The sequence below is a fragment of the Rhizobium sophoriradicis genome (assembly GCF_003939025.1).
In the GTDB taxonomy this organism is placed as follows: Bacteria; Pseudomonadota; Alphaproteobacteria; order Rhizobiales; family Rhizobiaceae; genus Rhizobium; species Rhizobium sophoriradicis.
On the sequence record NZ_RQIH01000015.1, the window covers coordinates 111,600 to 164,128 of the forward strand.

Sequence of the window (52,529 nt, forward strand, 5' to 3'; positions counted from 1 at the left end):
ATTTCAATGCAGAACGGCATTCGCCTTGCCAGGCGAATTGAAAAGTATGTGCCGGCCTGGCTCGAGGATGTGATCCCATGGCAGTATACCGAGCAGTACCGACAACTACAGGACTCCACCACGGTGCCGATCTGCACCGGCGAGGACATATACCTCAAGGAGGGCTTCGAGCCTCTGCTCAAGAGCGGCGGCGTCTCGGTTATCCATCCGGACCTCCTTACCAGTGGCGGCATCCTCGAGACCAAGAAGATCGGCGATATGGCACAGGACCATGGTGTCGCCATGGCCATACACATGGCGGAAACTCCGATCGCCGCAATGGCCGCCGCACACGTCGCGACGGCGACCGAGAACTTCATGGCGCTCGAATACCACTCTGCCGATATCGACTGGTGGGACGATATCGTCACCGGCCTTCCCAAGCCGCTGGCGCAGGACGGCTTCATCACTGTTTCGGACAAGCCGGGGTTGGGGATTGACGATGTCGATGACGAGGTGATCTCGCAGCATCTGCAGCCGGGTGTCACCGGCATTTGGCAGCCTACGGATCACTGGGACGATGAATATTCCTGGGATCGCACCTGGAGCTGAGGCGAAATGGGCCGAAGATGAAGATCACTGATCTGCGCTGTGCCGTCATCGGCAAACACCCGATCGTCCGCATCGTCACAGACGAGGGCCTCTATGGCTTGGGTGAAGTCGAATTCACCAAGGTCTATCTCAAGCCCTGGGTGCTGCATTTCCGCGAGGCGCTGATCGGCGAGGACCCGACCGACGTCGAGAGAGTCATGCTGAAAATCCGCCAGCGAGGCTCCTTCAAGCCGTATGGCGCGGCAGTGAGCGCGATCGAGCATGCGCTGTGGGATATTGCCGGCAAGGCCGCGGGCGTGCCGGCATATAAACTGCTCGGCGGCAAGGTGCGGGACAAGGTGCTCGTCTACAATGGCTCGGTCCGCCAGAAGCGAACCGGAGACCGGCCGGAGGATTACGCCGCTGACGTTAAATGGATGATGGAGCAGCCGCAGAACTTCTTCATGATCAAGCAAGGAATCTCGTTCCACTCCAACATGAAGGACACCATCGAGGGTTTTCACTACGGGGTGACGCAGAAGAAGGCCGGCTATCACGGTGCCATGGATCAGGGCGTGATCAGCGAGCGCGGTTTCAGTCACATGCTCGACTGCGTGGCCGCGATGAAGGAAGTGCTGGGCGACAAGGTCAGCCTGGCGCTCGACTGCGGCCCGGGCTGGATGTTGCCCGATGCGATCAAGTTCGCTCGTGCGGTCGAAAAGTACAATCTGATGTGGCTCGAGGACATGCTGACTGGCGACTACGTGCCGTGGGTCAATCCGCAGGCCTACCGGGAACTGACAACCTCCACCTCGACGCCAATCCACACTGGTGAGCAGATCTACCTGCGGCACAATTTCAAGGAACTGATCGAGACGCAGGCGGTCCGCGTCATCGGGCCCGATCCAGCCGATGTTGGCGGCATAGCAGAGCTCAAATGGATCGCCGAGCACGCCTACATGCATTCGATCCTGATGGCACCGCACGGCACCGCTAACGGCCTGCTGGGCCTCGGTGCGTTGATCAATGTCTGCGCCACATTGCCGGCAAATTACATCGCCTTCGAATACCCGACGGCCTCCGATCCCTGGTGGGAGGACCTGATAATCGGATTGCCGCCGCAGATCGTGAAAGACAGCATGGTGGACCTACTGGAAGCGCCGGGGCTGGGCCTCGACATCGACGCTGAAGGGGCAATGAAGTATCTCAGGGAAGAGGATGCGGGCTTTTTCGACTGAGCCTGCCTCCACATGCCGTAGTGGCGGCCGGAGCACGGCATGAGTTCTTCGAAGAACGACTCATCCTCCGCCATCGCCGGGTCCTTCAGGGCGAGAGATTGTTCCGGACATTCTCATGTGCTCCACATCGCCTGAGACGGCGATGGGACGGAGGTTCTCGCCAGCTTGCGCACCAAAGACTAACCCGCCAGGACGTACGTAGGTAAGCGCTGTCTCGCTCCCACCTTGAAGCTTTCGCCGTTTCGAAGACTGCCGTCGTGAAGGTGCGACGGCGCTTCGCCGCAACATAGGGCGTTCCGACAAGGTCGATCAGCGCTATTTTCGGGGCCGCATTGATGCCCACCACTTGTTCGAGATGCCGTTCAGATGATCACGAAGCCTGTCTTCGACATGCTCAGGGCTCCAAACAGCAGCGCATTCTAGGCGGTCCGCCTCTTCAAAGCTGAGCGGAGACTCGGCATTCTCGATGGCATCATACGCTGAAATTCTGCCCGAAATTCGGTCCTGCTTGAAAAACACCGCGCCGTCCAACGCGGACACCGTGGGTGGATCAACCTTTCCAACGATGGGCCATCGCCCGGACTTCGCAGCGCTGTCCATCACCCATAGCTTGAAGAGAACCGCTCGATCTCGCACGTCTTGAACCGGTTCTTCACTTTCGAAAACACCGTCGAGAAAAGCGAACAGCGGATGTGTTAGGGCAACGGCGTGAAATCGCTTTCCGTTTCCAATGTCGATCCTAACGATATCGCCTCGTTTCTGCTTTCTGCCTCTGACCATCGCGCCCTCGCTGTTCTAGCGGCACGTTTAGCGGGTCCCGAGAAGTCCGCAAAGGGCGATGGAAGCCTTTGGCACATATTACCCAGCCGGATGATTCCACGGTAGGATACTCTCGATCTGACGCTGCTTATGGCCGTTGACAATGGCGGTGAGCGTGTTGGTCAAATATGCAAACGGATCAACGGCGTTGAGCTTGCACGTCTCGATGAGTGAGGCGATGGTTGCCCAGTTCTCCGCTCCGGCATCATGCCCGGCAAAAAGCGCGTTCTTGCGGTTAAGGGCAATCGGCCGAATTGTTCTCTCGACGCTGTTGTTGTCGATCTCGATGCGGCCATCGGCCAGGAAGCGGCAAAGGCCATCCCAGTATTTTGCGATGTAGGCAAGCGCTTCGCCAAGCGGCGACTTACCAGCGACACGATGCTGAGTGAGCCAGGACCGCATGTCGGCTATCAAAGGCGCGGATCGCTCCTGCCTTCCTGCAAGCCGAGCTTCGGCGGGAAGGCCGCGCAGCTCCGCCTCGATCCGATAGAGTTCGCCGATCCGCCTCACGCCTTCCTCGGCAATTGGCGCTGACCCGGTGCGCGTGATCTCGACCAGCTTGCGACGGGCATGGGCCCAACAATAGGCAAGCCGGATGTCCGGGCCGACGCGATCCGGGGCAATCAGCCGGTTATATCCAGCGTAGCCATCCACCTGAAGGATGCCAGTGAACCCTTGCAATATTCGTTCGGCATGTAGCCCGCCGCGACTGGGTGCATAGGTGAAGGCGACACCTGGCGGCGCACCTCCGCCCCAAGGTCGGTCATCGCGGGCCAACGCCCAGAAGTATCCGGTTTTGGTTTTGCGGGAGCCGGGATCGAGAACCGGTGCTCGGGTCTCGTCCATGAACAGCTTCGTCGACCGCTTCAGGTCTGCGATCAGAGCGTCGAAGACCGGACGCAGTTCGAACGCTGCCCGGCCGACCCAATCGGCGAGCGTGGAGCGGTCGAGATCGATGCCCTGTCGGCTCATAATCTGGGCCTGGCGGTAGAGCGGCAGATGATCGGCGTACTTCGACACCAGGACATGCGCGATAGTCGCCTCAGTCGGCAATCCGGCGTGGATCAGTCGAGCAGGTGCCGGAACCTGGGAGACGCCGTCGGAGCAGGAACGGCAGGCATATTTGGGACGGCGGGTGACGATGACATGGTACTGCGCCGGAACGACATCCAGCCGCTCGGACACGTCCTCGCCGATGCAATGCAGGCCGCCGCCACAGGGGCAGATCAGGCTTTCCGGCTCGATAATCTCCTCGACACGAGGAAGGTGGGCGGGAAGAGAGCCGCGATTGGCAGCGCGTGGTTTGGGGTGCGGATTACCCGAAGGGCTATCGGCCTCGTCTTCGGCATGGACGGCCGCAATGGCCGTTTCCAAGTCCTCCAGTGCGAGATCGAACTGCTCGGGATCGGCCTTCTCGGATTTGCGGCCAAAGGCTACCTGCTTGAAAGCGGCGACCAACTTCTCCAGCCGTTCGATCCGATCATCCTTGCGGACTTCACGCGCTTGCGCCGCGATCAGCATCGCCTTCAGGGCAGCAATATCGTCCGGCAAATCGGCGGCGTCCAACATGGTGGAAGGCTATCAAATTGCGGCTCCGCTCTCCGTCAAAATTTGCCGCCCGAGTCATCGTGACGCACCTATTCGATGGCGTTAGGCGCTCTCGCCTCAATGGAACGGACCCGACGCCAGTCGAGCCCCGCAAACAACGCTTCGAACTGGGCAGGTCCCAGGGTCATCAAGCCGTCCCGGATATCTGGCCAAGTGAACGTGTGCTCCTCCAGCCGCTTGTAAGCCATCACCAGACCGCTGCCATCCCAGTAGATTAGCTTCAACCGGTCCACCTTGCGTGACCGAAATACGAAGACGGTCCCCGTAAATGGGTCCTTGTGCAGCTCGTTTTTGACAAGCGCCGCCAATCCGTCATGCCCCTTGCGGAAGTCGACCGGCTTGGTCGCCACCATGATCCGGACGCGGTTCGATGGAAAGATCATGCCGGAACCGCAAGGGCACGTGCGACAGCGGCGATCCGGGTGGCGGACGCGCCTTCTTCCAAACGTATCGTGACAGCACCGACGATGATCTCGGGACGGCTGGCTTTCTTGATCGGCGGCTCCGAAACGGGTGGATCAACGATCACCGCAGCGAACTCCACCGCATCCTCGGGTGCAGGCAGAACCAGCTTGCCCTGCCGTGCCATCGTTCTCCATGTGGACAGGTGGTTCGGCTTCAAGCCGTGGCGCTCTGCGACCTCATTGACCATCGCGCCTGGCCGAAGACTTTCCGAAACGATCTGCGCCTTGACTTCGTCCGGCCAATGCCGATGCATATCACGTCCAGACTTCTTGGTCGTGAGAAACTCAATTGTAGTCTCCATGGAGAAACTCCTGTTGCTCGTCCATGGATAGGCGATCACAGATCAGGGCTGCCAGAGCAACGTGGGAGCAGAACATCGGTTACGTACGTAGCCAACTGCGCTGATCAGAAAGTCTCCCTTGCTTCCAGCTGGAAATATTGCCCAGGAGAGACACCGAAGGCTGACCTGAACACCGCAATGAAGGCGCTGGGACCTGAGTAGCCGAGCGAGAAGGCGATATCGCCGACGCTTCGGCCGGCCGCGAGCCACTCCACCGCTTTGAGGAGTTTCGCCTGCTGACGCCAGGCGCGGAAGCTCATGCCTGTCTCGGATTGGAAATGGCGTTGGAAGCTGCGCGGGGACATGGCCGCACGTGACGCAAGTCCATCGAGTGGCCAATCGGCACCCGGTTCGTTCCGGATGTCTGAAGCGATGCTCCGGAGGCGTTCGGATGCCGGCGAGGGAAGGGACAGCGGCGCGAGTGGACTCGTCTCAAGCTGGTCGAGAATGACGGCGACAAGCCGTTCGGCACGGGCACTGCCGGCGTCCGCACGAGGTATCTCCAGGAACGCCAGGATAAGTTCCCGCAGGAGCGGTGTCGTACCAATGACGGAGACCTGGGAGGGCAGGTTCACGACCGCGTCGGGGCGAAAGAAGAGGTAGCTGCGCTCCGTCTCCTGCAGGTATGTCACTTCGTGGAGGACGGCGGACGGCACGAATACGGCACGTTCAGGCGGAACGATGAAGTAGCCACGCTCGGTCTCCAGCCTAAGCGAACCACGCACGATCTGGAAAAGCTGCGCGCGGTAGTGCGCGTGGAAAGAGTAGGTTCGTCCGGCAGGCTCTGCGCCACCCTGAGCCACAGCTGTGTGGGGATAATCTCCAAACCCGTCTTCCGGCAGATGAACGTTGGTCAGGTTGTCGCGGGCAATCATGGCGTCTCACAGACATAAATTGACAGACTGCCGATAACACGTCGGATGGCATTTCACTAGATTGATATCACCGCTGAACAACTTGGACGTAAGTTATGACATTCGAACTCCGACAAGCTGAAATTTCCGATCGCTTTGCTCCAAGCTTTCTGACGAAGCTGGCAGCTTTGCGGTTTGGAGCGCCCATCATCCTTGGCTGGTGGCAACGGCGCGAAACAGAAGAGGCACTACAGTGGCTATCGGACCGTGATCTGGCGGACATAGGCGTCGCGCGCCATGAGATCCGCGCGGTGGCGCGATTGCAAGCGCAAGTGGATGCGATGTCCGCGAAGCGGCGGGCAAGGTGATGGCACTACCGGTCTTCAAGCGAGAGGTAAGCAAGATGCAAGACGACGGGCTTTTTGACGAAGAGGTTGCAGCAACCTACGATGACGATGGTGGCATCTCGGCCCCGGAGCTAGTTGATCCGGCCGTCAATCTCCTGGCCGAGTTTGCAGGAGGCGGGCGCGTCCTGGAGTTCGCGATCGGCACCGGCCGCCTGGCGCTGCCTCTCGCGCGGAAAGGGGTACAGGTGGAAGGCATCGAGCTTTCGAGAGCGATGGTGTCTCGCCTTCGCGCCAAAGAGGGCGGCGCGGAAATTCCGGTAGTGATCGGCGACATGGCCACCACTCGTGTCGAGCGGCGCTTTTCCCTTGTTTATCTGGCCTTCAACACGATCAATAACCTGACGTCGCAGGAAGCTCAGGTCGCTTGCTTTTTAAACGCGGCCGCGCATCTGGAAACTGGTGGACACTTCCTGATCGAGGTTGGCGTCCCGCCGCTTCAGCGGCTTCCGCTCGGCGAGACGATCCTGGCATTCGACCGCTCCGAATCGCATTGGGGCGTCGACGAGTACGATGTGGTAAACCAGAACTTCTCATCTCACCACATCTGGTTCCGGGACGGAAGCTATAGGCACTTCTCGGTCCCGTTTCGTTATGCTTGGCCAGCGGAATTCGATCTTATGGCGCGGCTGGCCGGCTTGAAACTCAAAGACCGATGGGGCGGATGGAAAAAGGAGCCATTCACAAAGGTCAGCGATCGACATGTCTCCGTTTGGCAGAAGATCGCAGATTAGCGCAGGGAGATGATGCGCGGCACTATTGCCGATTTCTGGGCCGGAAGAGGTGTTGGCATTGATACGTGCACCCTGCGTCATAACCCAGCCGGCGGCGCGATCGTCATACGGAATCTTAGTTCCATAAACTGCATTACGCCAGATTCACCTTGTAGCCGCAAAGTTAGAATGTCCTATTGCGGCGTTGAGAGTCCCACGGATTGATGAGTGCAATTCCCATGCCGTCGAAATCCTTGATATTGCGCGTGACCAGCGTCATGCGACGGGTGAAGGCTGTCGCTGCAATATAGGCGTCATTGATCGGTTTGGGATTGGGCACATGCCATCGGGCCGCCTGAACCGCCGCCGCCTCGTCCAGAGGCAGGATACGGCCGGAAAACACAGCGAGAACGCTATTTTCCAGCCAGTTGCGCAGTACCGTCCCGGAGGCGGCATCATTATGCTCCACCAGCCGAACGCCAATCTCCAGTTCGTGCAGGACGACGGAGGAAATGAAGGTCTCGGCCGGATCGACGGTTTCGTTCCAGACCACGACATTGGGATCAGCCTTGCCGCTCGCGACCTTGCGTAGTTCGGAGACGACATTGGTATCGAGCAGCAGCATCAGGACAGATCGACCCGTTGGGCGTGTTCTGTGCGTTTCGGGAGCGGCAAGTCGATATCTTCCGCACCCGGCGCCGCCAGCATGTCACCAAGCGTTCGCACCTTACCTGTGAGGCGCTTGTACTCGTCGAACGACAGGAGAACATGCGCAGGCCTTCCCCGATCGGTGATGATCACGGGCCCGTCCTTGGTGGCGCGCTTTGCGCGGCCAAGATCCTGATTGAGCTCTCGTCCTGAAAGCGTGGTGACGGTCATGATGAGCCTCAATGTGGTTACGTAACCACATTTAATCCGCATGGACCGGGATTGCAAGGTGCAGCCCCCTCTAAGCCGCTAACGCCGCAAGATGTCCTGCGGCGTTAACACCCGTTCTCCGGACGCTTGATGTCGGCATCTCTGCGCCAGGCGCGGGCATTGTGGCTGCCGCCCCTATTCTGTGACATGGCAGAAGTTGAGAAAACAAGTGTCGCTTTAATCGGGATTTTTGCGGCAAGGCTTATAGGCTGCTCGTGTCTTCCCGAACCTTCAGAATGCGGTCGATAAGACCCCATTCAAGCGCTTCCTCCGCCGTCATGAAGCGGTCGCGATCCATCCCGCGCTCAAAGTCTTCGTAGGAACGTCCGCAATGCTCCGCGTAGAGCCGCGTCATGCGTTGCTTGGTCTTTAAAATTTCCTCGGCATGAATCAGCATGTCGGAAGCCTGCCCTTGAAAGCCGCCGGAGGGCTGGTGAATGAGGATACTGGCATTGGGCAATGCTGCTCTTCCGCCGGGCTCGCCTGCCATCAGCAGGAACGATCCCATTGAACGAGCCGTCCCCATGCAAAGAGTATGAACCGGCGCACGGATGAAGCGCATGGTGTCGTACATGGCCAGGCCGCTGGTCACGACGCCGCCCGGCGAATTGATATAGAGGTTGATGGGCTTATGGGGGTTTTCCGCTTCCAGAAACAGAAGTTGCGCGCAGACGAGCGCCGAGACGGTATCGTTCACCTCGCCATTAAGGAAGATAATCCGCTCGCGCAGAAGCCGGGAATAAATATCAAAGGATCGCTCCCCCCGGCTGGACTGTTCTATAACCATAGGGACGAGTTGCATCGCTTCGCGCATCGGCGACCTCCAGGCTTCAGAATTTTGAGGGGAGGCTCGCCGTGTCAGGCGGCGAGCATAAGGGGCGGGCTGTTGCTGTTTGCCGGCGCTCTTGCCATTCCATCGAATCTAGCGTCCGTCAGTTCGTGGACGATCCGAAGGCAAGTGCCACCAGTGGCATTCGGGGTGATCGTGAACGTCACGGTGCTTTCAAGGAAAGGCGGGTTATCGTCACGCAGCTTGTAGCGAACTTCCTGGCCGGGGATGACGGCCATCGCATCGGAATCAGCCAATGCCTCCTTCGGCAACCACCTTTCCCGAAGTTCGGGAATGGTGACGGCACGCCAGACCTTTTGCGGCGGATCGCCCAAGTCAAACTCCAACTCGACGCCGCTATCCTGCTCCTTGGTCTTCCCTTCGTTCATTGATCCATGTCCTTCAGCAAGACTTTGAGTGCTGCGATACGCTCCGGCCAATAGGCGCGGTATTTTGCGAGCCACTGGGCGATGAGAGCCAATCCATCGGGATCGACTTCGTAATTTACGAAACGCCCCTGTCGTTCTTCCCTCACCAGCTTTGCACTGCGCAGCACTGCGAGGTGTTGCGACATCGCCGGCTGGCTGATGTCCATGCCGTCGCGCAAGGCGCTGGCGTTCATGCTTCCTGCCGCCAGCTTCTCGAAGATCGCGCGGCGGGTCGGGTCTGCCAAAGCTCGGAAGAAGTCATTCTCCACCATGCGGACACATAAGCACGGACTTATGCGATTTGCAAGCTATTTCGAGGCAGCTTTCTGTTGCCGCGGAAATCCTAAGTTCAACGACTGACTATCAGCATCAATAAAGAATACGAAAACAGTTATCGTCAGGTGAGCTCCAGGGGCACGGAAACGCCGCGCCGCACGGCCTCTTCAGCGAGTCGCCTGGCGGTGCCGGCGGCAATCGGAATACCGTTGGACATACGTTGTACCGCCAGTTCGAAGCCGCGCTCGCCAGGAAGCCGCACAGCGTCCACGCCCTCAGCGGGGGGAAGGTCCTTGATAGCCGCCGCAAGCCGGCCCACCTCCGCGCCGACACCGTGTTCGAAACCGAACGCTTCGGGATGCAGCGCAACGGCCAGACCATTGAATCCTGCATCACGCTTCTCCGTCAGCGCGACCGAGATCAGTGGATTGCCGCCAAGCACGCTGACGAGAACCTCGATCATCAGCGAAAGTCCCGACCCCTTCGGACCCGCCATCGGCAGAACCGCCTTGACCTGCGAGGGATCGGTCGTCGGAACGCCGTTGACATCGACACCCCAGTCGGGCGGGATCGGCTGGCCCGCATCCTTGGCAGCCATCACTTTGCCCAAGGCAACGGCAGCGGTTGACATGTCGAGGACAATCGGCCGCTCCGGATCATTGCCCGGAGCTCCGATCGCGAGGGGATTGGTGGAGACCCCCTCACCTCGTGCGCCATGATAGACCATCAGCGGCTTGGAGGCCGACATGACAATACCGACCAAACCGGCTCGGGCGATGCGTTCGGCGAAATAACCGACCGCGCCCGCATGACTGGTGCGCATAACCGAACAAAGACCGATTCCGAATTTGCCGGCAAGCTCGACGGCCTTGTCCGTCGCCATCGCCATACCCGATGCGCCCGGCACGAGATCGCCATCCAGAACCGCAACGGCGGCAAATTCACGTGAAAGCGTCGGCTGGGCATCGCCCTTCACGATACCCAGTTCGACCATCTCAATATAGCGAGGGATTCGCAGGACCCCATGCGAATCCGCTCCGCGCAGGTTGGCCCAAACCAAGTGCTCGGCGGACTGTCGGGCGTAATCGGCCCTGAAGCCACCCGCCTGGAGGAGTGCAGCAGCAAACGCCTCCAGCGCTTCCCGAAGGATCAGCTTCTTTGCAGGCGCAACCGTCATGACGCGCCACCGAGTGGGGACGGGAAGAACTTGTCGAGCCAGCCCTTGATCATCATCTTCGTACGTGGCGCATCGTTGGGCGCGAGCGGGAAATGCGCGGTCGTGTCGACCAGCATGAGTTCGGTCGGCTGTCCGGCCCTTTCGAACATGCGGATGGATTCGACGGTCGGCGTAATGATATCGTTCGCGGTATGGAAGAGAAGCAGCGGCCGCGGCGCGATGTTGGCAATCACGTCGTCGGCGCGGAAATTGTACATCGACCATGCCGTTTCGACGGGGATTTCCATGATCGCCTTGGGCGAGAGATTCTTGCGCAGCGGCTTCGGTATCGGAACGGCGTCGAAGCGGGACATCCAGAGGCTCTCGCCCGTTTCCTGCTTATGCTTGCGACCTTTCTCGAGAATGCCGATGAACTTGTTCCAGGAGTCCGGTGTCGGATGCTGGCCGCGAAACTTGCGCTCGCCATTGCCCCAGCCGCAGGATGAAAGGCAGCAGGCGAAGCGGTCGTCGACACCGGCAGTGTAGACAGAGACTGCCGCGCCGAAACTGTGGCCGGTAATGCCGATCCTTTTCGGATCGACTTCCTCGCGGCCGGCAAGGAAAGTGAGCGCGTTCTTGGCGTCAGCCACCTGATCGAAGCAACGGACCTGGGCACGTTCGCCCTCACTCTCGCCGCACGACCGGAAGTCAAACCGCAATGCGACATAGCCGAAGGCTTCCAGCATCTCCGCCTGGATCTGCGCGTGGCTCTCATCCTTGGAGCCGACGAAGCCGTGGCAAACGATGAAGGCGGGGAGTTTTCGGCCGGGCTGCCGCTTGTCCGGAATATGCAGGACTGCGGCCAGCTTAAGTCCGTCCGACGTGAAAGTCAGTTTTTCTTGCATGGTCTCTTACCTCGCATTCGGTCAGGCGATCTTGGTGAAGGGATGGAAATATTCGCGCCATTCAACCGGCGCCGGCGTGCCCCACACATTCATGTCGCGAACATTGCCGGGGCGATCGAGATTGGTGATGACGTTCGGCTCGAAATGTTCGTCGTCGGCGATGTGCGACATCGGGCCCGAGCATTCGATCATCATGCCGCTGGCATCCGTATAATAGGCATAGGTGTTATCGCCTGGACGATGACGACCCGGGCCCCACATGATCTGTCTGTCAAACCGGTCGAGAATGTCGCCAAGGCGGCAATACATGTTGAATTCGGTAAATTCGAAAGAGACGTGATGTAGTCCAGCGGCCGTCCCCTTGACCACACCAAGGATATGATGCTGTCGATTGCCGGCATACATCCAGCTCAGCGCATCGTTAACCATGCGTTCGGACAACTGCATTCCGGCAATCGCGGTCAATTGCGCGCGAGTCTTGGCCGGGTCCGGCGAGATCAGGTTGATGTGGTCGATGCGTCGCGGCATGATGCCGTTCGTGGGAAAGCGTTGACCTTTGATGTCGTTCCGGATCGGCGTGTGGATCTCGAATCGCAGCCCCTCCGGAGTAACGAAAGTGACGCCCCTATCGACGCAGGAAAGGGTCGGATCGCGCGAAACAATTCGGCACCCCGCACCTTCTATCCGCGAGGCCGCTTCTTCCACGTCGGCGGCGGTAAGAGCCTCCAGACCGATCGTATGCGCCGAGTTTTCGTCGCCGTGGACCAACACCAATTCGGCCATGCGTCCATTGGAGCTGAGCCAGGTTTGCACAGCATCGCGATAGGTCACCCTTAATCCGAGAATTTCGGTGGAATCGCGGATGACGGCGTCCGGGTTCGCGACGTTGACCTTCATGTGCCCGACGGCGTGCACGATGTGCATGATCTGCTCCTCCCTTGGATTTCAATGCAAAGCTATGTCGATTGCCGTTTTGATACGTCAATTATCCGATTTCTGCAAGATATTTCGAAAACTTCCAAAATATCGAAATTATTTAGACGGTACCGGAATCGCTGATGACGGAGTTGCGCAATGTGCCAATGCCGCCGATCTCGACCTCCACCGTATCGCCTTCTGCAAGGAAGACCGGCGGGCTGCGAGTCGAGCCGAAGCCACTGGGCGTGCCCGTAACGATCACGTCGCCAGGCTCCAGCAGTGTGAATTGGCTGAAATAGGAAATCAGCCAAGAGATGGAAAAGATCAGCCTGCTGGTATCATTGCTCTGACGCAACTCGCCGTTCACCCGTGTGCTGAGCGAAAGCCCCGTCGGATCCGGTATTTCATCCGCTGACACCATCCACGGCCCGAAGCCTGCAGTGCGGAAGAAGTTCTTACCCGGCGTGAATTGCGTTGAATGTTTTTGCCAGTCGCGCACGCTGCCATCGTTAAAGCAGCTATAGCCCGCCACATACGAAAGGGCGTCGGCCTCACTAACTCGACGGCCGGCCTTGCCGATGATAACGGCGAGCTCACCTTCATAGTCGAACTTTTCCGACAGGTCCGGCTTCAGCAAGGCTTCGCCATGGCCTGTTTGCGAAGCGGCAAAACGCGAGAAGGTCAGCGGATAGTCTGGTCTCTCCCCACCTTCGCCTCCGGATTCCCAATAGTTGGTCGCTACGCATAGGACCTTGGAGGGATTGGGAATGACCGGGAGGTAGCGGATGTCGGCGACCGGATAGTCCGGGGTGAGGCCCGACTCCTTACCGAGACTTGCGGCATTGGCTGCAAGGTAGCTGGCAAGATCCGATAGTCCGCTGCGTTTTTTTAGATCGGTCACAGCGTCTCCAGTGACGCAACCGAAGCTGGCCTCCCCTCCATGCAAAAAGCTCAAATAACGCAACGGAATCTCCTATATTTTCGAAAATTTGCTGATTATCGTAAACATGAGCGGTGTTGGTCTGACAAGCTTCAGGCAGACAAAAATATCAGCGATATTGATTTTTTTCGAAATTTTTCATATCTGAGGGACATGCATATGTGCATGCGGGACGGTTGAGCGGGAGCACGTTTTGGAAGATCGAAAAGCAGGTAGCGAGACGCGGGCCGGCGACGTGCTGCAGCGCATGCGCCTGGACATCATCAACTGCGCATTAAAACCAGGGGAGAAACTTCGGTTCGAAGCCCTGCGCACCAGGTACGCAGTCAGTTTTTCGACGTTGCGCGAGGCTCTTTCGCGCCTTGCTGCGGAAAATCTCGTTATTGCCGAAGGGCAGCGCGGCTTTGTAGTCGCGCCGGTTTCCATTGCCGATCTAAATGATCTGACAAACGTCCGCATTTTGATTGAGCGCGAATCGCTTTCAAAATCGATCCGGGGCGGCGATGACCGCTGGGAAGCCAATATTCTCGCCACGTATCATCGCATGGACAAGTTGCAGCAGCGGTTGGGGCCCGAATACTACCTGTCCGAGGAATGGAGCGCCGTGCATGGCGAATTTCATTATTCGCTGGTTTCGGCCTGTGGATCGCCTGTACTCCTGGAGATAAGAAGCAAGCTTTTCGAACGGGCGCATCGCTATCGGCGGATGTCCTCGCAGTTCCGACCGTACTGGCGAGAGAAAGCGGCCGAGCACAAGATGATCGTCGACGCGACACTTGATCGCAACGAGGAAAAGGCGCTCGCGCTGATAGACCAGCATATCCGCGAAACAAGCGAAAACGTCATAGAACATGCCGGGCACCTGTTCCCCGACCTGAAGACCGTTCCGCCCAAAAAGCGAAAGTCGCTTACTGCTGCCGAATGAGGCGATTGTCAGCTCGAGCACCTTGCGCGTAGCGTTGAACCGCTTATTCAACACGACGCCGCTCCGCTCGTAACATCCTGTATTAACACCACAATGAGGCCGATCAGACGGCTCCAGGACTTGGAGATTAACGTCTGACGTGCTCATATTATTACGAAAACAGTTGAAATTTCGAAATTTTACGATTACGACTTTGATCGGGATGGAGGAACACCCGGACTGCCGGGTCATCGAGATTTGAAGTTGAGGAGGAAACCCATGACCATTGCTCAAACCATGACCGCCGCTCGCATGCACACCGTTGGCGGTGAAATGAAAATCGAGACACTGCCGATGCCGACGCCGGGCGACATGGATGTCCTCGTGCGGGTGAAAGCCTGCGGCATCGTCCCGAACCTGCATAACATTCTTGCCAATTGGCCGACCTGGTTCCCCCACATGCCGCAACCCCCGCTACCGGCCGTCTTTGGCCTGGATCCCGCGGGCGAAATTGCCGGCCTTGGCAAGCAGGTTCACGGACTTAAGGTCGGAGACCGTGTCTACGTCAATCCGGGCCGCAGTTGCGGTTCGTGTCGCCATTGCCGTCGCGGCGACTCGATTTCTTGCAAACACTACGCTTTCCAGGGCTATTTCGGCTTCTCCGAACACGCCATGCAGACCTTTGCGGACTATCCGATCGGCGGCCTCAGCGAATTCATGGTTGCCCCGGCCTCCGCGATCGTGAAGATCCCGGATAATATGGATTACGGTCAGGCTGCACGGCTCGGCTATCTCGGCACGGCCTATTCTGCATTGAAGAAGGTGAATGCGGGCCCAGGTGATACCATTCTGGTCAATGGCGGCACCGGCACACTCGGCATCGGTGCGATCATTTTCGGCCTTGCCATGAATGTGAATAAGCTTCTCATTACCGCCCGCAACAGGAAACTGCTTGAAGAAATCAAGGCCTTGGGTTCGAACCGCATCGAAATCTTCTCGATTGAGGACGGCAGCGTCGCTGACTGGGTGATGGCGCAGACCGATGGGGAAGGTGTCGACGCGTTCCTCGATTGCAATGGTCCGGGTGCTGGGCATGACACTTTCCGCCAGGGCTTGCTGAGTATGCGCCGCGGCGGCATTGCCGTCGACATTGGCGCGATCGCAGGTCCGGTCGAAATCGACGTCCACCGCCTGATGGATCGCAACCAGCGCCTTTACGGCTCCGCCTGGCTGACCACGGCGGAAGGCCAGGAGATGGCGGATATGGTGGAAGCCGGCACTGTCGACCTCTCGATCTTCGAAACGAAAAGCTTCCCGCTAGCCGACGTCAACGGTGCAATCTCGGGGATCGAGCAGCGCCACGGCGGCTTTTCGAACTATGTCATCTGCCCCTGATGCTTTACGGGCTGCTCGCATTGCGAGGCGGGCCGCCCACCTTTTGTCAGGCTCGTCGATCGGGAGGAAAACATGACGTTCAGACGTGTCGTCACCGCTAAAAACACATCCGGAAAATCCGTCGTTGTCAGCGACGGCGCATCGCCGCGCGAAATGGCACTGAAGCATACGCCCGGCTTCATTTCGGCCCCCATGTGGACGGTCGCCACGCCCCCTTCCCTGCCCTTCGACGGCAAGGATCCGATGGCCGGTGATGGGACGCTTCTCCATCCGGCCGCCGGCTCCTCGACGTTCATCATTATCACCTTCCCGCCGGATTCGGTAATGATGTCGCCGAACTTCCGGCCGGAGCTTGCCGGGCCGGAACATGCCGTCGCGGCGCCCGGGATCGTCGAGCATTTCGAGATGGACAATCCCGGCATGCACACCACGCCGACACTCGACTATGGCGTTGTTATCAGCGGCACGATCACCCTCGAGCTGGACGACGGTGTCGCGGTCGAGCTGAAGTCGGGTGATAGCTTCGTGCAGCACGGCGCTCGCCATGCCTGGCGCAATCCGACCAGTCAGCCGGCAACGATTGCCGTCGTACTTGTCGGCGCCAAGTAGGATCAGGATTTCTTCCCAAGACTGCGGAAGGCGCCGGTAATCCTCGGCGCCCTTTCGTTTTCAGGGACGCGCCGTCTTCTCGGGCACCTGCGACCTCGCTACGTCGGCGAGAAGCTGGCGCGCCCAACGATGCAGGCCCGATCGATGCGTCCGCTCCGTCCAGTACATATCGATCTCGATCGGAATTTGGATTGGGAAGCGGAGCACCGTGAGCCTCCCGGCATAGGCGGTCGCCAGTCGGTTCGGAATGGTTGCGACGAGATCGGTCCCGGTTATCATCAGTTCCAAGCTGTCATGGCTCGGAAGCGTGAGTTGCGGTTTCAGCAGGATGTCGCGTTCGCGCAGGGCGCTGAAGTAGAGCGCCTGCCATTGGCCGTTGTGAGTGACCGCCACATGCGTAGCCTCCTGAAAGCGCTCCAGCGTTATCTCTCCCTTGGCGAGGGCGTTGCCCGGATCCATGACGCAGGAATAGTGATCCGAAAAGATATGCCGGCGGAAATAGCCCTCCCCCAGGATGCGGACCGGGCCGAGCACAATATCCGCAATGTTCTCCTTCAGCTGCTGCTTGCCGTTCACCGCCGACTCCAGGATATTGATGACGACGTTCGGCGCCAACCGGCGCATCGCTGCGATGAAACTCGGCATCAGCAGGAAACGCTCATGATGGTTGCACGAAAGGGTCACCCCGCCCTGGGCGGTCGTCGGGTCAAACTCGACCGGCACTGCGATCGCCAGCATGCGGTTGACAACCTCGCGTGCATGGCTGACGAGGTCGCGGCACTTGTCCGTCTCCGCGATGCTGTTGCCTTGGCGGACGAACAGCGGGTCGCCGAAAGCGCGCCTCAACCGCTCGATCGTATAGCTCACCGTTGACTGGCTGACGTCCATCTGCGCGGCTGCGGCCGAGAATGAGCCGGTATCGTGAACTGTCACCAGTAATTGCATCGACCTGAGGTCGATTTGCGCCAGATCCTCCGGAATCATGACTCCCCCGTTATCGAATTTTTCGATGACCTTTATCGTATCCATCCAATTGGCAGAATGGAAGCCGCCGCCTAACCTTGCTCGACATCAAAATTGCTTGGGAGGGCAAGATGGGAGGAGAAGCAATGCTTACCGAAGAGACAGCCGCGACCCCGCCGGTCATTTCCGACGTCACCTTCGCTGAACTTCTGGCCGATCCCTACCCCACATTCAAACGCGCCCGCGATATGGCTGCCGTGGTCCGTATCGAGGCGGCGAACATGCTCGTTGCCACCCGCTATGAGGACATCATGGCGATGGAGCGCGATCCGGAGCTTTTCTCTTCCGAAAATCCGCAGTCGCTGGTCAACAAGGTCATGGGCCACACCATGATGCGCAAGGACGGCGAGGCCCACGCCCGCGAGCGCAAGGCGGTGGAGCCGGCACTGCGCCCCGGCGCGATGAAATCCTGCTGGGGTCCGAGGTTTGAAACCATCTTCGACGAGATCGTGTCCAGTTTTGAAAAACACGGCGAGGCAGATCTTTTCGATGCGCTGGCCGCGCCGATGGCCGGGCGTGCACTCGCCGAGGTGCTGGGCTTTCTCGACGTTGACTGGCAGACAATGGCGTTCTGGTCGCAGTCGCTGATCGACGGCGCAGGCAACTACTCCGGCGATCCGGAGATCAGTCACAAGGCTGTAGAAGCAGCAAAAGGTGTCGAGGAGGCCATCAACCGCGCCCTGCCGTATCACCGTCAAAATCCGAACACATCGGTACTCTCTTCGATGATCCACGCGGAAGATCCGCATACGATCGAGCAGATCTATGCCAATATCAAGGTGGCAGTCGGCGGCGGGCTAAATGAGCCGCGCGACTCCATCCTCACCATGGTGCTTGGCCTGCTCGAAAACCCCGAGCAGTTGGCAAGGGTCAAGGCCGACCCGAACCTTTGGCCGACGGCCTTCGAGGAGTCCGTCCGCTGGATTTCGCCGATCGGCATGTATCCTCGACGGGTTACGCGGGATGTCGTTGTCTCGGGTGTCAGATTGCGCGAGGGCGATCAGGTGGGACTATGCGTCAGCGCTGCCAATCGCGACGACAGTCGCTTTGTTGATCCAGATCGTTTCGACGTCTTTCGCGAGAAGAAGTCCCACCTCGCCTTTGGAGCGGGGGCGCATTTCTGCGCCGGCACTTGGGTCGCCCGCCATATGGTCGGTCGCCTCGTCGTGCCGCGTCTTTTTGAGCGATTGCAGAATTTGCGCCTTGAGAACACCGCGGCAGCTCGAATTCACGGTTGGGTCTTTCGCGGCCCGCTTAGCTTGCCGGTGGTCTGGGACGCGTAAAACCGAAAACATCGGAGGAGAAAAAATGGCGGAGATCACGTTCATACTTCCTGACGGAGGGCACAAAGCCTGCCCAGCCAGCGAGGGCCTCAGTCTCATGGAACTAGCTCTGCAGAACTCGGTGCCGGGCATCGTTGCAGAATGCAATGGCGCGGCCGCTTGCGGCACGTGCCACGTGATCATGGATGATGCCCTGATCGATGTCCTCGATCCAATCAGCGATCATGAGAACGACATGCTTGACTTCACCAATGCGCCGCGGGAGCCGGGCAGCCGGCTGAGTTGCCAGATCCGCGTTGACGGGCGCCTGAATGGCGCGGTCGTCCGTGTCGCATCGGAGATGTAAACCATGGCGGAGCAGGTAGTGATTGTCGGTGCTGGGCAAGCGGGTTTCGCCGCCGCCGCGAAGCTGCGTCAGCTTGGGTTCAACGGTTCGATCACGATGTTCGGCAACGAGGGTGTCATGCCCTATCAGCGGCCACCGCTCAGCAAGGCCTATCTGCTTGGAAAGCTCGAAGCGGACCGACTGTCGTTTCGCAATGCCGGCTTCTTCACGGACCAGAACATCAAGATCCTCAACAACGAACCGGTTGTCAAAATCGATCGCGGCAACCGCCAGGCCGTCACCGCCAACGACCGCTTCCCCTATGACAAGCTCATTCTGGCGACCGGCGCCGATCCGATCCGGCTGCCGGCCCCAATGTGCGCGGCCGTCACCAACATCTTCTATTTGCGCAACAAGGCGGATGCCGATCGGCTTGGCGCGATCATGAAGCCGGACGCCCGGCTGCTGGTGGTCGGCGGCGGTTATATCGGCCTTGAAGTGGCTGCTGCCGCGCGACAGGTCGGAACCGAGGTCATGCTGGTGGAAATGTCCCCTCGCATCCTGAACCGGGTCGCCGCCGAACCCACGGCGGATTATTTCAGAACGCTTCACATCTCGAAGGGCGTCGATATTCGCGAGGGCGTCGGCCTTCGTGACTTGAAGCCGGAAGGCGCAGCGATCAAAGCTGTTCTTGACGACGGATCCTCAGTCATAGTTGACGCGGTTGTCGCCGGTATCGGCGTGCGTCCGAACACGGAACTTGCCGAAGCAGCAGGCCTAACGACTGACGACGGCATCGTCGTCGACAAATTCGGCTGTACAACCGATCCAAACATTTGGGCTGCCGGAGACTGCGCCTCGTTTATTCACAACGGCGAAATGATCCGTCTCGAATCCGTGCCGCACGCAATCGATCAGGCAGAGCACGTCGCACGCAACATTCTCGGTGAAGCAACGCCCTATTGCCCGCGCCCCTGGTTCTGGTCGGATCAATACCAGACGAAACTGCAGATCGCGGGTTTTAACCGCGGTTATGAGCGCGCGGAAACCCTGGCGAGTGCCAACGAATGCGGCCTTAAGGTTTCCTACTTCAAGGAAAATCTGCTGATTGCTGTTGACTGCATCAACGATGCGCGCGGCTTCATGATGGCAAAGCGTGAACTTGGTCTTTGATACAATCCAAACAGCGGTGCTCCAACCCCTTTTCAGGCGCGGCGTCAAAGAAGAGTCCATCAAGCGGAACGACGTTGACGGCGTGTAGATGTGCCGTTAACTCTACCATCCATGGAAACGATGACGATTGTCGTAGCGGTGATATCGCGCATGGGCAGGAGGGAATAGCCCTCCGGAAACCGCCGCCCATGCGCCGAAACAGGTCCCTGACGGGGCCTTTTTTTATGCCCCGTCGCACCTATCATCTTCAACACGGCGGAACCGAACATGACCGGCGGAATCGACTCAAGTAAGCAGCCAAAACTTGCCGTTTTGATTTTCCTGGCAGCCTTGTCGGTGCTTCCGTTGAATATGTTCATACCGTCACTTCCACACATCGCCGATGCTTTGAATTCCAATTATGCCGTGGTGAATTTGGCGATTGCCGGCTATGCGCTGATGAGCGGGCTGACACACGTCGTTGCCGGTGTGCTATCTGACAGATTTGGCCGTAAGCCAGTGGCACTGGTGGCGCTCTGCGTCTCTTGCGGCGCTTCGCTGATCTGCAGTTTTGCGCCGAATGTTGGGATATTTCTTGTGTTCCGCACCCTGCAGGGGGTGGTGATCGCGTGTTATGCGGTTTCGATGGCCTCAATACGCGACACCTCAGATGAGCGGGAAGCGACGAGCAGAATCGCCTTCGTCTCATCCGCTTGGGCTCTCGCACCGATGCTCGGACCAGCTATCGGAGGTACGCTGGACACTTTGCTCGGGTGGAGAGCGAATTTCACAGCTTTTGCTATTCTCGGCTTGAGCGGCGTCGTCCTTGTGCTGCGCGGTTTTAAGGAGACGAAAGCCTCGGACCTCGCCGCCACCTTTCGGCTGAGCACTTATCTGGCGCCGATGGGTTCGCGCATTTTCTGGAGTTACGCAATCTGCATGGTGTTCTCCATGAGTACCCTCTACATCTTTCTGAGCGGCGCACCCCTGGCCGCAAAGAGCTTCGGTGTGGGATCTTCGATCGCGGTCGGAGCCTTGATGGGACTTGTCCCAGCGGCGTTCATACTCGGAAGCATGTTTGCGGGTCGATTCGGAAAGAAGTACGCGCCACCAGTACTGATGGCCGTCGGCCGCCTCCTGACCTTATTCGGTCTTTCCGCCGGCATCCTACTCTTCTTTTTTGACGTTCATCATGTCGCCGCGTTCTTCTTGCCCTGTGCATTCGTTGGGCTGGGGAATGGTATTACAATGCCCGCTGCCAATGCAGGCGTCCTATCGTTGCGTTCGGAACTGTCGGCGACAGCCCTGGGGCTCGCCAACGCGACGACCGTTGCAGGCGGCGCGGCGATTGTTTCGATCTCAGGCATGTTCATAACTGCCGCGGACGCTCAATGGACCACCATTGCTTTGATGATTGCGACAACCTTCATATCGCTTGTGGCGGCACTGATCGTCCGCTCCCAGGCGGCGGCGAAGGTGGCCTATTAGCTGTGTCGATGAAGCAAGAAAAGCGCCAAGCCATCAGATCAACGAGCCGTAGCTCACGGCGATGTTCGAGACAGAGCTAAGGGGCGCTGAACCAGCGCCCCCAGCTATTGTCGAGAAGGCGGCTATCCGACAAGCGCGTTGTCGGCACGCTTGATCGCTAGGATGGTCGAGCGTGGCAATTTGCCTTCGCCATCCGGGAAGGGCGCGTCGGGGTGCTGAATGCCGACGAACATCGTCCGCTTGTCCGCAGACCAGGTCATGCCGGTGACTTCGGACCCCTTCGGGCCTGTGAGGAAACGTTCGATGCGGCCGGTTGCCGGGTCACCGGCGAGCATCTGGTTGTTACCCTGGCCGAGGAAGTCGCCTTCGTTGGTGTCTTCGCCGTCCGTCTGGATCCACAAGAGACCGGTCGAGTCGAACATCATGCCATCAGGCGAGTTGAACATGTTGCCGGAATTGATGTTGGACGAGCCGGCATAGGCATCCTTGTGAACGTCGGGATTGCCGGCCATGACGAACAGGTCCCATTTGAACTTGCCGCCGGCATGGTCCTCACTTTCCGGATACCAGCGCACAATCTGGCCGTAGGCGTTTTTCTCGCGCGGGTTGGCGCCGCCGACCGGCATTTCGTCGCCGCCGGCATTCTTCTTCACGCCACGATTGGTGTTGTTGGTGAGCGCACAATAGGCCTCGATGGCGACCGGGTTGACGGCGACCCACTCCGGGCGGTCCATGGTCGTGGCTCCGACCTTGGAGGCGGCCTGCCGGGTGAAGACGCAGATCTCGTCCATCTTCATGCCGGTCGTTTCCGGCGTCAGCGCCAACCACTCGCCATTGCCGTCATCGACGAACTTGGCGACGTAGAGCGTGCCATCGTCAAGCAGTTTGGAGGTGTCGCCGCCTGGCACGTAGATGCCGTCGGAAACGAATTTGTAAAGGAACTCGCCACGTTCGTCGTCTCCCATGTAGACGACCACCCGACCATTGCGGGCAATCACTGCGGCGGCGTTCTCATGCTTGATGCGGCCGAGCGCAGTACGCTTGATCGGGGTGGACGTAGCATCGGACGGGTCTATTTCCACGACATAGCCGGCGCGGCGCGGCTCGTTCGGGTTTTTCGATACGTCGAAACGGGGATCGAAAACCTCGTAGCCATACCGGGTTTCGGCGGCAATGCCGTAGCGCTTGAAGTCGTCGGGCATGGCAAAGTTCGGATCGGACGAGCCGAAATATCCGTTGAAGTTTTCCTCGCAGGTGAGATAGGTGCCCCAAGGCGTCTTGCCGGCGCCGCAATTGTTGAAGGTCCCAAGACAGTCGGTGCCGTTCGGATCGGCGGCGGTCTTGACAAGGTCGGAACCAGCGGCCGGACCGGACATCTTCATCGGCGTCAGATGCGTAATACGGCGGTTGAACGGGCTGTCGAGCACGATTTCCCAACCGTTTTCGCCTTCGGCGACTTCCATGACGGTGACGCCCTGAAGGTTCTGCAGGATCTTCACGTCGTCCGCGCTCTTCGGCATGCCCTTTTCGTTGTGCGGAAGATTGATTTCGTTGTTCACATATTCATGGTTGACGGCGATGACCTGACGGCCGCCGATCACGAACAGTTCCATGCCGTCGGTGTTTTCACCGAAGACCTTATCCGAATTTTCGAGGCTGACGCCGTTGGCAGGATCGACATCCGGAACGTTGGAAAACAGCGGCTGGCCCCACTTTGCGAGCGGCTTCCAGGCATAGCCTTCCGGGACATGGACGGTGTTGTCGGTGAAGATGGGAATCGGCTTGAACGCGAAGCGCGAAGCAGCGTCCTGCGCCTGGGCCGAGGTGGAGGACATCAGACTGCCGAGCGTCCCCATCGCGGCGGCAGCCGAACCGACAGCCAAGATGCCACCGAGGAAGCCACGGCGCGAAACAGCCGATTCGACGACACGATCGAAATCGGTTTCGGCCGGCGGGGGATTTTGCAATTCATCCCATTCGTCCCAGGACAATTTGCTGGTGTCGATATTAGCCATGGCGCTTCTCCTTTGTGGCTTCTTGGAACGATTCCAACAGCGGCTTTATCTCCGTAAGATCACATCCGGATGATGAGCGAATAGCTGTTGGCATGAGGGATGAATCCGTTTCGAAGGGTCATTTTGGAAACTGGCCAACTCCAACACCCTTTCCGCCTCCGACGCGCAAGCGGGAGCATGACTGCGGTGGAAGCGAGTACCTGCTCGCCCATCAGTCAGCAACGACGCTCGATGCATCGACCGAAAGCGGCTCTTTCTGACTAAGTCCTCTCCGCATCACCAATGCCTTTGATCTGGTGCTGCAGGCTCATGCGGTCCAACGACGCAAACGGCAGATTGATAAAGATGTTCAGGCGGCGCTCCAGCCCAGCCAGCACCTGCATCAAGGCCTGATTGCGTTGCCAACCCTCATTTTCGACGAGGATCGGGTCCTGACAGCGCCAATGCGAAGTGATCGGCAGGCCCGGCCATTCCGGAGGCGCTTCGCCGGCGGCAGTAGCGCTGAGAGTGAAGACAAAATCCAGGTCGGCGGCGCCAGCATCCGCAAAGGCCCCGAAATGCCGAGGCTTTATATCTTCGATCGGGTAGTCTGCGTTCCGAAGCAGCTGCAGAACGGTAGGCTCTATCACCGGCGCCGGATCGACGGCAGCGCTGAATGCTCTGAACCGTCCTTTGCCAATCTTGTTCAAGATTGCTTCAGCCATCACGCTACGTGCGGAATTGCGGCGCGATAGAAAGAGCACGCGATAGATTCCGTCGTGCATCAATCCCCCCTCGGATCGCGTTATCGGAAATCGATCGAGCTATGCCAAGGTTGGGTGACAGTTTTATGAAATGAAGTGACTTGTGACATGCCAGGCCACGATGGATCAGAAAGAGCACTTCGAAATGCTGCCTGTGCGACCGATGCGCATAGACGACATCCCCGCTCCGGACCTATGGAAGGGAACTGCGGCCTCAGCCGATCGACTTACCCGACTATGACGTGCGGCACGAAACGCGATAGATTTGCGGTTATGCGCGAGCGGTCCTCGCGGACAGCAAGGCCGCAGGCGCGGTCGCCGGCAATCCAGCTGCCGAGCACGGCAAAGCCGTTATCGGTTTCGAAAAGCGGTGCATAGGCCTGAACGATGAAGCCTTCCTCGCCATAGTCGCCGGGCGCGGAAACCAATTCCCGCCCGTCTCGAAAGATCGTCACGTTTTCGCCTTCTCGCGACAACAGCGGTTTGCGCACGTAGTCGGCCAGGGTCGAGGCCGCCGGGTCATCGGTGAAATAGCTGGGCAGCAGGTTGGGGTGATTGGGGTAGCGCTTCCAGAGCAGCGGCAGAAGCCCTTTGTTGGAAAGCACGGCCTTCCAGGCGGGCTCGACGAAAACATCGCCAGAGCGCGCCAGCTCGCGAGCGAAGGGCTCGCGCAGCATGAACTCCCATGGATACAGCTTGAAGCAGCGGTCTATCACCCGATCCTTGAGGTCGGTGTAGCGGCCCTGCGCATCAATGCCGATCTCCCGAATATCCAAAAGCTCGACGCGATGGCCCGCCTGGACCGCACAATCCATGAGATAGACCGTCGTGCCTCGATCCTCCTCATTGTCGGTTATCGCCGCGAAGTGGAAGATCGACTCCTTGGGAAATTGGTCGAATGCCTCGACGAGGCTTTCCTGCAGAAAATTATACTGGTCCGCATCCTTGGGCAAAACACCCAAAGCAATCTGATCGGTCAGCCAGTTGAACTGGAAATAAGCGGTCTCGAACACCGAGGTGGGGGTATCGGCGTTGTATTCAAGTAGCTTGGCCGGGCCAATGCCATCATAGGCAAGGTCGAAACGGCCGTAGAGGTGCCGGTCGCGGCGCTGCCACGACCGCTGCACCACATCGCGCAGGTCTTCCGGAATGGCCAGCCTGTCGAGCGACTCTTCGCTGCTGACGATCTCGCCGACCAGATCCATGCACATATCATGGAGTTCCTGGCTGGGCTCCTCGATCTGCATCTCGATCTCATCGAGCGTGAACGTATAGGCGGCATCATCGAGCCAGTAGGGCTCGCCATACATGACATGAAATCCGAAGCCGACGGCGCGCGCCTTGTCACGCCAGTCAGGACGCGCCGGGAGGGTGATGCGCTTCATGTCAACCGCCGAAACTGAAAGACGACCGGCCGCCGAAGCCTTGTCGGGCAACGGTGCGGGTATTGACATTGACCGGCTTGACGCTCTGGCGCGAGGGCACAGTCACGCTATCACCGCCTGAGCGAACGGTGGTTGTGACCGTCTGTCCCGAGCGGTTGCGATAAATCGGCGTCGAACCGTAATAGGAACCGCTCTGCTCCTGGCGCCGGCGATAATCGTAATAATCGCCGATGTTGTTTAGCGCCGAAGACATCATGTAGCCTGCCAGGAAAGGCACGAAGAAGCTGCCGCCTCCGCCGCTATTGTTCGGGACAGTGCCGGCCGGCTGTTCGGTGCACTGGCCGGTACCGTATTCGGCCTCGCAGGCGGCCATGCCGTTGAAACGTGGCGCGACGGCGAGATGGGCGCGCATCGCATCCTGATAGCCGGCCTGGCAGACCTGCCGATCCATTCCTGCAGCCACGCATTGGTCGACGGAGGTGAACATTACCTCCGAAGGAGTCTGATCGCCGCAACCGGACAAAGCCAGGGTCGAGGCAGCGATAGTGCCAAGGGCCAGGAAAGGTCGCCTGTGCCCGCTCATGCGTCTGCGCATCTTTCCCTCCCTCAATAGGTCATGCAGGCGGCGTTGAGAATACCGACGACGAGCGCGATGCCGCCGCCCCATATGCCGGCGGCGATATCGTCGGCGGTGATCTTTTCATGCAGGTCCTTCATGGTGAAATTGGCAATATAGAAAGCGAGGATCTGCGCCAAAATGCCTATTACCGCCCAGATGATATAGTCGACGATGCTGACCGAATTGGCTGCGGCCGAAGCCAGAGGCAGGCTGAAACCGACAAGGGCGCCCAAGAAGGCCGTGACGGCCGCAAGATTGCCCGCGCGAATGAGCTGCACCTCCTTTTGCGGGGTCAACCAGGTGTAGATCACCGCAAAAACTCCGTATGCGGCAAGACCGACGGCGAAATAACCAAGGAAGGCAGGCAAGCCCGCCACGTAGTCGAGCATCAAAAAAATCCTCCGTTGAAAATTGCTAGGCCCATCAGACGCGGCGAACGTCGGCCGGAGCCAGTCCGTAACCGATCAGAAATTCCACCGAGCTGCCCGCCTGGCTCTGCCCGAGATCCAGATCGCGCTCGACATTGATCAGAAGCATTTCGCGCGTCGACCCCAGCGGGCGGTAATACAGCATGCAGGTCTGATGGATGGAGCGCTGCGCTTCACCATCATTGACCCTTTCGACAAATTCCACCAACTGCGCCCGCTCCGGACCGTCGCCCCAGAATCGGTTAAAGAGGATTCCATCGGCATCATAGGATGGCTGACCGATCAGGCCGCTCGACCCGGTCCAGCGGCTCCATTCGCTCTGGCCGGCGGGCACCACGCTGTCCCAAGGCTGATAAAAGCTGATGTCGTCGATTGCTTCACCCAGCTTGCCCGACGCCGACATCACCTGAATCATCCGGTTCTCTTCATCGTAGTAGCGCGACAGAACCGTCGCTGCATCGAGCGAAACCTCACCGTAGCCGGCAATGATGAATGGCCCGCTTCGGGGCAGAGGCATCGCCGGCTCGCCGCCCAGAGCATCGGCTTCAAGGGAGAGGAAATCAATTTCAAGCGCCCCACCGATGGCCACGCTCAACGGGCCGAGCTCTTCGGGTAAGGGCTTCTCATTCTTGTCTCCGCCGAACCAGCCGATCATGTCACGTCTCCCATTCGAGCCCAAGCGATGGCAGCGGGATCTAGCCGTATTCCGCTGATGTAGTAAAGGGTCTCGCCGCCCTGCATCAGCGTCTCGTCCCGGCAATTCAGGTCGGTCACGCCGTGGCTCAGCATGCCCACGAGCGTCACATTATGCCGACGCTTGAGGCTCAAAAACACGTCGCCATAGGACAGCGGCGTATGCAAGGGCGGCACCGCCAGAGAAAAGGCAGTGTCGGTGGAGGCTGCCGACAACAGCCGTGCGGCGATTTCCGAAGAGCCCGGATCACGTGCCGCACGCGACAGAAGCTCCTCGGCGAGCGAACCCACCGCCTCGACGCGCGGCCGACGCTGCTTGACCATTTGCGCTGTGCGGTCATCGGCGAAATAGGCCACGATATGGGCATTGGGCGCATGATCTTCGGCGATAAGAACCGCGGCCAGCGTTTCATCGTCATTTGCTCCGCGTGCGATGATCGCACGCGCCTGGGCCACTCCGGCCCGCAGCAAAGCGTCGGCATCGGCAAGCCGTTCCGTGCGGATATAATCGGCATAATTGCTGGCGGGATTTTCCGGCAGGTCCTTGGCGACCAGCACCGTCATCGGTTCGTTGGCGTGCCGCTCGGAATGCAGCAGCCGCAGGGTTTGGTATGTCTGCCCCTCTTGCCAGCCCAAAACGATGATGTGGCCGGCCCGTTCGCTGTAATCACCCAATCCGCGCATGCGATTCCTCCAGATCGTACCGATAGCTGTCAACAACTTGCCAAGAACAGCGGTAAAGATGGCAATACCACCAGGAAGGACGACCATAATGGTAATGATCCGGCCGAATCCTGATTTTGGAGAAAGATCGCCATAGCCGACAGTCGTTGCGGTCACCATATAGTAGTAAAGAAAGTCGACCGGGTTGCCGACGAGATCGCCTTCGCGGCCAGTAAAAACAGAAGGTAGGAAGCAACCAGATGGGCAACGAGGATAACCAGAAGGGCTGACCACGCCAATTCGCTGAGCGACAGATATACACGCCGCAATAATGAAGCGATAAATGGCAAGCGATTCCCCCCGTTGCTTCGGTAGCCTAGCAAAATTTATTTCGCGCGCCAGACCTTTAAGTTGTAAACCGACTACCCAGATATTTTCGACGCTCTAACCGATGGAGGACTTTTTGGAGACCTGGAACCTTACCACCTTAACGCGCCTGTTCGCGGCCGATCCGGATGCGCTGGGCGATGTTGATGTAGCCGTACCCGAACATGGTGACGTCATCTGCGTAACGCTCAAGGAAAGAGGCGATCTCGACGTCTTCGTCGCAGTGAGCGGAGAGCGCGATATTCTTGTCAGCGTTGTCCTGGTGCCGTGCAAGGACGTGCCCAAGCGGGAAGCCTTCGAACGGATGGTTCTCAAGACCCACAAATTCGTGCCGCTGTCGAGCTTCGGCATCACTACGATCGACGGTGAGGAATGGTACGAATTGTTCGGTTCGCTGTCGGCGCGCTCGTCGGCCGAGACCGTCGTCGAGGAAGTCGCCATTCTGGCTGCCAATGCAGTCGATGCGGCACACATGATTGAAGAATGGAAAAGCGGGGAGATTGCAGCGTGAGCACCTGGGGAAAGATTTTTACCGCCATTCGTGGCGGCATCAACGAGGCGGCCGAAGCCGCCGCCGACAGCCAGTCGATGCGCATTCTTGACCAAGAAATCCGCGACGCCGAACAGTCGCTGCGCAGGGCGCGATCCGATCTGGCCGGCATCATGGCATCGAACAAGAGCGTCATGCGCCGGCTTGAGGAAAACCGCGCAAAGGAAACCAAGGATACCGACAGCGCCCGCGCTGCGATCTCGGCGGGCCGCACCGATCTCGCCCAGGGGCTCGCTCAGCGCATTGCCAACAGCCGCGCCGAAATGCAGCGAGACCAGGAAGAGCTCGACCGGCTGCTGCCCCGCCAGCAGCAGATGCTGCGCACCATCCAGGAAACCGAATCGCGCATTGCTCAGATGAAGCGTGAGGTGGAGAACGTCAAAGCCAACGAGTCGCTGCTGCGTGCTCAGTCGGCGATCTCCCATAGCCAGTCGGGCATCAACACCCGCCTTGGCAGCGCCGTCCAAAGTCTCGAACGCATCAAGAAACGCCAGGAAATCACCGCCGGCCGTATCGAAGCCGGGGCTGAACTGGCCGCGCTGGAAAACGGCAGCGATCTCGACCGCCAGCTGCGCGAGGCCGGCATCGGCAGTTCGAGCCAGTCGGCCGACGACGTCCTTGCACAGCTGATGGCGCCGACACGCTCGGCCGAGCCAGTCTTGCTTCCCGCCCCTGCCGGCAACAAGGACCGATAATTCCCGGAGCGGCCGCCCGTCGTCAGAGTGATCTTGAAGACGGAGCGGCCGCACGTGGAGCTTCGGCGTTGCAGCGCCCGAGCAAGTCGGAGAATGATACGGCTCCTGCCGTTGATCTCGTCAGGGGCGGCCGGCCGAGCACGTGCTCACCGACCGCGCCAATGACGCAAGCACGAACCCGGATTTCGGCGCCGTTGCGGGTTTGAACCGGAGCTTTTGCAGCGATCGGCCCTCCTGGATTGACTTGCCTGCATGCGTTGGAATGGTGATCACCAAGCGAAGCGCATCCACCGTTCCCACCTTGCGCTTGCAGCCGAAGCACGCTACTTGGAATCTGTAATGTTATTACATGACAGGTAAGGCGCGAGCCGTGCCGGCCAATCGAAAGGTTTCAGTGAATGAACAAGGCGATCACAACACTCAGCTACGCTCTGGCTGTATCCGCAACATTGACTTTTGCGGGAACGGCTGGCGCCCAGACATCTTCCGGAAACAATCACGGCCACAGCCATTCCCACGAGAAGAAGGGGTCAGTGCATGATGGGTATTTCGATGACGATCAGGTAAAGGCGCGTGAACTGTCGGATTGGGAAGGCGACTGGCAGTCGGTCTACCCCTATCTAGGTGACGGGACCTTGGATCCTGTAATGGCCGACAAGGCGAAACATGGCGACAAGAGCGCCGGGGACTATCGTGCCTACTATGACGCAGGATACAAGACCGACGTCGACCGGATCGTCATCAACGGAAAGAAGGTTACGTTTTTCCGCGGCAAGGACTCCGTGACCGGAGACTATGAGACGGATGGGCACGAAATCCTCACCTACAAGAAGGGTAATCGAGGGGTTCGTTTCGTCTTCAGGAAAAGCGCCGGTGATGAGGCCGCACCACGCTTCATTCAGTTCAGCGACCACATCGTCGCCCCCGAGAAGGCCGACCACTACCATCTTTACTGGGGTAATGACCGCGCCGCGCTGTTGAATGAGGTAACCAACTGGCCGACCTACTACCCCGCGAATCTGAATGGCAAGCAGATCGTCGAGGAGATGCTGGCCCACTGACCCGCCGGGGCAACCGCACGTGGCCAAATCGGGCGCTGAGCGCCCTCTCAAGCACGGAGCATCCGGCGGTCTCCCGCCGAGTCTCCTCCCCGAAGCTGCGGCGCGTCGAGGAACCTTTGTCAAACACCAAAGTTGGGGTTTCAAAGCCTCAAGCACCAGTGACTTCGGCGAAGAGAGATTCAACATGCACGTCGAAACGACAATTTTCGAGCCGAGCGACTGGGTCCCGAACAACCAGCGCCTTCCTGTATTGCTTTACAAGGGGCTTGTTGACGACGACGGACCTTGCGATTTCGAAGAGCGCTTCGCGGCAAGCGGTTGGACAGGCATCTGGACAAACGGTGTCTTCGATTATCAGCACTACCATGCCGGCGCACATGAGGCGCTCGGAGTGTCACGGGGTAGTGCCACCCTTCTGATTGGCGGTCCCGACGGTCAAGCCATAAAGGTCGAGGCGGGGGACTGTTTTGTGCTTCCGGCCGGGACAGGGCACCAAAATCTCGGCTGCACGTCGGACTTCCAGGTCGTCGGCGCTTATCCCAAGGGACAGCATGCCGACATTCAGACTTCGGCTGCATCGAGCGACATGTTGGCAAAAATCGCGTCCGTACCCCTCCCCCACAGCGATCCCGTTCAAGGTCCGTCGGGATTTCTCACCAAAAAATGGCGGTAGCTGTTCGCCACCCAATCGCGGGCCACCATGACGACTCCAGCATGTCACCCGGAAGTGTGCGGCGGTTCCGGGACAACGACATGCATAAACAAAGAGCTAAAGCGCGTCGCATGAATCAAATTTGATGCGACGCGCTTTAGCCGACACCGAGAAACTGCCTGAGCTCGGCAGTGTGAGGATTGGCGAAGACATCCTCCGGGCGGCCTGCTTCGTGAATCCTACCCTGATGCATGAAGACGACGCGGCTGCAGACGTCGCGAGCGAACTTCATCTCATGGGTGACCATCAGCAGCGTCATTCCCTCGGCGGCAAGCTCCCGCACCACGGCCAGAACTTCGGCGACCAGTTCCGGATCGAGCGCCGAGGTAATCTCGTCGCAGAGAAGCGCGGTCGGCTGCATGGCGAGCGCGCGGGCGATGGCAACACGCTGCTGCTGGCCGCCCGAGAGCTCATCCGGATAGGCATCGAACTTCTGAGCCAGCCCCACCCGCTCCAGCATCTTGCGGGCGGTCGCTTCTGCCTCGGCCTTCGGGGTCTTCTTGACCACGGTCTGCGACAGCATGACATTGCCGCCGGCGGTCAGATGCGGAAAAAGGTTGAACTGCTGAAAGATCATGCCGACCTTGAGGCGCAGTGCCTTCAGATGGACTTCGTCGTCGAGAAGCTGCGCGCCGGCCAGGGAGATGGAGCCGTCGGTAATGGTCTCCAGGCCATTGATGCAGCGAAGCAGCGTCGATTTGCCCGAACCGCTCTTGCCGATGATGGCAATGACCTCGCCAGGTTCCACATTGAGGTTGATGCCCTTCAGCACCTCGTTGGTCCCGTAGCTTTTCCGGACGTCAGTGATTTCGATGAGCGACATTGAGTTTTCTCTCCAGGATCTGGCTGCTTTTTGACAAGGGCCAGCAAAGGGCAAAATAGATGAGCGCGACGAGCCCATAGACGGTGAAGGGCTGGAAAGTGGCGTTGGTGACCACGGTGCCGGCTTTCGACAATTCGACGAAGCCGATGATCGAGGTCAGCGCCGTTCCCTTGACGATCTGGACGGAAAAGCCGACCGTGGGCGGTATGGCGATCCTCAGCGCCTGCGGAAGGATGACGTGGCGCATCTGCTGCAGACGGCCCATGCCGAGGCTGGCCGAGGCTTCCCATTGCCCCCTCGCGACCGCTTCGACGCAGCCTCGCCAGATTTCGGTGAGGAAGGCGGCACTCCATAAGATCAGCGCCAATCCCGCCGCAAGCCAGGCCGGCACGTCTATCCCGAAGAGACCGAGACCGAAAAAGGCGATGAACAGCTGCATCAGCAGCGGCGTGCCCTGGAAGAGCTCTATGTAGTATTTCGCGAATGCCCTGGCGGCCTTGCGCCTGCTGATGCGCAGGAATAGCAGACACAGCCCAGCCAGACCCCCGCCAAGGAACGAGACCAGGGAAAGAAGGATCGTCCAGCGGGTGGCAAGCAGCAGGTTGCGCAGGATATCCCAGAGTGTGAACGTAATCATCGTGCTGTTCTCCTCGGGAAAATGAACCCGCCGATCAGACCCAGCACCTGCCGGAGCAGGATCGCCAGCACGAGATAGATGGCGGTCGAGACGATATAGGCCTCGAAGGCCCGGAAGGTTCGCGATTGTATGAAATTCGCCGCGAAGGTCAGATCCTCGGCGGCGATCTGCGACACGACCGCCGAGCCGAGCATGACGATGACCACTTGCGACGACAGCGCCGGCCAGATGCGCTGCAGCGAGGGCACGAGAACCACATGCCGGAAGGTCTCGAAACGAGTCATGGCAAGGCTCTCGCCCGCCTCGAACTGGCCTTTCGGCGTGGCCTGGATGCCGGCACGGATAATCTCGCAGCTGTAGGCGCCGAGGTTGACGATCATCGCGAGATTGGCGGCCGTCAATTCAGAGAGCTGGATGCCAAGCGACGGCAGACCGAAAAAGATGAAGAAAAGCTGGATCAGGAACGGCGTGTTGCGGATCAGTTCGACATAGGCCGCGACGACCGGCTTCAGCCAGGCCGGGCCGAGCGCCCGTACCCAGGCGCAGATGATGCCGAGAGAAATGCCGAGCACGCCGCCGACCGCGATAAGCTCCAGGGTGATCAGTATGCCCTTGATGATCTCAGGGTAATATTGAAGCAGCCAGCTGAATTCGAAATGGTAGCTCAAGGAATGTCCCCTCTTGCGGTGACGGAGCGCATGTCATCCAGCCTGGCGCGGGAGACATGCGCAAGATCCTGGTTCCTTACAGATCGGCCGGTAGATCGGCGCCGAGCCACTTCTGCGATATCGCGTTCAGCGAGCCGTCGGTCTTGGCGGCGGCGATAATGCCGTTCACCTTTTCCAGGAGGGCGGACTGTTCCTTGTTGAGGCCAATGTAGCAGGGTGAGTTCTTGATCAGGAATTTCAGCTCAGGACGCTTCGGAGGATTCTTGGCGAGGATCGCAGCCGCCACGACATTGCCGGTGGCAATGATCTCGACCTGACCAGACAGGAAGGCCGAGATGGTGCCGTTATTGTCCTCGTAACGCTTGATCGTCGCATCGGCCGGCGCGATCTTCGTCAGTTCGAGATCCTCAACGGCGCCGCGCGTGACGCCGATGCTCTTGCCTGCGAGATCTTCCGTCTTGGCGACCGCAAGATCGGCGGGTCCGAACACACCGTTGAAGAAGGGAGCGTAGGCAACAGAGAAATCGATCACCTTTTCGCGCTCTGCATTCTTGCCAAGGCTTGATATGACCAGATCGACCTTGTTCGTCTGCAGATACGGGACGCGGTTGGCGCTCGTCACCGGCACGAGCTCGGTTTTCACGCCCAGCTTTTCGGCAATGAGATTGGCGACGTCGATATCGTAGCCCATCGGCGCCATATCGGTGCCGACGCTGCCGAAGGGCGGGAAATCCTGGGGGACCGCGACACGCAGCGTACCGCGCGCCGAAATGTCGGCAAGAGCATCGGCGTGGGACGGCGAGTTGAAGCTGAAGGTCGCGGCCAGGGTCGCGATCGCGAAGAAGACTCGTCTTGTCAGCATGTGTTCATTGCTCCTTTGAGGTGGTGGTTTTTGGGTCCGATTGTTGGAAGGCGGATAAAGCGGTCTTGGGCGGAAGCGACAGGGAATTGCGCAGATCCGAAAGTGGATCCGGGCGCGCCGTGAGGTCGAGGCCCATTTCAACTTCATCAAGATGTTCGACGGAGAGCGCCGCAGCTCTGACGAAATCGCCCGCCCGCATGGCCTCGAAAATGCGGCAGTGCCCCTCGTGAGACTGCGCCGCATGAGATTCGGATTGATAAAGCATCGAAATGAGGATCGTCCGGGCGGTCAGGTCACGCAGGATATCGACGATGATGGCATTGCCGCTCAATTCCGCGATGCGGATATGGAAATCGCCCATCAAATAGGTCAGCCGCTGGCGGTCGCCCGCTGCCATCGCATTTCGTTCATCGGCGAGATGCGCGTCGAGGGCCTTGCTGCCCTCGTCCGTCAGCACGCGCATGCCGCGCAGCAATCCGGCCTCGACGACACGCCGTGCCTCATAGACCGCGATCGCATCTTCAGCGGACGGCTCGACGACAAACCAGCCCCGCCTTGGGCTGACATGCACGATGCCGCGTGTCTCCAGGCGCATCATCGCTTCACGGACGCGGGTGCGGGACACGCCGAAGAGTGCCGCCAGCTGATTTTCGCCAAGGCGCGTACCTGGCCTGATCTTGGCAGAGAGGATGCCGGATACGATCGTTTCCTCGATCGACTTCTGCGTGGTCTCCGATGTGTGACTATCTTGCATACAAGACAGAAAGCAAAGCGCATGCCAAAATCTTGCGCTCTCAGGATTTCAGCATGTCTCGGATGCTTTGCGGAGAATTTGCCTGCCGGGAATGCAGACTGAACGTAATTTAGGCGAGCGGCCCCCTTTCCCGACATCGACCTCTCGATCTCCGGTCGCCTGGCAGCGACGCCGGCGCCCGAAGTCGCGAACTCCGCAGGCTTTCGCCCCTTCTTAGCTGAAGCTCGAGGTCTTGAGGAATTCCGCGAGCCGTTCGGTCTTCGGGCGCACGAACATTTCCTTGGGATCGCCCTCCTCGCAGATGACGCCCTGGTTCATGAAGATGACACGCGATGAAACTTCGTAGGCAAAGCGCATCTCGTGGGTGACGAGCAGCATGGTCATGCCGTCGGCAGCAAGCCCCTTGATCACCTGCAGCACCTCGCCCACCAGTTCCGGGTCGAGCGCCGAGGTCACCTCGTCGAACAGCATCAGCCGCGGCGACATGGCGATGGCGCGGGCGATCGCGACGCGCTGCTGTTGGCCGCCGGAGAGCTGACCGGGATAATGGTTGGCGCGGGCGGAAAGGCCGACACGGTCGAGCCATTTTTCCGCAATAGCGCGGGCCTCCGGCTTCGTCATCTTCTTCACCTTGACGAGGCCGAGCATGACGTTTTCGGCGGCGCTCATATGCGGAAAGAGATTGAACTGCTGAAAAGCCATGCCGGTCAGCGCGCGCTGGCGGGCAATCTCCTTCTCGCTCTTGCGCCGCCGCGTCGCGCCTTCGACGCGATAGCCGATCTCTTCGCCGTCGAGGCTGATCGTGCCGCCCTGGAATTCCTCGAGCATGTTGACGCAGCGCAACAAGGTGGTCTTGCCGGAGCCGGACGAACCGATGATCGAGATGACCTCGCCTTCCCGGACGGCGCAGTCAACGCCTTTGAGAACTTCGTGGATGCCGTAAGTCTTGCGCAGACCCTTGATGTCGAGAATGGTCTTGGCCATCGGAAACTCTCCTCAGGACGGCAGGGCGGTCTTGCGCTCGACATATTTGCCGAAGTGCTCGATACCGTAATTGACGATGAAATAGAGACCACCGGCCAAAAAATAGAACTGGAGGCTCATGAAATTGCGGGAAATGATCTCTTGCGTGCGCAGCAGAAGCTCGGCGACGCCGATAACCGAGAGCAGCGTCGAAGCCTTCACCATTTCGGCGGCCGTGTTCACCCAGGCCGGCAGGCACTGGCGCAAGGCCTGCGGCCACAGCACCGAGGTGAAAGTCTGGGTAAAGGTCAGGCCGATCGCTTTGGCGGCTTCGGTTTGCCCCTTCGGGATTGCCTGAAGCGCGCCGCGCACGATCTCGCCAACATGGGAAGAGCAGAAGATGGCAAGGGCGAGCACCCCGGCGGAGAACGGCCCGAGATCGAGACCGACTGCAGCAGAGACGTAATAGCTTGCCAGCACGAGCACGAGCACCGGCGTGCCGCGAATGATATCCGTATAAGCGCGCACGATAAGGCGTAAAATCATGCCGCCATAGACGAGCGCCAGGCCGACGAAAACGCCGAGGACGGAGCCCGCGAGAATGGCCAGCAGAGAAATCGACACCGTCATGGCCACGCCGTTCAGGATGACGTAGCGGGCGATCCAGAGTTGTTCGAAAAATGTGTGAGACATCGGGACTATCTCGGCAGGGCCAGACGGCGCTCGACGAGGCGCATCAAGGCGGCGATGAGGAAACAGGTGGCGACATAGAGGGCTGATGTCACCATCCAGGTTTCGATGACGCGGAAGCTCTCGACATTGATCTTGCGGGCGGCAAAGGTCAGTTCGGGCACGGCGATTGCGGCGGCGAGCGAAGTGTCCTTGAAGAGCGAGATGATCGTCGAGGAGAGCGACGGCAGCACGTTGCGCAGCATCAGCGGAGCGATGACCGAACTGCGGATCTGCATTCCCGTCAGGCCTATCGCAAGGCCGGCTTCCGTCAATCCTTTCGGTATCGACAGCAGTCCGGCGCGGAACACCTCGGCCAGATAGGCGCCGGAATAGAGGGAGAGAACCAGCACAAAGCTTTTGTACTTGTCTAAGCGCAAACCCATCTGCGGCAGCGCGAAAAAGGCGAAAAGCACCAGGACGAGAATGGGCAGGTTGCGAATGACGGTGACATAGACGCGCGCCGGCACGAGCGCAAAGCGGTTCTTCGACGTCAGCGCGAAAGCCACGAAGAGACCGATGGCAGCGCCGATCAGGATCGAGATCACTGCAAGGCCAAGGCTGAGGGCAAGTCCGCTTAGAAGAAAGTCGAAATTGCGCCAGACGGCAGCGAAATTCAGCGTGTAACCCATGCGGGCCCTTTCAGATCAGAGCATGCCGTTGAACGTACGAGCGGGCCGGACGACGTCATGCTCCAACCATTCGATTCGAAAACAGGATTCAGATCTTTGCCCGACCTGAACCAATATCATTCTGTTCCAGCGGAGCGGGATTGCGCTCCCGCTCCCCGCATCCGGGTTACTTGAATTCGACCGGAAACCCGATCTGCGGTGGCGTCAGATCCTTGCCGAACCAGGTCTTGAACGACTTGGCGTAAAAATCGAATTCGACGCCGGTCATCGCTTCGTGGAGAGCGGTGTTGACGAAGTTCAGCCAGTCCTGATCGCCACGTTTGACGGCGCAGGCATAGGTCTGGGGATTCCAGCCGTAGCCGGCGTCCTTGTAGCGGCCGGGGTTCTGCGTCATGTACCAGGCGAGCGAAGACTGGTCCGTGGCGGCGGCGTCGGCCCGACCGGACTCCAGCGCCTGATAGATCAGGTCGACGGATTCGTACTGATCGACGGTCGCCTCCGGCAATGCCGCATGCACCATAGCCTCGGCATAGACGTTCTGCAGAACCGAGATGGTGACCGAGGAACCTGCCGTCTTCAGGGCGGCATAGTCGGAATATTTTCCGTCCGCCTTGAGCATCAGGCCGACACCTTCGCGATAATAAGGAATGGTGAAGGCAACCTGCTGGGCGCGTTCGCCGGTCACGGTCATGAACTGGCAGGTGATGTCCACCTTGTCGGTGGTGATGTTCGGAATGCGGGCGTCCGAGGACTGGTTGACATATTCGATCTTCTCCGGATCGCCGAACAGGGCCTTGGCGATAATACGGCCCATGTCGACATCGAAGCCCTGAAGCTTGTCGTCCGCGCTCTTGAAGTGCCAGGGCGCGTTGGTGCTGCCCGTGCCGAGGACGAGGTGGCCGCGGGCCAGCACTTCATCAAGCTTGCTGCCCTCGGCCAGCACAGGCGTGGACAACAAAGCGACGGCGACCAGCGATATCACACCGGCGCGAAAGGAAATGGTCATGGCGTTCCCCTTATGGATAGCTTCTATTATTCCAGTATAATGGACGAATGTCTGTTTTACTGGAATAGCCTATCAAGTGCCATCAGGGCTGAATTGTCAATGGGTCATGCCGAAAAAACGCGCAGGAGTGCGCGTGGTGATTTTTTTGGCAGTGCAGCATTTTTCCTACGCTCCGGGCGGACTATTGGCAGCGTTCTGAGCGTTTCGGTTTGCCAAAGTTAATCTAAGCAAAATGCGCGGCGATCTTGGCGCGGATGCGGAATGCAAAGAGGTCGCCCAAGCGCCTTCTGGAGAACTCTCCTATAAAAAGGGTTCCCGGTCAGTCCTGGGGCGCGGCTGCCGTTGGACTGAGTTGTACGGGAATATCGTCGCCGGGAAGCCAGGAGTCAGAAATGTCTCTCGTTCGCTCAGGCGGCGCCAATGCCGGCGGCAAAAATCGCAATTGAGCGGCGAAGATGGGCAAGCAGGGCCGCCCGATCGGGCCAGGCCTGAGCACGGCCCTCCGGCGGTCCCATGCCTCCGAAAATCATGTCCATCAGCATCCGGGCTCCGCTCACCGGATCGTCCAGGGTGAGCCGGCCTTCGGCCCGGCGATCGCTCAGCCAGTCGGCCAGTTCCTGTCGGCTGGCAAGGATGCCTTCCCGTTGCAGGATTTCGACCAGCTCGGGGAATTGCGCGGCTTCACGGAAGACGAGCTGCAGGAAACCGGCGCGGTCCGCATCTCTGTCCTCGTCCATGTCGAGCATGAAGATCCGTTCGAGGCTTTCGGCGATCGAACAATCTTCGGCAGGCCGCGGCAAATCAAGCATCAGGCGCCGGTGCGCAGCGACGACGGCGGCGAACAGCTCTTCCTTGCTCTCAAACAGGCGGTAGAGCGTCTGTTTGGAAACGCCCGCTTCGGAGGCGACGACCGCGGTCGTGCTTCCGGCATATCCATATTTCACAAAAACCCGGCGGGCGACTTCGACGATCTGCACCCGCTTGTCTTCGTCGGTGGAGACTTTCGGCCGGCCTCGTCTGCGCGGCTCGCCTGCGGGCTCATCCATAGCTTTCATAAATGTCTAAGCCGCCCTGCCGAAGTGCATGCCGATGACCTGAGACAACCCAGTACGATTTCTGAAGACTGATTGTGAGGTTGTAGCATTAGCAATTTCGATTTGTAGAACTCGTTCCTGTAATGCGTTGCTCCTACCCCTTAGCGATGGAGCGCTTGTGACGACCATTTTTGCTGCAACATCACTCTCTTCCTATTCTATAGTAGGAGCTAGACGTCCGCATCCGAGGACATCCCTTCGTGTAATACGGTTTCAGAAAATAAATCAACCACAACCCAGCAGTTCGCCGAACACGCCTCCAGCAGCGCCGTCAAACTTATGTCGCAGATGATGGAATTGTCGACGAACCGCTTCTCGGATCAACCCGGAGTATAACCCGCCCCCTCCACCATGAAAGTGGCGGGGTGATGGCTCGATACCCAATATAGCAAGATCGACCCAATTTTGGTCACTTGACAGCTCGCAAATAGCTTTTCCGGGCCCCTGAGATCCAAAAGTATTAACTATATCGCAGCGTTCTTGCGGAATAATGATCTACGTAAATCAGGCGTCTCGAAGAAGAGACGCCGCAAAGTTATTTGGAGACGATCTTGGCATTTACTATTGCCCGCAGTTTGGTGGCCTTCGGCGTTGCTGTTTCGACCGGCCTTCTCGTATCGATCGGGTTGCAGCAATCGGCGCTCGAACGGCTGAAGGTCAACGGGCCGGTTTACGAGCAGGTGGTTTACGGCAAGGATCTGATCGCCGATATTCTGCCGCCGCCGCTGTTCGTGGTCGAATCCTACATGCTCTCTTTCGAAGCCAGTAAATTTCCCGAACTGACCGAGACCAATCTTGCCAAAATCGCAAATCTCAAGGCCGCCTACGACGACCGGCGCGCCTATTGGAAATCGACGCGGCTGCCGCAGGCCTTGAAGGACGAGCTCGAGAACGATGTGCTTGCCAAGGGCGATGTCTTCTGGGAGGTGATGAACCGAGCGACCATCCCAGCCCTGAACACCAAGGACGAAGACAAGGCGCATGGTGCGATCGAGCAATTGCGCATCGCCTTCCATGCACATCAGGATGCGGTCGAGAAGCTCGTCGCAAGTTCCGACGCTTTCCTGAAGGGCGAAGAGAGCAATGCAGCCTCGGAGATTGTCACGTGGACGATCTATGCCGGCGCCGCAGGCTTCGGCTCATTGGCCCTGCTCCTGGTTGGGCTTTATCTTCTGCGCCGCCGGGCCATCGTGCCGCTCGATGGCATGAAGGCCTATATGGGCAACCTCGCCGAAGGCGATTTTTCGACCGAGGTTCCCTATTCCGACCGCTCCGACGAGATCGGCGCCATGTCCAAGGCGGTGGCGGTGTTCCGCCGCAACGCGCTGGAGCGGCAGGACGCACAGAAGCGCGAAACGGCGCTGCGCGATGCCGAATTCGAACGTGAACGCAGCCAGATGGCCGAAAAGGCGGCCGAGGAACAGACACGCGAGACGGTCATCGATCAGCTGACTTACGGCCTGGACCAGCTGTCGCACGGCAATCTCGATTGCCGGATCACCACCGCCTTCGCCCCTGCCTACGAAATGTTGCGGGCGAAGTTCAACGACAGCATGAATGCGCTTGGCGCCTCGATGGCTGAGATCGCCCACACTTCCAGACAGGTGGGCAGTTCTTCCGCCGGCATCACGGATGCCGCCGACAGCCTTGCATCACGCACCGATCAGCAGGCGGCGATGCTCGAAGAGGCGACCGCCACGCTCGGTGTAATGAACGCTAAGGCCAAGGACGCTTCGAACCATGCCGGCAGGGCGACCGGCATGATGGCCGAGACTCGCAACAGCGCCGAACATTCGGCCGCCGTGGTTCGCGAAGCGATCGCCGCAATGCAAAAGATCGAAGGCTCGTCCGCCCAGATCGGCGAGATCGTCAACGTCATCGACGAGATCGCCTTCCAGACCAACCTCTTAGCGCTCAATGCCGGTGTCGAGGCTGCCCGCGCCGGCGAAGCCGGCAAGGGTTTCGCCGTCGTGGCGCAGGAAGTGCGTGAGCTCGCTCTCCGCTCGGCCAACGCCGCCAAGGAGATCAGATCTTTGATTTCCACGTCGTCGTCGCAGGTTTCCACCGGCGTGGAGCTCGTCAACCGCACCGGCAAGGCACTTATGGAAATCGAAGGCCAGGTCGAGCAGGTCGCCGGCCTGATTGCCCGCATCGTTTCGGTATCTTCCGAGCAGGCCGTGGCGATCGGGGAAATCAACGCCTCCGTCAATGCACTCGATGAGGTCACGCAGCGCAACGCCGCCATGGCTGCGGAAACCGTCTCGGCCTGCCGCGCGCTCGGCGGCCAGACGCAGACGCTGGAAGGCGTTGTCAGCCGATTCCAGATCGATGCGGCAGCTGCCGGGTCGAGATCGCCGAAAGCGGCTTGACGTGATCGACCGGCGAAACGCATCTCGCCGCGCCTGCCCGTCATCTCAGCTCGTCACGATCGCCATCACCGCAACGCAGTCGCCTGGTTTGACGAGCCCCGGAAAATGCCGGGCGCAGAGAATACCGTCCATGGCGGCGTGGATCTCGCGCGGCGCCTCACCCGTCCGCCCGGTCGGATAGATGCGAGCGATGACCGCACCCTCGGTGACGACGTCACCGAGATCGATGACGGCTTCGATCAATCCACCCTCCTCCGCGAAGGAGAAACAGCGGCCATCCGGCATGTCCAGCCAGGTCGTCGGACCGGTATCGACGGCGCCGGCGACGATCCCCGCATGTCGCAGCACGTTTATCACGCCGCGTTTGGCGATCGCCGCACTCTTGGCGGTCGCGGTGCCGCCGCCGCCGAGTTCGGTGGTGATGAAGATCTTGCCCATTTCCTCGGCCGCCGTGTCGTACATGCCGACCGCATCGATCTCCAGCATCTTCATCGAATAGGGTGCGGCAAACGCCGTGACGAAGTCGAAGGCTTTTTGCTCTTGCTGCTTGTTGGGCAGAATGTGCGCGGCGCAGAAGGGCAGAAAATCGAGCGTCTTGCCGCCGGAATGGAAGTCGAGGACGATATCCGCCATCGGCAGAAGCACACGGCTGAAATAGTCGGCGATCTTCTCGGTCACCGCGCCGTCCGGCCGGCCGGGGAAACTGCGGTTCATGTTGCCCCTGTCGATCGGCGACGTCCTGGTGCCCGCCAGGAATGCCGGATAATTCATCGCCGGCACGATGATGACGGCGCCGCTCACCTCCTCAGGCTTCAGCGAGCGGGCGAGATCGAAGAGCGCGATCGGTCCCTCATACTCGTCGCCGTGGTTGCCGCCGGTCAGAAGCGCCGTCGGCCCCTTGCCGTTCCTGACGACCGTTATCGGGATCATCACCGATCCCCAGGCGGAATCGTCGCGGCTGTAGGGCAGCCTGAGGAAACCGTGCTGGACGCCCTCGGCGGCGAAATCCACCGTCGCGCTGATCGGCGACGGCCGCAAACGGGTCTCTGTCATGACAGCCTCAATCCTTGACCATCAGCTTGCGCGGCACGTTGGCGAGGCACTCGACACCGCTGTCGGTGATGAGGATGCTTTCCGTCGTCTCGAACCCCATGTCGTCGAGCCAGAGGCCGGTCATGAAATGGAAGGTCATGCCGGGCTTCAATTCCGTCCGGTCGCCCGGCCGCAGGCTCATGGTGCGCTCGCCCCAGTCCGGCGGATAGGAAAGGCCGATCGGGTAACCCGTGCGGTTGTCCTTGACGATGCCGTATTTCTTCAAGACCGCGAAGAAGGCGTTGGCGATATCCTCGCAGGTGTTGCCGGGCTTGGCGACCGCAAGACCGGCTGCCATGCCTTCCAGCGTCGCTTTTTCGGCATCGAGAAACGCCTGCGTCGGCTTGCCGAGGAAGACGGTGCGCGACAGCGGCAGGTGATAGCGATTGTAGCAGCCAGCGATTTCGAAAAAGGTACCCTCGCCCTTCTTCAACGGCCGGTCGTCCCAGGTCAGATGCGGTGCCGATGCTTCGACGCCGGACGGCAGCAGCGGCACGATCGCCGGATAGTCGCCGCCGATGCCGTCGACGCCGCGAGTGCCGGCGTCATAGATTTCCGCCACCAGATCGCACTTGCGCATGCCGACCTCGATCTTGTCGAAGATGCGGGCATGCATCGCTTCGACGATGCGGGCGGCATTGCGCATGTACTGAATCTCGGTCTCGCTCTTGACCGCGCGCTGCCAGTTGACCAGCGCAGTCGCATCGACGAAGCGCGCATTCGGCAGGTGCTTTTGCAGCGCGGCGAAAGCGGCGGCCGAAAACCAGTAATTGTCCATCTCGACGCCGATCGTCAGCTTGCCGAAGCCGCGTTCCGTCAGGATGCCGGAGAGATAGTCCATCGGATGGCGCTCGGTCGACTGCACGTAATGATCGGGGTAACCGACGATATTGTCGTGGCCGAGATACGCGGTGAGCTTGGCGCCGTTGGCGTCCTGGCCGCGGCCGAACCAGATCGGCTCGCCCTGCGGCGGCACGATCACCGCCTGGTGCACGTAGAACGACCAGCCGTCATAGCCGGTCAGCCAGGCCATGTTCGAGGGGTCGCTGACAATAAGCAGATCGACGCCCTTCGCCTCCATGGCACGCCGTGTCTTTTCCAGGCGCTCGGCATATTCCCCGAGCGAGAACTTCAGATGGGGCTGGGTCATATCTCTTCCCTTCTTTCCCGGCGCCGCGCCGGTCAGCTTTCGAATGTGGTGCCGGCATTTGCCGCGCCGGCGCGGGCAAAGGCGAGTGTGGCGATGGCAGTGTCCTGGATGCCGGTTCCCGTGAGGTCGGCGATGGTGATCTGGTCGCTACTCGTCCTGCCCGACATCCGCCCGACGACGATCAGGCCGAGGTCGGCGAAATCGGCATCCCTTTCGACGAGGCCCGCTTCGATCGCATGGTGAAGCTCACCCAGCCGGCGCGTCTGCTTCAGGCTGTCGGCGACATAGAGGCCGGCGCCGGCGATGGCCGCGGGATCGATCTCGTTCTTGTGCTCGGCATCCGATCCCATGGCCGTCAGATGCTGCCCGGGTTCGAGCCAGCCGGCGTCGATGATCGGTTTTTCCGCCGGCGTGGTGGTCACGACGATATCGGCACCGGACATTGCTTGCCGCGGGTCGGATATCGCCTTGACGGGAAAGCCGAGCCTAGCCGCCAGTTCCGCAGCCACGCCCTTAGCCTTGGCCGCATCCCGCGCCCATATCCTGGCGTCACGGATCGGCCGCACCAGCGTCAGCGCTTCCAGCTGCAGCCGCGCCTGCATGCCGGCGCCGAAGATCGCCGCCACGCTGGAATTTTGCCGCGACAGATATTTTGCCGCGACGGCGCCGGCCGCGGCGGTGCGCACGTCGGTGAGATAGCCGTTGTCGAGGAGCAGCGCCTGCACCAGTCCGGTCCGGCTCGACAGCAGCACCATCATGCCGTTGGTGCTCGGCAGGCCGATCTTCGGATTGTCGAAGAAACCGGGGCTGATCTTGATCGCGAAACCCTCGATGCCGGGGATGTAGGCGGTCTTCACATCGACCTCACCCCGATACTCGGGAATGTCGAGCCGCAGGATCGGCGGCATGGCGACCGCCTTCGTCGCAAGTGCCGCGAAGGCCTGCTCGACGCAAGCGACCGCGTCGGCATCGAGCCCGACGATCTCTCGCAATTCCGCTTCCGTCAGAATGATCATGCGGCTCATGGGTTATCCTCCGCGAACGCCGCACCCTCGCCGTTGATCACGCGGCGGTGCTGTTCCATATCGACATTCCGTCCCGAAAGGATCGCAACGACCGGGCCGCCGGAGCGGATCTTTCCGGCCAGCAGTGCTGCTATGCCGACTGCGCCCGCCCCCTCGATAATCTCGCCCTCGCCGGCATAAGCATGGCGCATGCCGGCGGCGATCTCCGTCTCCGTCAGCAGGACGACGCCGTCGAGAAGTTCGCGGCACATGGCGAAGGTCACGCGATTGTCGAGGCCGATGCCGCCGCCGAGCGAGTCGGCAAGGCTCCTCACCTCCTCGACCTGCACCGGCCGTCCGGCATCGAGGCTCGCCTTCATCGCCGCGCCCCGTTCCATCGTCAGGCCGATCACCTTCGTCTTGGGATTGACGCCCTTGACCGCGGCGGCGACGCCCGCCGCAAGGCCGCCGCCCGAAAGCGGCACCAGCACCGTTGCCGCCTCAGGCAAGGCGTCGATGATTTCGAGCCCCAGCGTCCCCTGCCCGGCGACGACGTCAGGATGGTCGAAAGGCGGGATCATCACCAGCCCCTCCTCTCGCACCAACCGGTCGACTTCCTGCTGCGCCTCGTCCTGTGATCGGCCGACGATGCGCACATCGGCGCCGAGACGGCGGATTTCCGCAACCTTGTTCTCCGGCACCAGCCGCGACATGCAGATCGTCGCGACCGCGCCTTGCGCCTTCGCTGCATGGGCAAGCGCCCGGCCGTGATTTCCGGTCGAAGCGGCGACGACGCCGCGCGCTCGCTCTGCCGGTGACAATGACAGCACCGCATTGGTCGCCCCGCGCAGCTTGAAGCTGCCCGTCGTCTGATGATGTTCAAGTTTCAGCCAGACCGGAGCGCCGGCAATCTCGGCAAGCGATGCCGACAGCACCATCGGTGTTTCGACGACCCGGCCGGCGATCCGCCGCGTTGCTGCGCGAATATCCTCCAGCGAAACCGGCAAGGCGCTCACCATGATCTCAGCCTTCCCCATAGGGCATGGTCATCAGCCGGCCGAGCTCGGGCCGCGCCCGATCATCGCCGCAAAGCCTGAGGCAGGCCCAGGCGGTTGCGAGATTGCTAGTCACCACCGGATTGCCGGTTTCCATTTCGATGCGGGCGGCGACCTGTGCGGCGCGCAGGGCCGTGCAGGAGATGAACAGTGCGTCGGACTGCGGCGCCAGCGCCTCACGCGCGAAGGCCGCGATCTCATCCGGCGCGATCCGGGCCATCTCGCGGTCGTCGCTCAGGCCGAGGCAGGTGAAGCGGTCGATCGCAAAGCCGAGATCCGTGAAATACTCCGCCATCGGCCGGCTGGTCTCGATCGTATAAGGCGTCAGCACCGAAATCCGGCGGGCGCCGAGCGCCTTCAGGCCCTTCACCGCCGCCGCCGTCGGCGTCACCACCGAAACACCCGGCTTGGCCGCATGGATCGCCGACTCGATATTGTGGTCGCCGATGACGACCGAGGCTGAGGTGCAGGAATACATGATCGCATCCAGCGCCTCATCCGGCAGGATCAGCCCGGCGGCTTCCGTCAGCGACGGCTGCATCTTCAAGAGGTTTTCCGGTGTCACCGGATTGGCATAATGGATGCGGCTGACATAGACGCCGATGCTGTCGCCGGCGACCATACGCTGGAAGTCGACTTCGGTTGTGTGGTCGGTCGCCAGGATGACGAGGCCGATGCGCTTTTCGAGCGGCCGGTCGTCCAGCCGTGGCCGCCGGCCGGCGGGTATGATTTCGATCCTTGTCATCTCAGTCATCCATCCTGGCGTAACGCTCCTCGAGCCAGCGCAATCCGAGAACCGAGATCAGGCTGATGACGAGGAAAAAGACGCCGACCAACGTCATCGGCTCGATATAGCGGTAGTTGCTGTTGGCGATGCTCTTTGCCTGGTTCATCAGTTCGAGCACGGTGATCGCCGAAAGCAGCGGCGTTTCCTTGAACATGGCGATGAAATAATTGGCGAGTGCCGGGATCATCGGTGGGATCGCCTGCGGCAAGATCACGTGGATCCAAGCCTGGCGCGTCGTCAGATTGGTCGCCTTGGCCGCTTCCCATTGTCCGCGCGAAACGTTCTCGATGCCGGCGCGATAGACCTCCGCGGTATAGGTCGCATAGTGAATGCCGATGCCGATGACGCCGGCAGTGAGCGGCGACAGCCGGATGCCGATATCGGGCAGCACGTAGAAGATGAAGTAGAGCTGTACCAGCAGCGGTGTGCCGCGAATGAATTCCGAGACGAAGCCGACCGTCCGGGAAATGACGGCGACCGGGGATCGCCGCGCGATGGCAAGCCCCAGCCCGGCGACCATGGCGACCGCAGCGCCGAGGATGGTGGCAAGAATAGTGATCTTGAACCCTTCGAGAAGGGTCGGCATGATCTGCCAGACGAACTCCCAATCCCATTCCATATGATCAGGTCCTCATGCCGTCGAGGCCGCGTGTCATCCGCCGCTCCAGCAGGCGCATCGCCGCCGAGATGGCGGAGGCCATGAGGAAATAGAGGATGAGGATCGCCGCAAAAGGCACCAGCGTATTGCCGGTCTGCGCCCGCACCACCTGCGCCTGAAAGGTCATGTCCGTCAGCGAGATCAACGACACGACGGCCGTGCCCTTCAAGAGCTCGATCGCATTGTTGCAGAAGGTCGGCAGCATCAGCGGCAGCGCCTGCGGCAGGATGACGTGGCGCATGCGCTGGTAGCGCGACAGGTTGAGCGCGATGCAGGCCTCCGACTGTTCGCGCCCGACGGCCTTGACGGCGCCCCGCACCACCTCCGCGCCATAAGCGCCGACATTCAGTCCGAGAGCCAGCACGCCGGCCTGCAGCGGCGTCAGCGTCAGACCGGCAAAAGGCAGGACGAAATAGACCCAGAAGAGCTGGACGAAGATCGAGGTGCCGCGAAAGAATTCGATATAGGCGGTCGCCAGAGCCCGGACGGCAAAGAAGCGCGACAGGCGGCCGAGGCCGGCCACGAAGGCCATGACGAGCGCCAGTGCCGATCCCATGACCGTCAGTTCGAGCGTCACCAGGGCGCCCTGAAGGATCAGTGTCAGATAGCCGGACCATACCGACATCGGCAACTCACTTCTCTGGAGATCGTGCGGGGCGGACCGGCCATGGCAGGGTGCATGGCCGGTGTGCTCACATCAGGTTACTTGGCTGCGGCGCAGAGCTTTTCGCGGCTCGTCGACATCGCCGCCTTGGCCGAGAAGCCGTAGGGCTCGATGATCTTGGCGAATTCGCCCGATTCCTTCAGCTTCTTCAGCTCGACGTCGAAGGCGTCGCGCAGCGCGACGTCCTGCTTGCGGAAAGCGGCGCCGTCGCAATAGACCGGTGCATTGACGACGGGGGCGACGGTTTCGAGGTTCGGATCCTTCGCCTTCGCCATCAGATCGTGGATCGACAGGACCGGCAGCGAATAGACGTCGATGCGGCCGTCCTGCAGCATCTTGATGCCGCTCTGCCCATCCGGAACCACGATCACGCGGTCACGCGGCACGCCGGCTTCCAGCGCCAGCTTCTCTTCCGTGCCGCCGCCCGGCGCGCCGATCTTGGCATCCGGATTGTCGGCGATATCCTTGTAGCTCGTCAGCTTCATCGGATTGCCCTTCTTGAGAGCGAAGGCTTCGGCATCGCAGAGGATCGGTTCGGAATAGGCAACGGCGCTGCAACGTTCCGGCTTCATGAACAGGCCGGCGGTGATCGCGTCGTGGCGGCCGGCCTGCAGGCCGGGGATCATCGCGCCGTATTCCGAGATTGAGGCGACCACTTCCTTGACGCCGAGCTTTTCGAAGATCACGCGCGCCACGTCGGGGGCGGCGCCAGAAACCTTGCCGTCGGCGCCGACGGCCGTGAATGGCGGCTCGTTGGCGATGGCGATGCGGGCAAAACCCTGTTCCTTCAGCTGTTCGAGCTTGTCATCGGCGGCGGATACCGGAGCGGCCGCCGTAACCAGAAGCACCGACAGGCTGACGGCGCTCAAAACATATCCTGCTTTCATCGTTCCCAACTCCTCTGGCTTTCTCTTTGCGTTTTGTTCTTTGCGGGCAATGTCTGAGATCAGACGCGGTGCCCTGCCGCGATGATCTTGCGCAGGAAGGTCTGCGTCCTTTCCTGCGTCGGATTGCGGAAGATGTCGCCGGGCCTGCCTTCCTCGACGATCCTGCCGCGGTCGAAAAACAGCACGCGGTCGGCAAAGTCGTGGGCAAAGCCCATTTCGTGGGTGACGAGAAGCATCGTCATATCGGTCTCGGAGGCGAGCTTCCGCATGACGTTCAGCACCTCCTCGACCAATTCCGGGTCGAGTGCCGAGGTCACCTCGTCGAACAGCATGATCTTCGGCGACAGCGCTAAGGCCCGGGCGATGGCGACGCGCTGCTTCTGCCCGCCGGAAAGCTGCGCCGGCACACTTTTGGCCTTGTCGGCAAGACCGACCATATCGAGAAGCTCCATCGCCCGCTTCTCCGCGTGCGGCCGCTTGATGCCCTTGGTCAGCATCGGCGCCAGCGTCACGTTGTCGAGGACGCATTTATGCGGGAACAGGTTGAAGTGCTGGAAGACCATGCCGATCTTTTCCCGCATGCGATGCAGGTGCCGCTCATCGGCCGCCACCAGTCCGCTGCCACCAGGCATGTGGTAGAGCTGCTCGCCGTCGACCTCGATATGGCCGCCGCTGATCGTCTCCAGCGTCATCAGGATGCGCAGGATCGTCGTCTTGCCGGAGCCGGACGGCCCGATCAGCGCCAGTTTCTCGCCCGGCATGACATTCATCGACAGGCCGTCGAGCACGGTCAGCGGGCCGTATCTCTTGACGATGTTGTCAATGCGGATGATGGGCGCGGGCATTCATGTCTCTCCTTGTTGAGACAAGCAATGACCTAACGATGACGGCCCACGAAAATCATGTCAATTGTAAAATAATATCATGACAATTATTCTGCGCCTGCCGGCAAATGCGGCGGCAGCGTCAAATCGCAAGCAGCAGTTCCTCCGGATTTCCCTGCGCCAGCGAGGCAACGATCCCGAGTCCTGTCCGCAGCTCGCCTTCCGTCGTCGAGCCGAGCGAGATGCGCACCGCCGGCCGCCAGCCGTGATCGGTGGTGTGGAAGGATTTGCCCGGCGCGATCGCCACGCCGCGCAGCCTTGCCTGCGACACGAAACCATCCTCCGTATGGCTGCCGGACAGCGGCAGCCATATATGCAGGCTTTGCGGGTGCGTTCGATAGGACAGGCCGGCCAGCATCTCCGCCGCGATCGCGTGGCGTCCGACAAGGGCGCGGCGCTGCCAGTTGACGAGTTCCATCGCCGTGCCGTCGCTGACCCAGCGGGTGGCGATCTCGGCCATGGCAGGCGTCGCCATCCAGCTCGAGACGAGATGCCGGTTGGCGACGGCGGCGACATAGCGGTCGGGCGCGACGAGATAGCCGATCCTGAGGCCGGGAACGGTGATCTTGGTGAAGCTCGTGACGTAGAGCGTGCGCTCCGGCGCGAAGGCTGCCATCGGCGGCGCCCGGTCCTCGATCATCGGCCCGAGAATGTCGTTTTCGATGATCGCTATATCATGCTTGGCGGCGACGGCGGCAAGCGCCTGCCGGCGCTCGGCGCTCATCAGCGCCGCCATCGGATTGATCACCGAGGGCTGCAGGAAAATTGCCCGGATCGGCCCGGTCCGGCAGGCCTCGTCCAGCGCTTCGGGGATCATGCCTTCCTCGTCGATCGCCAACCCTTCGAGGTGCAGGCCGAGATAGCCGCAGAGCGGTACCAGCGTATGGTGGCTGACCGCTTCGGTCGCAATCGTCGAGCCGGGCGGCGCGACGCTCATCAGCGCCACCGTCATGCCGGAGGTCGCGCCATTCGTCAGGCTGATGTTGAGCGGCGACGCGTCGAGTCCGCAGCGCGCCAGCCATTCGGTGGCAACAACGCGGTGACGCGGAAACACCATATTCGGCCGGAACGACAGGGCCGAGCTGGAAGGCAGGTTTTCGGAAAGCCAGCCGAAGGCCTGGCGCATTTTCTCCAGATGGATCTGCTCGCAGACCGGCTTCAGGATCGACAGATCGATCACCTCGCCCAGCCGTTCCGGCAGATAGGGCGGCTCCGGCTCAGGCGGCCGCGTCTGCACGAAACTGCCGCGGCCGATTTCGCCTGAGATCAGCCCCCGGCGGCTGAGCTCGTCATAGGCGCGGCTGACCGTCTGCACGGAAAGATGCAGATCATCCGCCAGCTTGCGATGCGGCGGCAATTGCACCCCGTCGGAGAGCTTGCCGTCGGTGATCGCGTTGGCGATCTGCTCGGCCAGCGAAAGATAGGCCGGCCGGCGGAGTTGCGAGGGATCGGGGCGCCAATTTGTCATGATTTCAACAGTGCTGAAAATCAGTTCAATTGACAATGCCAAAATGCGCTTTCATTGTCTTTTCGCTGCGTTTGAAATGATTTCGTTCTGAAGAAAGCACCATGAAGCTCGACGCCATCGACCTGCGCATTCTCGACGCCGTCCAGCGCGACGGCCGCATCACCAAGCTGGCGCTGGCCGAAAAAGCCGGACTGTCGCCGACGCCTTGCTGGATGCGGCTGCGCAAGCTCGAAAAGGCCGGTGTTATCACCGGCTACCACGCCCGCCTCGCCCCGCGGCGCATCGCGCCGGTTGCCAGCGTGATGATGGAGGTGACGCTCGCCAATCATCGCCAGGCCGATTTCGAGCGCTTCGAACGTACCATTGCCGCAATCCCCGAGGTCGTCGCCTGCTGGTCGGTGGGTGGCGGCGTCGATTACATTCTGAAGATCATGACGGCCAATATCGACGCCTACCAGCGACTGGTCGATGGGCTTCTCGACCGCGAACTCGGCATCGACCGCTACTTCACCTATATCGTCACCAAGACGGTGAAGGAGGAAACAGTCGTTCCGGTCTCTTCCTTCGCCGGCGATGAGGAAGGCGCTTCCTAGAACAGGATTCAAATTTTAGGCTGACCCGGTCTAAAATCTGAATCCTGTTCTAAGTTAAAGAGTTAGAGCATGATGTCGTCCGAAAACCGCTCACATTTTTCGGCATCATGCTCTAGGCGGTGTGGACTCTTGGGATTCCCAAGGCTGAGCAAATCAGATTCAAGACTGTCTTTTGGAGGCAGTCATGGGTGTTTTGGATCGTCTGATCCTTCGGGACGAGCAGTGGGAGCGGATATCGC

General features: G+C 60.1%; 58 protein-coding genes and 1 pseudogene (1 of these 59 only partly in view). 17 read left to right on the forward strand and 42 right to left on the reverse strand.

Annotation, left to right across the window (positions count from 1 at the left end):
- A protein-coding gene (locus EFR00_RS24410; protein ID WP_040112078.1) for a mandelate racemase/muconate lactonizing enzyme family protein crosses the window boundary here: on the forward strand, positions 1–591 show its end. Its footprint begins 771 nt before the window's first position; only the last 591 of its 1,362 coding nucleotides appear in the window; its start codon lies off the left edge, out of view; it ends in the stop codon at positions 589–591.
- Between the two features lie 17 nt (positions 592–608).
- Positions 609–1,808 (forward strand): mandelate racemase/muconate lactonizing enzyme family protein, encoded by a 1,200-nt coding sequence (locus tag EFR00_RS24415; protein ID WP_077989818.1) that lies wholly within the window; start codon positions 609–611, stop codon positions 1,806–1,808.
- Positions 1,809–2,123: 315 nt separating this feature from the next.
- Here the strand turns inward: EFR00_RS24415 and EFR00_RS24420 are convergent, their stop codons facing one another.
- The 5 genes from EFR00_RS24420 to EFR00_RS24435 form a co-directional block, all read right to left on the reverse strand.
- On the reverse strand, positions 2,124–2,588 hold the full coding sequence (locus tag EFR00_RS24420) for an Imm26 family immunity protein (protein WP_008533972.1): 465 nt from the start codon (positions 2,586–2,588) through the stop codon (positions 2,124–2,126).
- 78 nt (positions 2,589–2,666) lie between these two features.
- Positions 2,667–4,196 (reverse strand): IS66 family transposase, encoded by a 1,530-nt coding sequence (gene tnpC, locus EFR00_RS24425; RefSeq protein WP_008533971.1) that lies wholly within the window; start codon positions 4,194–4,196, stop codon positions 2,667–2,669.
- Between the two features lie 68 nt (positions 4,197–4,264).
- Positions 4,265–4,618, reverse strand: coding sequence for an IS66 family insertion sequence element accessory protein TnpB (gene tnpB / locus EFR00_RS32845; protein ID WP_009987304.1), 354 nt, complete (start codon positions 4,616–4,618; stop codon positions 4,265–4,267).
- Positions 4,615–5,001, reverse strand: coding sequence for an IS66-like element accessory protein TnpA (tnpA, locus tag EFR00_RS32850; RefSeq protein ID WP_037174792.1), 387 nt, complete (start codon positions 4,999–5,001; stop codon positions 4,615–4,617). The genes tnpB and tnpA overlap by 4 nt, the downstream gene beginning before the upstream one ends.
- Before the next feature lie 104 nt (positions 5,002–5,105).
- Positions 5,106–5,915, reverse strand: a complete 810-nt coding sequence (locus EFR00_RS24435; protein WP_077989817.1) for an AraC family transcriptional regulator — start codon at positions 5,913–5,915, stop codon at positions 5,106–5,108.
- 95 nt (positions 5,916–6,010) lie between these two features.
- Between EFR00_RS24435 and EFR00_RS24440 the strand changes: the two genes are divergently transcribed.
- Both EFR00_RS24440 and EFR00_RS24445 read left to right on the forward strand, forming a co-directional pair.
- A complete protein-coding gene (locus EFR00_RS24440; protein ID WP_009990068.1) occupies positions 6,011–6,262 on the forward strand; it encodes a DUF1127 domain-containing protein in 252 nt (83 codons plus the stop codon).
- A complete protein-coding gene (locus EFR00_RS24445) occupies positions 6,262–7,032 on the forward strand; it encodes a class I SAM-dependent DNA methyltransferase (protein WP_225880889.1) in 771 nt (256 codons plus the stop codon). The genes EFR00_RS24440 and EFR00_RS24445 overlap by 1 nt, the downstream gene beginning before the upstream one ends.
- 163 nt (positions 7,033–7,195) lie before the next feature.
- Here the strand turns inward: EFR00_RS24445 and EFR00_RS24450 are convergent, their stop codons facing one another.
- The 9 genes from EFR00_RS24450 to EFR00_RS24490 all read right to left on the reverse strand — a co-directional run bounded on the left by EFR00_RS24450 (position 7,196) and on the right by EFR00_RS24490 (position 13,405).
- A complete protein-coding gene (locus tag EFR00_RS24450; protein WP_040112082.1) occupies positions 7,196–7,636 on the reverse strand; it encodes a type II toxin-antitoxin system VapC family toxin in 441 nt (146 codons plus the stop codon).
- Entirely contained in the window at positions 7,636–7,890 is a 255-nt protein-coding gene (locus EFR00_RS24455; protein ID WP_009993817.1) for a type II toxin-antitoxin system Phd/YefM family antitoxin, read from the reverse strand. The genes EFR00_RS24450 and EFR00_RS24455 overlap by 1 nt, the downstream gene beginning before the upstream one ends.
- A 241-nt stretch (positions 7,891–8,131) precedes the next feature.
- On the reverse strand, positions 8,132–8,743 hold the full coding sequence (locus tag EFR00_RS24460) for an ATP-dependent Clp protease proteolytic subunit (protein ID WP_009993816.1): 612 nt from the start codon (positions 8,741–8,743) through the stop codon (positions 8,132–8,134).
- A 44-nt stretch (positions 8,744–8,787) separates the two neighbouring features.
- Positions 8,788–9,147 carry an SRPBCC family protein gene (locus EFR00_RS24465; RefSeq protein ID WP_040112083.1) on the reverse strand — a complete coding sequence of 120 codons (360 nt, stop codon included), beginning with the start codon at positions 9,145–9,147 and terminating at the stop codon, positions 8,788–8,790.
- A complete protein-coding gene (locus tag EFR00_RS24470) occupies positions 9,144–9,458 on the reverse strand; it encodes an ArsR/SmtB family transcription factor (protein ID WP_009993813.1) in 315 nt (104 codons plus the stop codon). Before EFR00_RS24470 ends, EFR00_RS24465 begins: the two co-directional genes overlap by 4 nt.
- A gap of 125 nt (positions 9,459–9,583) precedes the next feature.
- The gene (locus EFR00_RS24475; RefSeq protein ID WP_077989816.1) at positions 9,584–10,639 is read right to left on the reverse strand and encodes an Ldh family oxidoreductase; all 1,056 of its coding nucleotides are present in this window, start codon (positions 10,637–10,639) and stop codon (positions 9,584–9,586) included.
- A complete protein-coding gene (locus EFR00_RS24480) occupies positions 10,636–11,523 on the reverse strand; it encodes an alpha/beta hydrolase (protein WP_077989815.1) in 888 nt (295 codons plus the stop codon). The genes EFR00_RS24475 and EFR00_RS24480 overlap by 4 nt, the downstream gene beginning before the upstream one ends.
- A 21-nt stretch (positions 11,524–11,544) precedes the next feature.
- On the reverse strand, positions 11,545–12,420 hold the full coding sequence (locus EFR00_RS24485) for a VOC family protein (RefSeq protein WP_245435270.1): 876 nt from the start codon (positions 12,418–12,420) through the stop codon (positions 11,545–11,547).
- 139 nt (positions 12,421–12,559) lie between these two features.
- Positions 12,560–13,405, reverse strand: a complete 846-nt coding sequence (locus tag EFR00_RS24490; protein WP_077989813.1) for a fumarylacetoacetate hydrolase family protein — start codon at positions 13,403–13,405, stop codon at positions 12,560–12,562.
- A gap of 169 nt (positions 13,406–13,574) precedes the next feature.
- On the opposite strand from EFR00_RS24490, the gene EFR00_RS24495 reads away from it, so the two are divergent.
- The 3 genes from EFR00_RS24495 (at position 13,575) to EFR00_RS24505 (ending at position 16,289) form a co-directional block, all read left to right on the forward strand.
- Entirely contained in the window at positions 13,575–14,306 is a 732-nt protein-coding gene (locus EFR00_RS24495; protein ID WP_281040130.1) for a GntR family transcriptional regulator, read from the forward strand.
- A gap of 258 nt (positions 14,307–14,564) precedes the next feature.
- A complete protein-coding gene (locus EFR00_RS24500; RefSeq protein ID WP_077989812.1) occupies positions 14,565–15,680 on the forward strand; it encodes an alcohol dehydrogenase catalytic domain-containing protein in 1,116 nt (371 codons plus the stop codon).
- Between the two features lie 72 nt (positions 15,681–15,752).
- On the forward strand, positions 15,753–16,289 hold the full coding sequence (locus EFR00_RS24505) for a cupin domain-containing protein (protein WP_077989811.1): 537 nt from the start codon (positions 15,753–15,755) through the stop codon (positions 16,287–16,289).
- Between the two features lie 60 nt (positions 16,290–16,349).
- Here EFR00_RS24505 and EFR00_RS24510 read toward each other — a convergent pair whose 3' ends face one another.
- Positions 16,350–17,273, reverse strand: a complete 924-nt coding sequence (locus tag EFR00_RS24510; protein ID WP_225882530.1) for a LysR family transcriptional regulator — start codon at positions 17,271–17,273, stop codon at positions 16,350–16,352.
- Positions 17,274–17,350: 77 nt separating this feature from the next.
- Here EFR00_RS24510 and EFR00_RS24515 point away from each other — a divergent pair, with 77 nt between their 5' ends.
- From EFR00_RS24515 to EFR00_RS24530, 4 genes are all read left to right on the forward strand, one after another.
- Positions 17,351–18,595: a cytochrome P450 gene (locus EFR00_RS24515; protein ID WP_342635101.1), complete on the forward strand. Its 1,245-nt coding sequence runs from the start codon at positions 17,351–17,353 to the stop codon at positions 18,593–18,595.
- Positions 18,596–18,620: 25 nt separating this feature from the next.
- On the forward strand, positions 18,621–18,941 hold the full coding sequence (locus tag EFR00_RS24520) for a 2Fe-2S iron-sulfur cluster-binding protein (protein ID WP_040112091.1): 321 nt from the start codon (positions 18,621–18,623) through the stop codon (positions 18,939–18,941).
- 3 nt (positions 18,942–18,944) lie between these two features.
- Entirely contained in the window at positions 18,945–20,093 is a 1,149-nt protein-coding gene (locus EFR00_RS24525; protein WP_077989808.1) for an NAD(P)/FAD-dependent oxidoreductase, read from the forward strand.
- 267 nt (positions 20,094–20,360) lie between these two features.
- Positions 20,361–21,560 carry an MFS transporter gene (locus EFR00_RS24530; RefSeq protein WP_077989807.1) on the forward strand — a complete coding sequence of 400 codons (1,200 nt, stop codon included), beginning with the start codon at positions 20,361–20,363 and terminating at the stop codon, positions 21,558–21,560.
- 122 nt (positions 21,561–21,682) lie between these two features.
- On the opposite strand, the gene EFR00_RS24535 is transcribed toward EFR00_RS24530, so the two are convergent.
- From EFR00_RS24535 to EFR00_RS24565, 7 genes and pseudogenes are all read right to left on the reverse strand, one after another.
- On the reverse strand, positions 21,683–23,575 hold the full coding sequence (locus EFR00_RS24535) for a PhoX family protein (protein ID WP_077989806.1): 1,893 nt from the start codon (positions 23,573–23,575) through the stop codon (positions 21,683–21,685).
- A 260-nt stretch (positions 23,576–23,835) separates the two neighbouring features.
- Positions 23,836–24,339, reverse strand: a complete 504-nt coding sequence (locus tag EFR00_RS24540; RefSeq protein ID WP_009986969.1) for an arsenate reductase/protein-tyrosine-phosphatase family protein — start codon at positions 24,337–24,339, stop codon at positions 23,836–23,838.
- Between the two features lie 206 nt (positions 24,340–24,545).
- Positions 24,546–25,703, reverse strand: coding sequence for a glutathionylspermidine synthase family protein (locus EFR00_RS24545; protein WP_077989805.1), 1,158 nt, complete (start codon positions 25,701–25,703; stop codon positions 24,546–24,548).
- 1 nt (position 25,704) lies between these two features.
- Positions 25,705–26,298, reverse strand: coding sequence for a DUF1190 domain-containing protein (locus EFR00_RS24550; RefSeq protein WP_040112102.1), 594 nt, complete (start codon positions 26,296–26,298; stop codon positions 25,705–25,707).
- Between the two features lie 11 nt (positions 26,299–26,309).
- Positions 26,310–26,711 (reverse strand): DUF350 domain-containing protein, encoded by a 402-nt coding sequence (locus tag EFR00_RS24555; protein ID WP_009994737.1) that lies wholly within the window; start codon positions 26,709–26,711, stop codon positions 26,310–26,312.
- Positions 26,712–26,745: 34 nt separating this feature from the next.
- Positions 26,746–27,405, reverse strand: a complete 660-nt coding sequence (locus EFR00_RS24560) for a YjfK family protein (RefSeq protein ID WP_009994739.1) — start codon at positions 27,403–27,405, stop codon at positions 26,746–26,748.
- A pseudogene (locus EFR00_RS24565) lies at positions 27,402–28,456 on the reverse strand (ion channel). The gene EFR00_RS24560 and the pseudogene EFR00_RS24565 overlap by 4 nt, the downstream one beginning before the upstream one ends.
- A gap of 101 nt (positions 28,457–28,557) precedes the next feature.
- On the opposite strand from EFR00_RS24565, the gene EFR00_RS24570 reads away from it, so the two are divergent.
- The 4 genes from EFR00_RS24570 to EFR00_RS24585 all read left to right on the forward strand — a co-directional run bounded on the left by EFR00_RS24570 (position 28,558) and on the right by EFR00_RS24585 (position 31,472).
- The gene (locus tag EFR00_RS24570) at positions 28,558–29,004 is read left to right on the forward strand and encodes a YjfI family protein (RefSeq protein WP_010059709.1); all 447 of its coding nucleotides are present in this window, start codon (positions 28,558–28,560) and stop codon (positions 29,002–29,004) included.
- Positions 29,001–29,738, forward strand: a complete 738-nt coding sequence (locus tag EFR00_RS24575; protein WP_077989804.1) for a PspA/IM30 family protein — start codon at positions 29,001–29,003, stop codon at positions 29,736–29,738. Before EFR00_RS24570 ends, EFR00_RS24575 begins: the two co-directional genes overlap by 4 nt.
- Before the next feature lie 398 nt (positions 29,739–30,136).
- On the forward strand, positions 30,137–30,799 hold the full coding sequence (locus EFR00_RS24580; protein ID WP_077989803.1) for a ZinT family metal-binding protein: 663 nt from the start codon (positions 30,137–30,139) through the stop codon (positions 30,797–30,799).
- Positions 30,800–30,983: 184 nt separating this feature from the next.
- Positions 30,984–31,472 (forward strand): cupin domain-containing protein, encoded by a 489-nt coding sequence (locus EFR00_RS24585; RefSeq protein WP_040112109.1) that lies wholly within the window; start codon positions 30,984–30,986, stop codon positions 31,470–31,472.
- Positions 31,473–31,608: 136 nt separating this feature from the next.
- Here the strand turns inward: EFR00_RS24585 and EFR00_RS24590 are convergent, their stop codons facing one another.
- The 10 genes from EFR00_RS24590 to EFR00_RS24635 all read right to left on the reverse strand — a co-directional run bounded on the left by EFR00_RS24590 (position 31,609) and on the right by EFR00_RS24635 (position 39,640).
- Positions 31,609–32,334: an amino acid ABC transporter ATP-binding protein gene (locus EFR00_RS24590; RefSeq protein ID WP_077989802.1), complete on the reverse strand. Its 726-nt coding sequence runs from the start codon at positions 32,332–32,334 to the stop codon at positions 31,609–31,611.
- Positions 32,312–32,971 carry an amino acid ABC transporter permease gene (locus tag EFR00_RS24595; protein WP_077989801.1) on the reverse strand — a complete coding sequence of 220 codons (660 nt, stop codon included), beginning with the start codon at positions 32,969–32,971 and terminating at the stop codon, positions 32,312–32,314. The genes EFR00_RS24590 and EFR00_RS24595 overlap by 23 nt, the downstream gene beginning before the upstream one ends.
- Entirely contained in the window at positions 32,968–33,639 is a 672-nt protein-coding gene (locus EFR00_RS24600) for an amino acid ABC transporter permease (RefSeq protein ID WP_040141668.1), read from the reverse strand. Before EFR00_RS24600 ends, EFR00_RS24595 begins: the two co-directional genes overlap by 4 nt.
- Before the next feature lie 76 nt (positions 33,640–33,715).
- Positions 33,716–34,501, reverse strand: coding sequence for a transporter substrate-binding domain-containing protein (locus EFR00_RS24605; protein ID WP_077989800.1), 786 nt, complete (start codon positions 34,499–34,501; stop codon positions 33,716–33,718).
- Between the two features lie 4 nt (positions 34,502–34,505).
- Positions 34,506–35,255, reverse strand: a complete 750-nt coding sequence (locus tag EFR00_RS24610) for a GntR family transcriptional regulator (RefSeq protein ID WP_077989799.1) — start codon at positions 35,253–35,255, stop codon at positions 34,506–34,508.
- 213 nt (positions 35,256–35,468) lie between these two features.
- Entirely contained in the window at positions 35,469–36,239 is a 771-nt protein-coding gene (locus tag EFR00_RS24615) for an amino acid ABC transporter ATP-binding protein (RefSeq protein ID WP_040112115.1), read from the reverse strand.
- A 12-nt stretch (positions 36,240–36,251) separates the two neighbouring features.
- Positions 36,252–36,911, reverse strand: a complete 660-nt coding sequence (locus tag EFR00_RS24620) for an amino acid ABC transporter permease (RefSeq protein ID WP_077989798.1) — start codon at positions 36,909–36,911, stop codon at positions 36,252–36,254.
- Positions 36,912–36,916: 5 nt separating this feature from the next.
- Positions 36,917–37,579 carry an amino acid ABC transporter permease gene (locus tag EFR00_RS24625; RefSeq protein ID WP_077989797.1) on the reverse strand — a complete coding sequence of 221 codons (663 nt, stop codon included), beginning with the start codon at positions 37,577–37,579 and terminating at the stop codon, positions 36,917–36,919.
- A 166-nt stretch (positions 37,580–37,745) separates the two neighbouring features.
- Positions 37,746–38,585, reverse strand: a complete 840-nt coding sequence (locus tag EFR00_RS24630; protein ID WP_009991027.1) for a transporter substrate-binding protein — start codon at positions 38,583–38,585, stop codon at positions 37,746–37,748.
- A 407-nt stretch (positions 38,586–38,992) separates the two neighbouring features.
- Positions 38,993–39,640 carry a TetR/AcrR family transcriptional regulator gene (locus tag EFR00_RS24635; protein WP_077989796.1) on the reverse strand — a complete coding sequence of 216 codons (648 nt, stop codon included), beginning with the start codon at positions 39,638–39,640 and terminating at the stop codon, positions 38,993–38,995.
- Between the two features lie 590 nt (positions 39,641–40,230).
- On the opposite strand from EFR00_RS24635, the gene EFR00_RS24640 reads away from it, so the two are divergent.
- Complete coding sequence (locus tag EFR00_RS24640; protein WP_077989885.1) at positions 40,231–42,048, forward strand: methyl-accepting chemotaxis protein; 1,818 nt, start codon at positions 40,231–40,233, stop codon at positions 42,046–42,048.
- Between the two features lie 45 nt (positions 42,049–42,093).
- On the opposite strand, the gene doeB is transcribed toward EFR00_RS24640, so the two are convergent.
- From doeB to ehuR, 10 genes are all read right to left on the reverse strand, one after another.
- Positions 42,094–43,101, reverse strand: coding sequence for a N(2)-acetyl-L-2,4-diaminobutanoate deacetylase DoeB (doeB, locus tag EFR00_RS24645; protein WP_077989795.1), 1,008 nt, complete (start codon positions 43,099–43,101; stop codon positions 42,094–42,096).
- 7 nt (positions 43,102–43,108) lie between these two features.
- On the reverse strand, positions 43,109–44,290 hold the full coding sequence (gene doeA, locus EFR00_RS24650; RefSeq protein ID WP_077989794.1) for an ectoine hydrolase DoeA: 1,182 nt from the start codon (positions 44,288–44,290) through the stop codon (positions 43,109–43,111).
- Between the two features lie 32 nt (positions 44,291–44,322).
- The gene (gene eutC, locus EFR00_RS24655) at positions 44,323–45,315 is read right to left on the reverse strand and encodes an ectoine utilization protein EutC (RefSeq protein WP_077989793.1); all 993 of its coding nucleotides are present in this window, start codon (positions 45,313–45,315) and stop codon (positions 44,323–44,325) included.
- The gene (gene eutB / locus EFR00_RS24660) at positions 45,312–46,313 is read right to left on the reverse strand and encodes a hydroxyectoine utilization dehydratase EutB (RefSeq protein ID WP_077989792.1); all 1,002 of its coding nucleotides are present in this window, start codon (positions 46,311–46,313) and stop codon (positions 45,312–45,314) included. The genes eutC and eutB overlap by 4 nt, the downstream gene beginning before the upstream one ends.
- A gap of 4 nt (positions 46,314–46,317) precedes the next feature.
- Entirely contained in the window at positions 46,318–47,094 is a 777-nt protein-coding gene (gene eutA, locus EFR00_RS24665) for an ectoine utilization protein EutA (RefSeq protein WP_077989791.1), read from the reverse strand.
- Between the two features lies 1 nt (position 47,095).
- The gene (gene ehuD / locus EFR00_RS24670; RefSeq protein ID WP_077989790.1) at positions 47,096–47,755 is read right to left on the reverse strand and encodes an ectoine/hydroxyectoine ABC transporter permease subunit EhuD; all 660 of its coding nucleotides are present in this window, start codon (positions 47,753–47,755) and stop codon (positions 47,096–47,098) included.
- Between the two features lie 4 nt (positions 47,756–47,759).
- A complete protein-coding gene (gene ehuC, locus EFR00_RS24675; RefSeq protein ID WP_077989789.1) occupies positions 47,760–48,419 on the reverse strand; it encodes an ectoine/hydroxyectoine ABC transporter permease subunit EhuC in 660 nt (219 codons plus the stop codon).
- A gap of 77 nt (positions 48,420–48,496) precedes the next feature.
- Entirely contained in the window at positions 48,497–49,345 is an 849-nt protein-coding gene (gene ehuB, locus EFR00_RS24680) for an ectoine/hydroxyectoine ABC transporter substrate-binding protein EhuB (protein ID WP_077989788.1), read from the reverse strand.
- A gap of 59 nt (positions 49,346–49,404) precedes the next feature.
- The gene (ehuA, locus tag EFR00_RS24685) at positions 49,405–50,190 is read right to left on the reverse strand and encodes an ectoine/hydroxyectoine ABC transporter ATP-binding protein EhuA (RefSeq protein ID WP_077989787.1); all 786 of its coding nucleotides are present in this window, start codon (positions 50,188–50,190) and stop codon (positions 49,405–49,407) included.
- Between the two features lie 121 nt (positions 50,191–50,311).
- A complete protein-coding gene (gene ehuR / locus EFR00_RS24690) occupies positions 50,312–51,697 on the reverse strand; it encodes a MocR-like ectoine utilization transcription factor EhuR (protein ID WP_077989884.1) in 1,386 nt (461 codons plus the stop codon).
- A 101-nt stretch (positions 51,698–51,798) separates the two neighbouring features.
- Between ehuR and EFR00_RS24695 the strand changes: the two genes are divergently transcribed.
- Positions 51,799–52,290, forward strand: coding sequence for an Lrp/AsnC family transcriptional regulator (locus tag EFR00_RS24695; RefSeq protein WP_077989786.1), 492 nt, complete (start codon positions 51,799–51,801; stop codon positions 52,288–52,290).
- Positions 52,291–52,529: the final 239 nt, after the last annotated feature.

Excerpts from the sequence above, each read along its gene's own strand:
- EFR00_RS24415 (WP_077989818.1), top strand. The coding sequence starts at position 609 with ATGAAGATCACTGATCTGCGCTGTGCCGTCATCGGCAAACACCCGATC.
- EFR00_RS24420 (WP_008533972.1), bottom strand. The coding sequence starts at position 2,588 with ATGGTCAGAGGCAGAAAGCAGAAACGAGGCGATATCGTTAGGATCGAC.
- tnpC (WP_008533971.1), bottom strand. The coding sequence starts at position 4,196 with ATGTTGGACGCCGCCGATTTGCCGGACGATATTGCTGCCCTGAAGGCG.
- tnpB (WP_009987304.1), bottom strand. The coding sequence starts at position 4,618 with ATGATCTTTCCATCGAACCGCGTCCGGATCATGGTGGCGACCAAGCCG.
- tnpA (WP_037174792.1), bottom strand. The coding sequence starts at position 5,001 with ATGGAGACTACAATTGAGTTTCTCACGACCAAGAAGTCTGGACGTGAT.
- EFR00_RS24435 (WP_077989817.1), bottom strand. The coding sequence starts at position 5,915 with ATGATTGCCCGCGACAACCTGACCAACGTTCATCTGCCGGAAGACGGG.
- EFR00_RS24440 (WP_009990068.1), top strand. The coding sequence starts at position 6,011 with ATGACATTCGAACTCCGACAAGCTGAAATTTCCGATCGCTTTGCTCCA.
- EFR00_RS24445 (WP_225880889.1), top strand. The coding sequence starts at position 6,262 with ATGGCACTACCGGTCTTCAAGCGAGAGGTAAGCAAGATGCAAGACGAC.
- EFR00_RS24450 (WP_040112082.1), bottom strand. The coding sequence starts at position 7,636 with ATGCTGCTGCTCGATACCAATGTCGTCTCCGAACTACGCAAGGTCGCG.
- EFR00_RS24455 (WP_009993817.1), bottom strand. The coding sequence starts at position 7,890 with ATGACCGTCACCACGCTTTCAGGACGAGAGCTCAATCAGGATCTTGGC.
- EFR00_RS24460 (WP_009993816.1), bottom strand. The coding sequence starts at position 8,743 with ATGCGCGAAGCGATGCAACTCGTCCCTATGGTTATAGAACAGTCCAGC.
- EFR00_RS24465 (WP_040112083.1), bottom strand. The coding sequence starts at position 9,147 with ATGAACGAAGGGAAGACCAAGGAGCAGGATAGCGGCGTCGAGTTGGAG.
- EFR00_RS24470 (WP_009993813.1), bottom strand. The coding sequence starts at position 9,458 with ATGGTGGAGAATGACTTCTTCCGAGCTTTGGCAGACCCGACCCGCCGC.
- EFR00_RS24475 (WP_077989816.1), bottom strand. The coding sequence starts at position 10,639 with ATGACGGTTGCGCCTGCAAAGAAGCTGATCCTTCGGGAAGCGCTGGAG.
- EFR00_RS24480 (WP_077989815.1), bottom strand. The coding sequence starts at position 11,523 with ATGCAAGAAAAACTGACTTTCACGTCGGACGGACTTAAGCTGGCCGCA.
- EFR00_RS24485 (WP_245435270.1), bottom strand. The coding sequence starts at position 12,420 with ATGAAGGTCAACGTCGCGAACCCGGACGCCGTCATCCGCGATTCCACC.
- EFR00_RS24500 (WP_077989812.1), top strand. The coding sequence starts at position 14,565 with ATGACCATTGCTCAAACCATGACCGCCGCTCGCATGCACACCGTTGGC.
- EFR00_RS24505 (WP_077989811.1), top strand. The coding sequence starts at position 15,753 with ATGACGTTCAGACGTGTCGTCACCGCTAAAAACACATCCGGAAAATCC.
- EFR00_RS24510 (WP_225882530.1), bottom strand. The coding sequence starts at position 17,273 with ATGATTCCGGAGGATCTGGCGCAAATCGACCTCAGGTCGATGCAATTA.
- EFR00_RS24520 (WP_040112091.1), top strand. The coding sequence starts at position 18,621 with ATGGCGGAGATCACGTTCATACTTCCTGACGGAGGGCACAAAGCCTGC.
- EFR00_RS24525 (WP_077989808.1), top strand. The coding sequence starts at position 18,945 with ATGGCGGAGCAGGTAGTGATTGTCGGTGCTGGGCAAGCGGGTTTCGCC.
- EFR00_RS24530 (WP_077989807.1), top strand. The coding sequence starts at position 20,361 with ATGACCGGCGGAATCGACTCAAGTAAGCAGCCAAAACTTGCCGTTTTG.
- EFR00_RS24535 (WP_077989806.1), bottom strand. The coding sequence starts at position 23,575 with ATGGCTAATATCGACACCAGCAAATTGTCCTGGGACGAATGGGATGAA.
- EFR00_RS24540 (WP_009986969.1), bottom strand. The coding sequence starts at position 24,339 with ATGCACGACGGAATCTATCGCGTGCTCTTTCTATCGCGCCGCAATTCC.
- EFR00_RS24545 (WP_077989805.1), bottom strand. The coding sequence starts at position 25,703 with ATGAAGCGCATCACCCTCCCGGCGCGTCCTGACTGGCGTGACAAGGCG.
- EFR00_RS24550 (WP_040112102.1), bottom strand. The coding sequence starts at position 26,298 with ATGCGCAGACGCATGAGCGGGCACAGGCGACCTTTCCTGGCCCTTGGC.
- EFR00_RS24555 (WP_009994737.1), bottom strand. The coding sequence starts at position 26,711 with ATGCTCGACTACGTGGCGGGCTTGCCTGCCTTCCTTGGTTATTTCGCC.
- EFR00_RS24560 (WP_009994739.1), bottom strand. The coding sequence starts at position 27,405 with ATGATCGGCTGGTTCGGCGGAGACAAGAATGAGAAGCCCTTACCCGAA.
- EFR00_RS24570 (WP_010059709.1), top strand. The coding sequence starts at position 28,558 with ATGGAGGACTTTTTGGAGACCTGGAACCTTACCACCTTAACGCGCCTG.
- EFR00_RS24580 (WP_077989803.1), top strand. The coding sequence starts at position 30,137 with ATGAACAAGGCGATCACAACACTCAGCTACGCTCTGGCTGTATCCGCA.
- EFR00_RS24585 (WP_040112109.1), top strand. The coding sequence starts at position 30,984 with ATGCACGTCGAAACGACAATTTTCGAGCCGAGCGACTGGGTCCCGAAC.
- EFR00_RS24590 (WP_077989802.1), bottom strand. The coding sequence starts at position 32,334 with ATGTCGCTCATCGAAATCACTGACGTCCGGAAAAGCTACGGGACCAAC.
- EFR00_RS24595 (WP_077989801.1), bottom strand. The coding sequence starts at position 32,971 with ATGATTACGTTCACACTCTGGGATATCCTGCGCAACCTGCTGCTTGCC.
- EFR00_RS24605 (WP_077989800.1), bottom strand. The coding sequence starts at position 34,501 with ATGCTGACAAGACGAGTCTTCTTCGCGATCGCGACCCTGGCCGCGACC.
- EFR00_RS24610 (WP_077989799.1), bottom strand. The coding sequence starts at position 35,255 with ATGCAAGATAGTCACACATCGGAGACCACGCAGAAGTCGATCGAGGAA.
- EFR00_RS24615 (WP_040112115.1), bottom strand. The coding sequence starts at position 36,239 with ATGGCCAAGACCATTCTCGACATCAAGGGTCTGCGCAAGACTTACGGC.
- EFR00_RS24620 (WP_077989798.1), bottom strand. The coding sequence starts at position 36,911 with ATGTCTCACACATTTTTCGAACAACTCTGGATCGCCCGCTACGTCATC.
- EFR00_RS24625 (WP_077989797.1), bottom strand. The coding sequence starts at position 37,579 with ATGGGTTACACGCTGAATTTCGCTGCCGTCTGGCGCAATTTCGACTTT.
- EFR00_RS24630 (WP_009991027.1), bottom strand. The coding sequence starts at position 38,585 with ATGACCATTTCCTTTCGCGCCGGTGTGATATCGCTGGTCGCCGTCGCT.
- EFR00_RS24635 (WP_077989796.1), bottom strand. The coding sequence starts at position 39,640 with ATGAAAGCTATGGATGAGCCCGCAGGCGAGCCGCGCAGACGAGGCCGG.
- doeB (WP_077989795.1), bottom strand. The coding sequence starts at position 43,101 with ATGACAGAGACCCGTTTGCGGCCGTCGCCGATCAGCGCGACGGTGGAT.
- doeA (WP_077989794.1), bottom strand. The coding sequence starts at position 44,290 with ATGACCCAGCCCCATCTGAAGTTCTCGCTCGGGGAATATGCCGAGCGC.
- eutC (WP_077989793.1), bottom strand. The coding sequence starts at position 45,315 with ATGAGCCGCATGATCATTCTGACGGAAGCGGAATTGCGAGAGATCGTC.
- eutB (WP_077989792.1), bottom strand. The coding sequence starts at position 46,313 with ATGGTGAGCGCCTTGCCGGTTTCGCTGGAGGATATTCGCGCAGCAACG.
- eutA (WP_077989791.1), bottom strand. The coding sequence starts at position 47,094 with ATGACAAGGATCGAAATCATACCCGCCGGCCGGCGGCCACGGCTGGAC.
- ehuD (WP_077989790.1), bottom strand. The coding sequence starts at position 47,755 with ATGGAATGGGATTGGGAGTTCGTCTGGCAGATCATGCCGACCCTTCTC.
- ehuC (WP_077989789.1), bottom strand. The coding sequence starts at position 48,419 with ATGTCGGTATGGTCCGGCTATCTGACACTGATCCTTCAGGGCGCCCTG.
- ehuB (WP_077989788.1), bottom strand. The coding sequence starts at position 49,345 with ATGAAAGCAGGATATGTTTTGAGCGCCGTCAGCCTGTCGGTGCTTCTG.
- ehuA (WP_077989787.1), bottom strand. The coding sequence starts at position 50,190 with ATGCCCGCGCCCATCATCCGCATTGACAACATCGTCAAGAGATACGGC.
- ehuR (WP_077989884.1), bottom strand. The coding sequence starts at position 51,697 with ATGACAAATTGGCGCCCCGATCCCTCGCAACTCCGCCGGCCGGCCTAT.
- EFR00_RS24695 (WP_077989786.1), top strand. The coding sequence starts at position 51,799 with ATGAAGCTCGACGCCATCGACCTGCGCATTCTCGACGCCGTCCAGCGC.